Genomic DNA, 52,873 nt, shown 5'->3' on the forward strand with positions numbered 1-52,873 from the left:
CAGGTAGGGGTTTTGTCTTTATAGAGTAGAAGCATCAAGAATTCGCTGGCCCGTCGGCATCGACGCTCCGGCACACAGAATTTCTTGACGACCATAGAGCATTGGAACCACCTGATCCCATCCCGAACTCAGTAGTGAAACGATGCATCGCCGATGGTAGTGTGGGGTTTCCCCATGTGAGAGTAGGTCATCGTCAAGATTCAATTCCAGAACCCCTGTCAGCGTTGCTGACAGGGGTTTTGTCTTTTCAGGGGTAGGGTCGTGTTACCGCACCTTGCGTCGCCCCTTCGCGCTGCGCCGCGCCAGCAACTTGCGCCACCAGATATACACCCCCGTCACCGACAACACCGCCATCACCAACCCCAGCACCGCAATCATCACCTGGCCTGTGGTACCGATGATCCTGCCGCCATGTATGGGTAGCTGCAGCCGGTAGAAGCGTTCCCCCAGCGTGCCCTGCCCGGCGATCTCCTTGCCGAGCAAATGGCCGTCGGTGCCATGGAAGAATATCCATGACTTACCCTGTGCATCCGTATCGTGCTGCCCAAACCCCGCCCCGTAGAAGTTGTATTCGAAGCTGTAGTACAACTCACCGATCGGTGCCGTCAGGCCAAGGCGTTGACCCTCCTGCTGAGCCAGCTGATGCGCCTGGTGCCAGTTCAGCATCGTCTCCCCCAGTTCCTCCCTGGGCAGCCTGCCACGGGCCTCATAGACGCTAGGCTCCACCGTCGAGAACAACGACACGGTCGGCTTGAACACCTGGCTGGGCAGGTTCATCGCCACGCTGCTGATCGCCACCGGCAACAACAGCAGCCATAGCCACAAACCGCCTGCCCTGTGGATATCCATGTTGAGGCGATAGGCATGCCCGCCCTTGATCTTCCAGGCCGTGCTCCACTTGCGCCAGAACGGCCGCCCGCGAGGCAGGGTGAGCCACAGCGCAATGAAGCAGTCCAGCACCCACAGGATCGCCACCACGCCCATCAACAACAGCCCCCAGTTGCCGGGCAAGGTCAGGCTGTAATGCAGTTCGAGCATGAACGGCATGAAGTTCGCTCGCGAAAAGCAGCACTCGCCCCAGTAACGCTGGCCCAGGGTCTGGCCGCTGACCGGGTCGAGGTAGAACACGGTGTTCTTCTCGGCATACGGCTGCCCGGTGGCCGGGTCATTGCGCGGCACCATCGCCAGCAACGCCGAGTGGCCGGGTTCGTCGGGATACTCCATGTACCAGACCTGCAGGCGTGGATGTGCCGCCTGCAGTGTGTCCACCAGGTTGCCGGGATCCTGGCGCGGGCCCTGCGCAGGCGCTTGGTAGAACGACGGGTTCAGCCATTCGTCAATCTCGTGATTGAACGCCAGCACACTGCCTGTCAGCCCTGCCAGGGCGAGAAACAGTGCGGTGGCCAGGCCGATGTAACGGTGCAGCAGTACATACAGGGAGCGCATGGTGGAAGTTCCTGATCAGGTCGCCAGATGCGACAAAGCCAGTGCCTGGGGTCAGGCACTGGCTTCGCGGTTCACGGGGTGCGGTCAGAACTGGTAGCTGACCGTGGCGCTGACATTGCGCTCTTCACCCATGTAGCAGTAGTTGAGGCTCGCGCACGAGGCGACGTAGCGTTCATTGGTGAGGTTGTTGGCGTTGAGCCGCACATCCACGCCCTTGAGCCCTACCTTGCCCAGGTCGTAGCCCACCGACGCATCGAACAGGGTGTACGACGGCACCTTCATGGTGTTCTCCGCGTCTACCCAGCTGTAGCCCACGTAACGCACGCCGCCGCCGACGCGCACGCCATCCAGCACGCCTTGGCGCACGTCATAGTCGGCCCACAGCGAAGCCATCTGCCTGGGCGCCTGGGTCGGCGAGTTGCCTTGATTGTCGAGGGTGCTGCCAGCCAGGGTACTGGGCATCGTCTTGCTGTACTCGATATCGGTGAAGGTATAGCTGCCCAGCACCTTCAGGTTGTCGCTTACCTGCACGTGGGCTTCCAGCTCCAGGCCCTGGGAGCGTACTTGCCCGACCGGGTAGTAGAAGTTGTCCTGCGGCTGCTTGGTGGCCAGGTTCTCCTGCTCGATGCGAAACACCGAGGCGGTGAACAGGTTGTCCGTGCCTGGCGGCTGGTACTTGATCCCGGCTTCCCACTGGGTGCCCTCGGTGGGGGCCAGCGGGTTGCCGGCGGCGTCGGCATAGGAGTTGGGGTTGAACGACTCCGAGTAGCTCAGGTAAGGCGCTATGCCGTTGTCGAAGAGGTACAGCACGCCGGCGCGGCCTGTGAGCTTGGTGCGCTCATCGCTGATCTTGGTGCCCAGCGGGCGGGTAGGCTCGGCGATGCGATTTTCATCCGAGGTTTTCACCCAGTCCTGGCGCAGCCCGAGCGAGAAGCGCCAGTTGTCCAGTTCGATCAGGTCCTGGGCGTAGATGCCCGTCTGCTGCAGGCGACGCGTATAGCTGGTCGGCGCGTAATAGCTGACCTGCGAATTGCCGTACTGCGGGTTGAACGCATCGATCGACGCCACGCCACCACTGGTCCAGTCGACCACGGTCTTGCGCCGCTGGTAGTCCAGGCCCACCAGCGTGGTGTGCTTGGCCGACCCGGTGAAGTACTCGGCCTGCAGCATGTTGTCGATGATGTAGGAATGCAGCGTCTCGTCGGCACCGGTGTAGTAGCGGTTGAGCCTGTTGCTGGTGGGCGACTCGTAGCCCCAGGCATACACCTGGTCCATTTTCACCGTGGAGTCCAGGTAGCGGAAGTTCTGCCGCGCGGTGAACACGTCGTTGAAGCGATGCTCGAACTGGTAACCGAAGGACTGCTGGTTGCGCTCGTAGCTGTCGATGCCCGGTTCGCCCTCGAAGAAGTGCTCCGAAATGCGCTGGCCATTGCGCTTGTGCAGCGCGCCATCGGCAGGCACGCCGGCGTGGTAGCCGCCTTCCGGATCGTTTTGCAGGTAGGCCTGCAATGTCAGCGACGTGTCCTCGGTGAAGTCGATGCTCAGGGTCGGCGCCAGGGCAAAGCGCTTTTCTTCGTTATGGTCGAACTGGGTATCGGACTGATGGGTAAGGCCGGTCAGGCGATAGGCGATGCGCTTGTCGTCGTCCAGCGGGCCGCTGAAGTCGAAGCCCACGCCGCGCTGCCCCTGGTTGCCGACGGTGGCCTGTACCTGGCGAAAGGTCTCGTACAACGGCTTCTTGCTGGTCAGCGCGACCAGGCCGCCCGGCGAGCTGCGGCCATACAGCACCGAGGACGGGCCCTTGAGGATGTCCACGCGCTCGAGAAAATACGGGTCGACCTGCAGGGTACTGAAGGTACCGCTGTCACCCATCGACTTGAGGCCGTCGATGTAGATGTTGTCGACCGAACCGTCGTTGAAGCCGCGCATCGCCACATAGTCATAGCGGTGGGTCGCGCCATACGGGTTGGTCAGCACGCCCGGGGTGTAGCGCATGGTCTGCGAGACCGTCTGCGCGCCCTGGTCATCCATCTGCTGACGCGTGACCACCGACACCGACTGCGAAGTCTCCAGCAGCGCGGTACTGGTCTTGGTCGCGATCTGACTGTGGGTGGCGTTGTAGCCCTCCATGCTGCCCAGTGCATTGCCCAGGGCAAAGCCGCGCACATCAGTGCTGGGCAAGGCGAGAGCGGCGTCCTGCGCCACGGCATGCAGCACATAGCTGCTGCCATCCTGGCTGATGGCTTCCAGGCCCGAACCTTCGAGCAACTGGCGCAGCGCCTGGTCGGTGGCATAGCTGCCGTGCAGGCCCGGTGATCGTGCACCTTGGGTCATCTGCGGGGTGCTCGACAGGGTGATGCCGGCCTGGCGCGCGAACTGGTTCAGCACCTCGTCCAGCGACCCTGCGGGGATGTTGTATTGCTGGCTGACGCTGCTCGCCGGTTGTGCCAGGGCCGCCGCCGGGATGCAGGCCAGGCCCATGGCCGTACCCAACAGCGCAGCGCGCACGGCTTTGCCCAGGCGTGAATCTAAGAAAGGTTGAAACTCATTATTGTCGTGGGGCTGCAACAGGGGCAGTGCATCGCGCATGGGAAGCATCCGTGGAGTCGGTAAGGCAGAAGGGAGTCGCTTACTGTCCTAGCCGGACTTACCGCCAAAACCCGCCAAAAAGTCAGGCCCTCACGTCAGGCGCTCCAGGCGTACCCACCAGCGCGTGCGGTAGTTGACCTTCACTGGCAGCGTCTGTGGTAGCAGTTGCAACAGCTTGTCGGTGTCTTCCAGACGGAACACCCCCGACAGGCGCAGGGTGCTGATGTCCTCGGCGCAACTCAGGTAGCCGTGGCGGTAACGCGCGACCTCGGCCAGAAAATCCCCAAGGCGCATATTGCGCGTAACGATCAGCCCGTCGGCCCAGGCACCGGCATCCATGTCCTGCTGCTCAACGGGTGTCGCACCCTGTGCGTTTACCCGCAGCGCTTCGCCGGCGCGTATCCATTGCAGGCCTGCCGGGCGGTGCAGTGCCACGCGGCCCTGGCTGACGCTCACGCGGGTGCAGTCGCGCTCCTGGCGCACCACGAAACGCCCGTCGAAGCCTTCGAGCAGGGCATCGTCGGTCCGTACCAGCAGCGGGCGTCCAGCGGGGCCTGTGGGGTGTTCGGCACCGCTCAGCATCAGTTCGCCCTGCTTGAGCCTGATCAGGCGTTGGCGATCGTCGAAGGCGAGGTCCGCCGCCGTATGGGTGTTGAGGTTGAGCAGGCTGCCATCCGGCAGACGCACCGCACGCCGCTCACCCGTGGCGGTGGCAAAATCCGACGTCCAGGGGTCGAGCACGCCAAGGTCCTTGCTGATCCACGCCGCCGAGCCAAGCATTGCCAGGCCGCCGAGCAGCTTCAGTGCCTGGCGCCGGTGCAGGCGCTGCTGGCTCGTCTCCAGCGTCTGCAAGGCGACCACGCCTGCACCGGGCACGGCGCGCAGGTTCATCTCCTGCTGCAGGTTGTGCACCCGCTGCCAGGCTAGTTCGTGTTCATGGCTGGCGCTGCGCCATTGCTCGCACTGGGTCAGCAAGCGTGGGCTGTCGCCGCTTTCGCGCAGCCGCAGCATCCAGTGAATGGCCTGTTTGACCACGCGCGGGCTAGGGTTCATAGCGCAACAGGTAGCAGTGATACAGCGCATCGGCCACATGGCGCTCCACCGAACGCAGCGAGATCCCCATCTGCTCGGCGATCTGCCTGTGGCTCAGGCCTTCGCACTGGGCCAGCAGGAACGCGGTGCGTACCTTGGGCTTGAGCCCGTCGAGCAGGCGCGCGATACGCTCCAGCAGCTCAAGCAGCAGTTCACGGGTCTCGGGCGAGGGCACCTGGGCCTCAGGCACATGCGCCAAGGCTTCGAGGTAGGCGCGCTCCAGCTCTTCGCGGCGCCAATGGTCGATCACAAGGCCCTGGGCGATGGTGCGCAGGAACGCCCGGGGCGCACGCAGCTCCGGCTGTTCGTGGCGCTGCAGCAGGCGCACGAAGGTGTCCTGGGCCAGGTCCGCGGCATCGGCGGCATTGCCCAGGCGGCAGCGCAGCCAGGTGTTCAGCCAACTGTGGTGTTGCTGATAAAGCGTGTGCACAGAATCGTGAGGGGGCATGAAGGCGCGCTGCCGGGGTCATAAATGATAATTAGTCTCATTGTTATGGCGCCTCGAACAATTTGCAACCATTGAGCTGCCCAGCGGTGCCGTCAGCGCTGCGGTCGATGCGTCAGGTACTGACGGATGGCCTGCATGCCCTTGTTCAGATGCTGCTCCAGCAACTGCACGGCCTCATCCACGCGCTTGTGCTGCGCCGCGTCCACCAGGGCGATATGGTCATCCTGGGTCAGCTTGCCCAGCCCCATCGACGACAGGTGAAAACGCAGGAAGCGCGCCTCTTCGCACAACTCGCTGTCGATCAGGCGCAACAGCTTCTGGTTCGGTGCCTTGCAGTACAGGGTCATGTGGAACAGCCGGTTGAGCTGGCCCATCTCGGCGTGTCGGGTTTCGTTCTCCAGTTGCTCGATGTAACGGCGGGCCTGTGCGATGTCCTCGGCGCTCAACAACGGCACCGACAGGCGTAGCGCCTCGCTCTCCAGGATGACCCGCAAGCCATAGGAGTCGACGGCATCTTCGCTGATCAGCGGCGCCACCACCGCGCCCTTGTGCGCCACCACCTGCACCAGCGACTGCGCCTCGAGCTGGCGCAAGGCTTCACGCACCGGCATGCGGCTGACGCCAAACAGCGTGGCCAGTTCCTGTTGGCGCAAGGCCATGCCCGGCGCCAGTCGGCCGTCCAGGATGGCGCTGCGCAGGCGCTCTTCAATCACGCTGCGCGCCAGGTGGGCGGGCACCTGTTCGTCGCCCAGGATGCTCAGGAGTTTGATCTTTTCGGCCACGCTGACTGCCCTGCTAGCGATAGGTATTGGGTCCAGGGATGCCTGGTGATGACGTTTCAGCCGGTCAAATCCGGGCTGGTGGCGGCCCGCTGGCATACGTATCAACTATCGTGAATGAACTCGCAGCGCTTGGGAAGCTTGTCGCCGTGCACCATTGTCTTTTACCGGCCCAGCCTGCACCATCGCGATTCCACGTTCTGCATGGACCGCCGGCCTTGGCGATACGTTGGGCTTCCCCGCTGACCCTGCGCCAGGCTGGCCTGGCGCTGTTGCTCGGCTGCGTGTTGCTGGGCAACCTGCGCGCGGAGTGGGACTTCTCCCAGATCAGCCGCAAGGCCCAGGCCCTGTATGGCCCGCTCGGTGCCGGCCAGCAGCGTATCGATGCCTGGCAGCAGCTGCTGGCGAGCAGCAGGCAGCTCAGCGAAACCGAGCGCCTGCAGGTGGTCAACCAGTTCTTCAATGGCCAGTTGCGCTACGTCGAAGACCTCGACCTGTGGCGCGAGGTCGACTACTGGGCCACGCCCATCCAGTCGCTGATCAAAGGCGCCGGCGACTGCGAAGACTACGCCATCGCCAAGTATTTCAGCCTGCGCCGCCTCGGCATCCCCGGCGAAAAATTGCGCATCACCTATGTCAAGGCGTTGCGCCAGAACCGCGCGCACATGGTCCTGACCTACTATTCCACTCCAGAGGCCATGCCGTTGGTGCTCGACAGCCTGATCGACAGCATCGAGCCGGCCAGCCAGCGCACCGACCTGCTGCCGGTGTACGCCTTCAATGCCGAGGGCATGTGGCTGACCGGGGCGGGCGGCAACCGCAAGGTCGGCGACAGCAAGCGCCTGTCGCGCTGGCAGGATCTGTTGAAAAAGATGCAGGCCGAGGGTTTCCCCGCCGAGCCGGTCAAGTGAGGAGTCCAGATGTCACTGTTCAAGCAATTGCTGCTCGCCATCTGCCTGTTTCTGGTGGTTGCCTTCAGCGGCAGCTTCATGGTCAGCCTGGAGAGTTCGCGCAGCCAGTACGTGAACCAGCTGCGCTCGCACGCCCAGGATGGCGCCACTGCGCTGGCCTTGTCGCTCACGCCCAACATCGATGACCCGGCGATGGTCGAGCTGCTGGTCAGCTCGATGTTCGACAGTGGCTATTACGCCAGCATTCGTGTCGTCGACCTGGGTTCCACTGCTCTTCTGGTCGAGCGCCATGCAGAGCCCGACAGCGGCGGGGTGCCGCGCTGGTTCATCCGCCTGATCGGCCTGGAGGCGGCCGGCGGTGATGCCATCGTCAGTCGCGGCTGGCAACAGGCGGCGCGGGTCGAGGTGGTCAGCCACCCGATGTTCGCCCTGGCCAAGCTGTGGCGCAGCGCGCTGGGCAGCCTGGCCTGGTTGCTGCTGTGCGGCGTGCTCAGCGCCTTGCTCGGTGCGTTGCTGCTGCGCCGCCAGCTCAAGCCGCTGGACTACATGGTGGCGCAGTCCCAGGCGATTGCGCGGCGCGAGTTCCTCAGCCTGCCGCAGTTGCCGCGCACGCCCGAACTGCGCCGGGTGGTGCAGGCAATGAACCAGATGGTCGAGAAGCTCAAGGCACTGTTCCACGAGCAGGCCCAGCGCAGCGAGACGCTGCGTGCCGAGGCGTGGCAAGACAGCCTGACCGGGCTGGGCAACCGGCGTTACTTCGAGATGCAGCTGGCGGCACGCCTCAGCCCGCTGGACGAGGCGCGCCCCGGTTACCTGCTGGTGCTGCGTGTGCAGGACCTGGCCGGGCTCAACCAGCGCCTCGGCGGGCAACGCACCGACGCATTGCTGCAGGCGGTCGCGCAGCAGTTGCGACGGGTGTGTGCGCACTACCCCAAGACCCTCAACCTGATCGCGCGCAGCCGCGGGGGTGAATTTGCCGTGCTGGCGCCCGGCCTGGTGCAGGACGAAGCGCTGCACCTGGCCCAGGAGCTGGAGCAGACCCTGCACAGCCTGCACGATACTGGCGCTTCTGACCTCGACCCGGTGGCCTGGATCGGCCTGGCGCCGTACAGCCCCGGCGATGCGTCGGCGGCCCTGCTGGAGCGGGCCGATGAAGCGCTGGTGCAGGCGCAGAGCCAGGGCACGCCGTGCTGGGTGTGCCTGCCAGCGCAGGCTGCGGCGCGGGTGGACCGCCAGGACTGGCAGGCGTTGTTGCAGCAGGCATTTGAGCAGGGCCGCTTCGAGCTGTTCTACCAGCCGGTGGTAGCGGCCGATGACCCTGGCCAGGTACTGCACTACAAGGTGCTCTCGCGGCTGCCCGATGGTCACGGCCAGTTGCTCGCCGCCGGGCGTTTCCTGCCCTGGCTGGAGCGCTTAGGCTGGTCGAGCCGGCATGACCTGCTGATGCTCGAACGGGTGCTGGCACACTTGCCCGGCCACGACCAGGTGCTGGCGCTGAACCTCTCGGGGTCCACCCTGGCCGACCCGCAGGCGCTGCAACAGGTGTATGAGCTGCTGGGGCGTCATCCGGCGCTGGGCCGGCGCCTGGTACTGGAAATCGGCGAAGAGCAGCTGCCTGAACAGGCTGCGCTGGAACAGCTGGCACGGCGCCTGCGCACCCTGGGGTTCAGCCTGAGCCTGCAGCATTTCGGCGGGCGCTTCAGCATGATCGGCAACCTGGCGCACCTGGGGCTGGGGTATTTGAAGATCGACGGCAGTTTTATCCGCGCCATCGATCAGGAGCAGCACAAGCGCCTGTTCATCGAGGCGATACAGCGGGCGGCGCACAGCATCGACCTGCCGCTGATTGCCGAGCGGGTGGAGAGCGAAGGGGAGTTGCGGGTGCTGCGCGAGATGGGGATCGTCGGGGTACAGGGGCAGTTGATCGGTGAGCCGCGCCCCTGGGCCGTGTAGCGTCTGTGACGGCCCTTTCGCTGGCAAGCCAGCTCCCACAGGGTTTTGTGTGCGCCTCCAACCTCGTGAGAACCGGCTTGCCAGCGAAGGGGCCCCAGAACCCTAGATCAGCGGTCGGTCCTCGTTTTCGTCGATCAGCTTGTTCAACCCCCCCATCGTCTGGCGTGCACTGGAACGGCTGAGCAGCTTGGCCTGGGCGCTGGCCGGCAGGTCGGTAATGCTGATCACGCCCTTGCTGGTCAGCACCTCGATCAGGTCCTCCAGCACCCGGATCATGTCCAGGTCGCTCTGCTGCAGCTTCTTGGCAAACCAGGCCTGGGCCTCCGGCGAGTCGTTGGGCAGCGCCTCGTTTTCCTCGGCAAAAGGTGTCGACTCCAGCCGCACCAGCGCGCCCTGGGCATCACGTTGCACATAGAACATGGCGTATCCCTCGTGAAAGTCTGTCCGTAGTGGCCTCAGCAGCATAGGCCACCGGCGCGCAACAACCCTCTCTATACTTATTCCCTAAAGGTATTTAAATTATTTTTCTTATGCATTTATATTCAATTCCACGCGTAGTTACCGATCCAGCGGCGCACGCACAGCGTGGGAGTGAAGAGTTATGTCAGCGGCCTCTGGCGCCTTGTCGCACAACGACAGCGCCCAACCTCAACGTTTTGAAATTCGTCCGTTTGCCGGCGCCGTGGGGGCCGAGATCATCGGCCTGGACCTGACCCGTGCGGTCAACAATGCCGACTTTGCGCGCATCCATCGTGCGCACCTGGACCACCACGTGGTGGTGTTTCGCGACCAGCGCATCACGCCACAACAGCAGATCGACTTCAGCCGCCGTTTCGGCGTGCTGCAGATCCACGTGCTCAAGCAGTTCCTGCTCGCCGGCCACCCGCAAATCCTGATCGTTTCCAACATCGTCGAAAACGGCCAGAACATCGGCCTGGGCGATGCCGGCAAGTTCTGGCACTCGGACCTTTCGTACAAGGAACTGCCGAGCCTGGGCTCGATGCTGCACGCCCAGGAGCTGCCCAGCGAAGGCGGCGACACCTTGTTCGCCGACATGCACAAGGCCTGGGACGATCTGCCCGAGTACCTGCGCAAGGCGGTCGCAGGCCGCAGCGCCGCACACTCGTACACCGCGCGCTACAGCGAAACCAAATTCGAAGGCAACTGGCGCCCGACGCTCACCGCCGAGCAATTGGCCCAGGTGCAGGAAGTCATCCACCCGGTGGTACGCACCCACCCTGAGAATGGTCGCAAGGCGCTGTTCGTCAGCGAAGGTTTCACCACCCGCATCGTCGGCCTGCCCGAGGATGAAAGCCGCCAGCTCCTCACCGAGCTGTACGCCCACAGCGTGCTCGAACACAACATCTACCGTCACCGGTGGCAGCCCCATGACCTGGTGTTCTGGGACAACCGTTCACTGATCCACCTGGCCGCCGGCTGCCCCGCGCACCTGCGCCGCAAGCTGTACCGCACCACCATCCAGGGCGATGCCCCGTTCTGATTCGTCTCGAGGAGTACAGCATGCGCAACTCAATCAGCCGCCTGGCGGCCAGCATCGGCCTGGGCGTCAGCCTGCTTGCCGGCAGCCTCATCGCCCCCGCTGCGGCGCAGGCCGAAGGTGAAATCCGTATCGCCGAGCAGTTCGGCATTGTCTACCTGCTGCTCAACGTGGTGCGCGACCAGAGCCTGATCGAGAAGCACGGCAAGGAGCAGGGCATCGACATCAAGGTCGACTGGACCCAGCTCTCCGGGGGGTCGGCAGTCAACGACGCACTGTTGTCGGGCTCGATCGACATCGCCGGCGCCGGGGTTGGCCCGCTGCTGACCATCTGGGACCGCACCCATGGCCGACAGAACGTCAAGGCGGTCGCCTCGCTGGGCAACTTCCCGTACTACCTGGTCAGCAGCAACCCCAAGGTCAGGAGCATCGCCGACTTCACCGAGAACGACCGTATTGCCCTGCCGGCGGTAGGTGTCTCGGTGCAATCGCGCTTCCTGCAGTACGCCGCCGCCCAGCAGTGGGGCGACAAGGCGTTCGCGCGCCTGGACAAGTACACCCTTGCCGTTCCGCACCCTGACGCCACCGCCGCCTTGCTGGCCGGCGGCACCGAACTCAACGCGCACTTCTCCAACCCGCCGTTCCAGGACCAGGTGCTGGCCAACAAGGAGGTGCACGTGGTGCTCGACACCTACGAGCTGTTGGGCCCCAACTCGCCCACCGTGCTGTTCGCCACCGAGAAATTCCGCAAGGACAACCCCAAGACCTATCAGGCGTTCGTCGACGCCCTGGCCGAGGCGGCGGACTTCGCCCAGCACGACAAGGGCGCGGCGGCCGATACCTACATTCGCGTGACCAAGGCCAAGATCGACCGCGCGGCGCTGCTCAAGATCATCGACAACCCGCAGTACGAGTTCAGCATCACGCCGAAGAACACCTACAAACTGGCTGACTTCATGTACCGGGTCGGTGCGATCAAGAACAAACCCGAATCGTGGAAGGACTACTTCTTCCAGGATCAGAAGCCGCTGCAGGGGAGCTGATGCCATGAATGCCCGCTTGCAAGGCCACACGGCCAGCAACCTGAGCAGCGTTAGCGCGCCGCCTGTGTTGCAGGTGGACAACCTCAGCCTCGAATACCGCACCGCCCAGCGCGTGGTGCGGGCTACCCACCAGGTCAGCTTCGATGTCGACAAGGCGGACCGCTTCGTCCTGCTCGGGCCCTCCGGGTGCGGCAAGTCGACCTTGCTCAAGGCGGTGGCCGGCTTCATCGAACCGCGTGAAGGCGAGATCCGCCTGCAAGGCCAGCCGGTGCGCGGGCCGGGGCCCGACCGCATCGTGGTGTTCCAGGAATTCGACCAGTTGCCGCCGTGGAAAACCGTCAAGCAGAACGTGATGTTCCCGCTGCTGGCATCCGGCACCCTCAAGCGTGCCGAGGCCGAACAGCGCGCCCTGCATTATCTGGACAAGGTCGGCCTGGCGGCCTTCGCCGATGCCTATCCGCATACCCTGTCCGGCGGCATGAAAGCGCGTGTGGCGATCGCCCGGGCGTTGGCCATGCAGCCCAAGATCCTGCTGATGGACGAACCCTTCGCCGCGCTCGACGCCCTGACCCGGCGCAAGATGCAGGAAGAGCTGCTGCTGTTGTGGCAAGAGGTGCGCTTCACCCTGCTGTTCGTCACCCACTCCATCGAAGAGGCGCTGGTGGTGGGCAACCGCATCCTGCTGCTGTCGCCGCACCCGGGGCGTGTGCGCGCCGAGATCCACAGCCACCAGTACGACCTGCACAGCCTGGGCGCCGCCGACTTCCAGGCCAGTGCGCGACGCATCCATCGCCTGCTGTTCGAAGACGGCGCTGCGCCCGAGCAGGACGCCGCGCTCGACTTCACCGACATCCGCATCGCCTACTGACCGGGAGCCTTACCCATGACCCCCTCTGCACCGGCTCCACGCCAGGAGTACGAAGTCGCCCTCGAACCCTTGCTCAGCGTACCGCTGGAGCGCGAGCTGCCATTGGGCCAGCGCCTGTGGCAACACGCCTGGCTGCGCAAGAGCCTGATCCTGGTACTGCTGGCGCTGGCCTGGGAGGCCGTCGCGCGCTATCAGGGCAACGACCTGCTGCTGCCCAGCTTCCTGCAGACCGCCGCCGCGCTGTACGACGGGATGCTCAGCGGCGAGTTGCCGGCCAAGGTCGGCGTGTCGCTGGTGGTGCTGCTCAAGGGCTACCTGCTGGGCATCGTGCTGGCGTTCGGCTTGACCAGCCTTGCGGTGTCGACACAGATCGGCCGCGACCTGCTCAGCAGCCTGACCTCGATGTTCAACCCCTTGCCGGCGATTGCCCTGCTGCCGCTTGCGCTGCTGTGGTTTGGCCTGGGCGACAACAGCCTGATCTTCGTGCTGGTGCATTCGGTGCTGTGGGCGCTGGCGCTGAACACCTATGCCGGTTTCATGGGGGTCTCAGAAACCCTGCGCATGGCCGGGCGCAACTACGGCCTGCGCGGCTTGCGGCTGGTGGTCTACATCCTGATTCCGGCGGCGCTGCCCTCCATCCTGTCGGGCCTGAAGATCGGCTGGGCGTTCGCCTGGCGCACCCTGATCGCCGCCGAGCTGGTGTTTGGCGCCACCAGCGGCAAGGGCGGCCTGGGCTGGTACATCTTCCAGAACCGCAACGAGCTGTACACCGACAAGGTGTTCGCCGGCCTCGCGGTGGTGATCCTGATCGGCCTGCTGGTCGAGAGCCTGGTGTTCAACACCCTCGAGCGGGTCACCGTGCGCCGTTGGGGTATGCAGCGCTGATCAGCCGTCGCTGTACTGCGCCGCCGCCTCGCGCAGGCGCTGGGCGATCTGCCCACGCAGCAGCGGCGGTTGCTCGATGATCAGCGCTTCGCCCTGGCTCAGCAGCCAGCGGCGCAACTGCACACTGTCATTGAGGCTGGCGTGCAGGCGGTGGCCCTGCTCCAGAGCGGTCAGGCGCATATCGGCGCTCAGCGGCGCCTCGCGCACCTGGCGGGCCAGGTCATCACTGACCCATGCCTGCAGCCGGATTCGATCCGGGCTGTCGACTGACGCCACGTCACTGCACAGGTAACCGTGCAAATCGAAGTCCGCCAGGGCGTCACCCCCTGCCTCGCGCAGTTCCAGCTGACGCAGGCGCTGCACGGCCGGCGACCAGTGCCAGCCGAACGGGATGCTCTTGTCGTTGCGTTCCAGCGGGAAGATCAGCGACAGCTCGTTGAGGTCGCGTTCGATGGTGCGCTTGCTGATGCTGAAACCGGCATCGCGCAGGCGCATCGCCAGGGATGCACTGGTAATGCCGGGGGAACGGCTGGGCAGCTGGCGCAACAGCTCCCATTGACGGCTGAGCGTGGCGCGAGTGGTGGCGGAGGGCAAAAGATAACGTCCTTGTCTAGGCTTTGCCTGAATAGCATGGCGCCAGCGGTGCCGTATGGCAATTAGCCAGTGACGCATAACCTCAGGGACGAGCCCGTTGAATTGCCCGAATCGAATCGTGCGCGACAGGTTTTGTCGTGCCGTTGCGCACAATCACGCCTCATCGTCCCCACTCTCTGTACCTTGGGCGGTTCAATGAGGATGACCATGTCTGCTGCCAGCAATATCTACCCACTGCTTGCGCGGCTGTTGCCCGAGCGTGTCGTCCCGGATCCCTGCGGGCAGACCCCGCGCCATTTCGCCGGCGTAGGCATGCCGGTGCAGCGCGCGGCGCTGGGCGACAGCTTCAGCCTGGTCAATCGTCTGGACGAGGCCGTCGACCTGCAATCGGTCTACACCGACCTGCGCCGCCAGGCCCTGGACGGCAGCGTGGCGGCGCTCACCGACCTGGGCTGGATCTGGCTCAACGGCAAGTACTGGCCGGGCGAGCCGTCGCTGGCGGGCCACCTGTTGCGCATGGCCGCGCTGCAGGGCAGTGCGGTGGCCTGGTTCAATCTGGGCCAGCAGCACTACTTCGGCAAGGGCGTGCAGGTGGCCTACGCCAGCGCCGCGCACTGCTACCGGCACGCGTTCGAGCGCGGCCTGGACGAAGCCGCTGCCGCACTGGGCGATCTGTTCGAGGAAGAAATCTGCGATACCCACCTGCAGGCCTGGCAGGTCGACCTGCAACTGGCCTATGACTGGTTCATGCGCGGTGCCCAACGCGGCGATGCGCGCTGCCGCTTCGAGATCGGCTATCGCCTGCTGCATGGCCAGCAGGTGCAGGCCGACGACAAGGCCGCCGTGTACTGGCTGGAACTGGCGGCCGCAGCCGGGGTGATGCCGGCGGCCGAAGAGCTGGCGCTGCATTTCAGCGTGGCCGGCAACCCACTGCGCTACCTGTTCTGGCGTGACCAGGCGATCAGCCTGGGCAGCGCACGGGCACTGAACCTCAAGCGCGAAGACCAGCAGCAGCGCTGAGCGGCTATTGACGCCTCGGGGGCGGATCGAAGAACATTGATAGTTAGCAAACTATGAATTCTGATCCTTGCCCATGAATCTTGACGCACTGCAACTGAACACCAGCAGCGGCATGGTCGCGGCCAGCCGGCATTGGCGCCGCATCTGCCAGGCGACGCTGGCCGGCTATGGTATTTCCGAAGCCTGCGCGGTGCCGTTGCTGATGATCGTGCGCCTGGGCGATGGCGTGCACCAGGTGGCCGTGGCCCAGGCCGCGGGGCTGGAGAGCCCGTCGCTGGTGCGCCTGCTCGACCAGCTGTGCAACGCCGGGTTCGTCTGCCGCAGCGAGGCACCGGGCGACCGGCGTGCCAAGGCGCTGAGCCTGACCCCCAGTGGCCGGCGCCTGGCCGAAGCCATCGAGACCGAACTGGTGCGCCTGCGCCGCGACGTGCTGGCCGACATCCCGCCCGCCGACCTGGAAGCGGCCCTGCGCGTGATACGTGCCTTTGAAGACGCAGCGCAGCGCTCGCCGGGCGGGCCCGCGTGAAAGCCTTCTTCAGCTCCATGCCACCTGCGCGCGACTGGTTCTATGGCGTGCGCACCTTCGCCGCCTCCATGATCGCGCTGTACATCGCCCTGCTCATGCAACTGCCGCGTCCCTACTGGGCGATGGCCACGGTATACATCGTCTCCAGCCCGTTCGTCGGGCCAACCAGTTCCAAGGCCCTGTACCGTGCCCTGGGCACCCTGCTGGGCGCGGCGGGGGCGGTGTTCCTGGTGCCGCTGCTGGTGCAGACACCGGTATTGCTGACCTGCGCCATCGCCTTGTGGACCGGTACCTTGCTGTTCCTCTCGCTGCACCTGCGCACGGCCAACAGCTACGCCCTGATGCTGGCCGGCTACACCCTGCCGATGATCGCCCTGCCGGTGGTGGACAACCCGCTGGCGGTGTTCGACATCGCCTCCTCGCGGGCGCAGGAGATCTGCCTGGGCATCGTCTGCGCGGCGGTGGTCGGGGCGATCTTCTGGCCGCGCCGGTTGACCCCGGTGGTGGTCGGCGCCACCGGCAACTGGTTCGCCGAGGCGATCCGCTACTGCGACACCTTCCTCGCCCGGCACACTGCCCCCGATACCGTCGCCAGCCTGCGCGCCTCGATGGTCACCACGTTCAACTCGCTGGAAATGATGATTGGCCAGTTGTCCCACGAAGGCGCGCGCCCGCAGACGGTCAAGAACGCCCGCGAGTTGCGCGGGCGCATGATCCACCTGTTCCCGGTGATCGATGCGCTGGACGACGCCCTGCTTGCCCTCGAAGGCCGTGCACCGGCTCAGGCAGCGCAGCTCAAGGGCGTGCTGCACGAGGCCCGTGGCTGGTTGCAGGCCAGTGCCGAAGACGCCTCGGTGCAACGCTGGACGGCCCTGCGCGACCAGCTCGAACGCCTGCAGCCGAGCGTGGCCGAGCTCGACGAGCGGCCCGGCCTGCTGTTGTCCAACGCGCTGTACCGGCTGGGCGAATGGATCGACCTGTGGCAGGACTGCTGCAGCCTGCAGCACGCCATCCGCAGCGAAGACCTGTCGCCGTGGCGCGCCGTCTACCGGCACTGGCGTCTGGGCCGGCTGACGCCGTTCTTCGACCGTGGGCTGATGCTCTACTCGGTGTTCTCGACCTTTACCGCGATTCTCGCCGCCACGGCGCTGTGGATCCTGCTCGGCTGGCCCGACGGCGCCAGCGCGGTGATTCTGGCGGCGGTGGCGTGCAGCTTCTTCGCCGCCATGGACGACCCGGCGCCGCAGATCTACCGGTTCTTCTTCTGGACCACGCTGTCGGTGATCTTCGCCAGCCTCTACCTGTTCCTGGTGCTGCCCAACCTGCACGACTTCCCGATGCTGGTGCTGGCCTTCGCGCTGCCGTTCATCTGCGTCGGCACGCTCACGGTGCAGCCGCGCTTCTACCTGGGCACCTTGCTCACCATCGTCAACACCGCCTCGTTCATCAGCATCCAGGGCGCCTACGACGCGGACTTCCTGGCCTTTGCCAACGCCAACCTGGCCGGTCCCGTGGGCCTGCTGTTCGCGTTCATCTGGACCCTGGTGGTGCGCCCGTTCGGCGTGGAGCTGGCGGCCAAGCGCCTGACCCGCTTCAGCTGGCACGACATCGTCGGCATGACCCGCCCGGCGACGCTGGCCGAACACCGGCGCCTGGGCGTGCAGATGCTCGACCGCCTGATGCAGCACCTGCCGCGCCTGACCCAGACCGGCCAGGATACCGGCAGTGCGCTGCGTGACCTGCGCGTGGGGCTGAACCTGCTCGACCTGCTGGCCTACATGCCGCGTGCCACCGCGCCGGCGCGCGCGGCGCTGGAGCAGGTGACCGGCGAGGTCGGCGCGCACTTCCAGGCGTGCCTGCGCGCCCGCCAGCGCCTGCATGCACCGCCCGCACTGCTGAACGACATGGACCGTGCCCGCCGCGCCCTGAACCTGCAGGCCATGGCCGACTGCGGCGAAACCCGCCTGCACCTGCTGCACGCTTTGAGCGGCCTGCGCCTGGCGCTGCTGCCGGGGGTCGAAGTGGTGCTGGAGCCGTCCGATGATCAACCGCAACTGCCCTACGGCATCGATGGAGCCCCCCTGTGATCGGTGAAGTGGATATCAGCGGGGTGTTCCTGCCCACGCTGCTGGTGATGATGGTGTTCACCTACCTGCTGTTCCTGGGCGTGCACGCGCTGCTCACGCGGGTGCATTTCTATCGCCTGGTCTGGCACCGGGCGCTGTTCAACGTTGCGCTCTACGCCGTGCTGCTGGGCACGCTCGACCACTTTTGCCGAAGCCTGATGCTGCCATGAAAAAACCCTTGCTGACCCTGGGCCGCGTGGTCCTGACCCTGCTGGTCGTCACCCTGGCCACCGTGCTGGTGTGGCAGATGGTGCTGTACTACATGTTCGCCCCCTGGACCCGCGACGGGCACATCCGTGCCGATGTGATCCAGATCGCGCCCGACGTTTCCGGGCTGATCCAGCAGGTGGCGGTGCGCGACAACCAGGTGGTCAAGCGTGGCGATGTGCTGTTCAGCATCGACCAGGACCGCTTCCGTCTCGCCCTGCGCCAGGCCCAGGCAACCCTGGCCGAGCGCAGCGAAACCCTGGCCCAGGCCCAGCGCGAGGCGCGGCGCAACCGTGGCCTGGGCAACCTGGTGGCGCAGGAGCAGCTTGAGGAAAGCCAGTCGCGCCAGGCCCGTGCGCAGTCCGCGCTGGCCGAGGCGCAGGTGGCGGTGGATGCGGCACAGCTCAACCTGGACCGCTCGGTGGTGCGCAGCCCGGTCGACGGCTATCTCAACGACCGCGCCCCGCGTGCCCATGAGTTCGTCACTGCCGGGCGCCCGGTGCTGTCGGTGGTCGACAGCGACGCGTACCACGTCGATGGCTATTTCGAAGAGACCAAGCTGGCCGGCATCCACATCGGCCAGGCCGTGGACATCCGCGTGATGGGTGACAACACCCGCCTGCGTGGCCGGGTGCAGAGCATCGCGGCCGGCATCGAAGACCGTGACCGCAGCAGTGGCGCCAACCTGCTGCCCAACGTCAACCCGGCATTCAGCTGGGTGCGCCTGGCGCAGCGGATTCCGGTGCGCATTGCCTTCGACGAAGTGCCGGCCGACTTTCGCATGATCGCCGGGCGTACCGCCACGGTGTCGATCATCGAGGGTACGGCGCCATGAAACGCCTGGCGCTGGTAGGCGCGGGGTTGCTGCTGTCGGCGTGCCAGATGGTCGGGCCGGACTACAGCGTGCCCAAGGGTGCGGCAGTGAACCGCACCGACCTGCAGGGTGCACTGCGCAGCGACGCCGACAGCGTGGTCTCGGCGCCGGTGCCCGCCGACTGGTGGCACCTGTACCAGGATCCGCGGCTTGATGCGCTGGTGGCCCAGGCGCTGGCAGCCAATACCGAACTGCGCGTAGCGGCGGCGAACATTGCGCGGGCGCGGGCCCAGGTCGAGGAAGCCGAGGCCCAGGGGGGGTTCAATGGCGGGGTCAAGCTTGGCGCGCAGCGCTTGCAGGAGTCGGGCGAAGCCTTCCTGCAGCCGGACAAGGTGCCGGTGGCGAACATTGGCGAAGCGATTCTCAGCGCCTCGTACCAGTTCGACCTGTGGGGCACGCTCAAGCGTGGCGTCGAGGCCGCACAAGCGCATGCCGACGCCACCCAGGCCGCGGCGGACACTGCGCGCATCACCCTGGTGGCGGATGTGGTGCGAGCCTACACCCAGGTGTGCGCGGCCAACGAGGAATACCACATTGCGCGACAGTCGCTGGACCTGCAGGAGCAGAGCGTGACCCTCACCCAGCGCCTGCGCGATGCCGGGCGTGGCGATGAAACCCAGGTCACGCGCACGCAGACCCAGTTCAAATCGTTGCGCGCCGAGCTGCCGCGTTACCAGGCCATGCGCGAGGCGGGGTTGTACACCTTGTCGATGCTGTTGGCCAAGCCGCTCGAGCAGCTACCGGCGGGCACTGCGCAGTGCGCCGAGCTGCCGCACCTGGCGCAGTTGCTGCCGGTGGGTGATGGCGCGGCGCTGCTCAAGCGCCGGCCCGACATTCGCCAGGCCGAGCGCAGCCTGGCGGCGGCCACCGCGGGTATCGGCGTGGCCACGGGCCAGTTGTACCCGGACATCAGCATTGGCGCGCAGGTGGGCACCATTGGCATCCTGGAGAACCTTGGCAAGCCGGCGACCAATCGGTGGGGCTTTGGCCCGTTGCTGACCTGGACCGTGCCGACCAATGGTTCGCGCGCGCGCATTCGCGAGGCTGAGGCGTCGACCCAGGCGGCGCTGGCGCAGTTTGATGGTGTGGTGCTCAATGCCATCCGTGAAACCCAGACCAGCCTGGCGCAGTACAGTGCGTTGCTGGACCGGCGCGATGCGTTGGCCGAGGCTGAACGTTCGGCGCAGTTGGCGGCCGACCAGACGCATCGGTTCTTCAAGGCTGGGCGTGAATCGTTTCTGGCGGACCTGCAGGCCACGCGCACCTACACCGACATGAGGGCGCAGTTGGCGGCGGCCAACACCCAGGTGGCGGTGGGTCAGATCGGGTTGTTCCTGGCGTTGGGTGGGGGTTGGTAGAGTGCAGGGTGGGGTGCATCCTGCCCCACTGAGGTCTGCGGCCAGCCCAGGTGGCTCGGCGTCAGGCCCGCATGAAGTTTAGTCCGGCGCACACCCGCGCCACTGCCTAAACTTTAATCACCCGGACAACCACGCCGGGGAGGAGGCGCATCATGCGTATGGCAATCACCGTGCAGCGGCACCTGGACAAGGCCCACTGCGATTACGACATCGTTCCCCACCCGCATTCCCACACCAGCCTGGAGTCGGCCCGCTCGGCCGGCGTACCCGCCGAACGGGTGGCCAAGTCCGTGCTGCTCGACGACCGGCATGGCAACTACCTGATGGCAGTCTTGCCAGCCAACCGCCACCTGGACATGAGCAAGCTGCAGGCGACCGGGTTCTGGCAACTGACCCGCGAAAGCGGCTTGCCGCACCTGTTCGAGGACTGCGAGCGCGGGGCAATACCGGCAATGGGCGAAGCCTACAAAATAAAAATGCTGATCGATCCGACCTTGACCCGCCAGGACGATGTCTATGTGGAGGCAGGTAACCATGACTACCTGATCCACATGAGCATGGAGCACTACCTGAAACTGGTGCCTCACGCCGAAGTGCGCGAGGTCAGCTGACGATCATCAACCCGGCGTCCGGCCGGCATCGTGGATGCCCGGTCTGGCGCGAAGGAGCGACCCATGGAAGCAACCACCCACACATTTGCCGATCTGTTCAAGCAGCTTGGCCTGCCGGACGACGCCGTGAGCATCGACCAGTTCATTACCAGCCACTCGCCGCTCCAGGGCGATGTAAAGCTGGTGGATGCGCTGTTCTGGACAGATGCGCAGCGCCAGTTCCTGAAAGAGTCGATCCTGGAAGACGCCGACTGGGCAGTGCAGTTCGACCAACTCAACGAAGCCCTGAGAAGACCCCGCAAATAAACGCCGAGCGGCACCTGTACCGGCGGTTGGCGTTGCTATGCTCAGAAAAACAAGAAGGGGATGGCGCCAATGAAAGATCCCTATGCACCTGGCTTCTGGGCGGCCGTGACCGCACTGGGGCTGCTGACCGCCGGTTATTTCTATGGTGTGCGCCAGCTGTACCAGCTGGTGGAGGCCATGCATTTCATGTACGCGGCCGCCGCCGTGATCGGCGCGCTGGCCTTGACTGCGCTGGCCTGGAGCAGCTGGCAGCAGCTCAAGGTGCGCAAGCGCCAGCTCGAACAGGGCCGCACGCTGGTGGCGATCTGGAACGCCAAGGTCGCGCTGCGCCGCGTCGAAACCGTGTTCGACCGCTATTTCTGGGGCAGCTACTGGCAGCCAGGGCGTACCTTTCAGGAAGTCATGGGGGAACTCGAAGGCACACCGCTGGAGCAAAGCCTGGAGGCGCTCAAGCGCCAGTGCCAGCAGCTCGACCAGCAAACCCGTGGCCGCCACCGCTACTGGCTGAACAACGCCCGCGAGCTGTCCAGCGTGGCGACCGCCATGGCCCGCGAACGCTACCAGCTCGACCTGTGCGACTCGCAGCAGAGCGCCGGGCGCGGCAGCGCAGTGCTCAACCGCGACCTGGAGGTGCTGGTGTACACCTGGTCGGCGCGCCTGCGCAGCTTCGACCACCAGCTCGACGAGCTGGAGGGCGAATACCGCTGAAGGTCACTCCCCGCGAATGTATTGTTCCAGTTGCAGGATCAGGTTGGCCTGTTCGGCAATCGAGGCCTTGACCAGGTCACCGATCGACAGCAACCCGAGCAACTGGCCATTCTCTACCACCGGCAGGTGACGCAGGTGGCTGTTGGTCATCAGGTTCATGCACACCTCCACGCTCTGGTGCGGGTCCACCGTCACCACCGGTGCGCTCATGATGTCGCTGACCGGCGTGCCCACCGACGAGCGGCCCTTGAGCACCATCTTGCGTGCATAGTCACGCTCGCTGATGATCCCGACCACCTTGCCGTCATCGACCACCGGCAGCGCGCCGACATTCTTCTCGCCCATCACCATCAGCGCTTCGAGCACGGTCTGGTGCGACTTGATGGTGTGCACCTGGTGGTGTTTCTCGTCTTTGGAGCTCAGCAGTTCTTTCACGGTTTTCATGTGAAGCCTCGGCGGTGGATAAGCGGCGACGACAGATAGCTTAAGAATCGTGCACGCAGGCCCACTCGGCAAGGTTGAAAACGCCATCGGTCCGATTGAAAAACGTCATGTACCGTCAAAGCCGCGCAGCAGCATCAGCGCCACCCCCACCAGCAGCACGGCCGTGGCGCGTTGCAGCAGGCGCCGGCGCGCCGGCTGCTGCAGCACATGGCGAATACGCTGGCCGAAGTAGCAGTACAGGCAGCCGCTGGCGAACTGCAGCAGCAGGAAGGTCAGGCCGAGCACGGCGATGTCCGTCGTCTGGCTGGCGAACTGCGGGAACACCGCGCTGAACATCAGGATGCTCTTGGGGTTGGACAGGCCGGTCAGCAGGCCCTTGGCGAACAGTGCGCGAAAGCCCTCCAGCGCCGCCCCTGCGCCTTCATCCAGCGCCAGCCCCGTGCTGTTCCATTGCCGCCACGCCAGGTACAGCACATACGCCACCCCCAGCGCCTGGATCAACTGGCGCACCAGCGGGTAACCCTGGATCAGCGCCGAAAAGCCCAGTGCAAAAATCAGGATCGACAGCAGGTAGGCAACGCTTGCGCCCAGCTGCGCGGGCAGCGACTGGCGCAGCCCGGCCTTGAGCCCGAGGCTGAGCAACAGCAGCGTCATCGGCCCGGGGCTGAAGGTCATGCTGGCGCAAAACACCAGAAAGTAGCTGAAGGAGGAGGGTGTCAGGCCGATGCTCATGGCGGTGCTCACAGTTCAAAGGCCGCAGTCTAGGGGGCACACGTCAGTGCTGGCAGGCCAACCCGCGGCCAACTGGCCCACACTTTACTGGTAGGATTACCGGTAAACCTGTGGAGGTGTACATGCCGTTGCCCGCGATCGAATTTCGCCCTGGAACGCCCAAGGTCCAGCAGATCGCCGAGGCCTGGGCGCGTGCCATCGAGGCCGGCGACCTGCCAGCCGGCAGCCGCCTGCCGCCGGTGCGCGAACTGACGGTGCAACTGGGCGTGAGCAAGTTCACCGTGATCGAGGCGCTGGACCGCCTGCGGGCGCGCAACCTGATCACCTCCAGCCAGGGCCGCGGGCATTTCGTCGCCAACCGGCACGCACCCCGGCTGCCGGGCGCCGAGACCGATTGGCTGCCGCAAGACCTGGCCAGCGTACTGCGCCGCTCCTTGCTGGCCGACAGCAGCAGCCTGCGCCCGGGCAGCGGGCACCTGCCGCCAGACTGGCTGGACGACGCCAGCCTGCGCCAGGCGCTGCGCACGGTGGCACGCGCCACGCGCCTGCGCATCGCCGGCTACGGCGCGCCGGCCGGATACCTGCCGCTGCGCCAGACCCTGCAGGCGCGCTTGCACAGCCAGGGCATCGCCGCACCCCTGGAACAGATCGTCACCACCAGCAACACCGTGCAGGCGCTGGACATGCTGCTGCGCCTGCTGCTGCGCCCGGGTGATTGCGTGCTGCTCGACAGCCCGTGCTACTTCAACTTCCACGCCAACCTCGCGCTGCATGGGGCGCGCATCGTGACCCTGGAGCGCGGCGCCGAGGGCCTGGACCTGGCGCACCTGGAACAGTTAATGGTGCAACACCGGCCCAGGCTCTACCTGACCACCAGCGTGCTGCACAACCCGACCGGGCATTCGTTCAGCCCCGGCCAGGCGTTCTCGCTGTTGCAGCTGGCGCGCCAGCACGACTGCCACATCATCGAAGACGACCTGTATGCCGACCTGCACCCGCAGCCCCCGGCACGCCTGGCGGCGCTGGCGGGCCTGGAGCAGGTGACCTACGTGTCGGGTTTCTCCAAGACCTTCAGCGCCAATGCGCGGGCCAGCTTCGTGGTCGCTGCGCCGCAACTGGCCGCCGGCCTCACCCACATGAAGTTGATGAGCGGGGGCATCACCAGCGAGCTGCTCGAACAGGTGGTCGGCCAACTGCTTGCCGACGGCAGCTACGACAAGCACCGCAAGCGCCTGCAGTTGCGCTTGCAGGAGGCGGCCGGGCGCGTCGAACAGCGTTTGCGCGCGTTGGGCTGCGAGCCGCTGCAGGCGTATGCCGGCGGCCTGTTCATCTGGGTGCGGCTACCCGCCGGTTGCGACAGCGAAGCCCTGGCCCGTGCCGGTCTGGCGCGTGACATGCTGCTCAGCCCCGGCAGCCTGTTCGGCCCTGCCCCGGCGCTGCTGGGGTGTATGCGCTTCAACGTCGCCTACAGCGATGACCCGCAGGTGTGGTCGGTGCTGGCGGTACTTTTGGACAGTACTGCTACCCGGGCATCTGCGTTATAACGTCCCCTCACACGCGTTGGCGCCGGTGTGCAGCACCCGCGCCCTCTCTACAAGGATTCCCCATGTTGTCACGGCGGCCCTCCGTCCTCACCCTCCTGTTGCTCGGCTGCGGTTATGCGAGTGCTGACAGTGTCGACCTGGCACCGCTGGAAGTGACCTCCACGCGGGTCACCTCCGAATGGCTGCAGACCCCGGCCGCGGTCAGCTCGGTGAGTGTCGCCGACAAGCCCGGCGAGCAGATGCTGACCCTCGACAGCCTGCTCACGGCGGTGCCCGGCACCGTGGCGCAGAGCCGCTACAACATGGCCCAGGGCATGCGCCTGTCGATCCGCGGCTTTGGCGCGCGCTCCAGTTTCGGCATGCGCGGCATTCGCGTGCTGGTGGATGGTGTACCCCTGACCATGCCCGACGGCCAGACCGAAATGGACGGCGTCGACCTGGGCCTGGTGGAGAACATCGAAGTGATCCGCGGCTCGGCGTCGACCCTGTACGGCAACGGTGCGGGCGGTGTGCTGGCGATCAAGACCCGCGAGCCGTCGCTTGAACCGCGTTCGAGCGTGGACATCAGTGGCGGCGCCGACGGCTATCGCCGCGTGCGCGCCGAAACCAGCGGCACCTCGGGCAACCTGGGCGGCCTGCTGGCGCTGAACGTGACCAACCTGGACGGCTACCGCGAACACGCGGCCTCCGAGGCGCGCAACCTCACCGGCAAGCTGCGCTGGCAGGCTGACGCGGGCGAATTGGGGGTCACTTTCCAGGCCCTCGACAACCGTTCCGAAGACCCCGGCGCGCTGACCCTCGCCCAGGTGCGTGACCAGCGCAGCCAGGCGCGCCCGCAAAGCCTGCTGTTCAACGCCGATGAACAGATGAATCAGCAGCGCCTGGCCGTCAACTGGACCAGCGAACTGAGCGAAACCGACAGCTACCAGTTGCGCACGTGGGTGGGCCGTCGTGACTTCGGCAACCGCCTGCCGCTGCGTGCGGGTGGGCAGACCACCTACGAACGGCTGTTTGCCGGTGTGGGCGGGCAGTACACACACCGGGCCAACTGGTTCGGCCTGGGCCACCAGCTCACCACCGGCATCGACATCGAGCAGCAGCGTGACGACCGCGAGCGGCACAACAACGAAGTGGGCGGGCACACGGGCGACCTGACCTTGCGCCAGCGCGAAAAGGCCGGTGGCTACGGGCTGTACGTGCAAGACAGCATCGACCTCACCGAGCGCCTGCAACTGACCCTGGGCGGTCGCTATGACGCCACGCGCCAGTCGGTCGACGACCGCTTCTCCAGTGATGGCGATGCCTCCGACGCCCAGCGTTTCGAAGACTTCAACTACAGTGCCGGCCTGAGCTATCGCCTGACCGAGCACACCCAGGCGTATGCGCGCCTGGCCACCTCGTTCGAGACCCCGACGCTCAACGAGCTGAGCAACCCGACGGCGGGCGGTTTCAACACCGGCCTGCAACCGGCGCGCGCGCTGACCCGCGAGCTGGGGGTCAAAGGCGAGTGGGACGACCTGCGCCTGGAGGCGGTGGTGTACAGCATCCTGCTCAAGGACGAACTGGTGGCGCAGAGCAGCGACCGTGGCAACACCTACAGCAACGCCGGCAAATCCCGGCGTGACGGTTTCGAGCTGAGCGGCGAATACCGGCCTGTGGATAACTGGCGCCTGTCGATGGCCTACAGCTACAACGACTACCACTACACCCGCTTTGAAGGCCATGACGACAACCGCCTGCCGGGTATTCCCCGGCAGACCCTGTTCACCGAAGTGGGCTACGAGTCGGCTGCGTTCTATGCGCGGGTCAACATGAACGCCTATGGCCCGCAGTATGCGGACAACGCCAATGAGGCGCGGGTGGCCGGCAACGCCTTGTTCAACCTGCGGCTGGGCAAGGTGCTCACGTTGCAGGGGCAGGCGCTGGAACCCTATCTGGGCGTGGATAACCTCACCGATCGTCGTTACTACGACAACGTGCGTATCAACGATACAGGGGCGCGTTACTACGAGCCGGGTCCGGGTCGCACCTTGTACGCCGGCATACGCGCCAGTTTCTGAGGCCGCCACCCAAGCACCGGCTGGTGCCGGGTGGCCTGCCGGCGCTCTGCGATCAGCCAAGGCCCTTCTCATTCCGCCAAACCTTGAACCCCATCACGTTTCAACCGATTGGCACGCAACTTTATTCCGAAACCACCATCAGAGGGTTTCGGTAGGGGTTGTAGGACAATTCGTTGCTCGCTCCTTCGCGTTTACACGCCGTCGCTTGGCGACCCCTAGTCCGCATTTCTGAATTCTGGCCCCACAAGGATGTGCCATGCTGCCGATCGCCCGTTGCCGGGCGTTGATGATGAGTGTCGCCCACTGTTTCGTCAGCGCTTCGCGCCCCACCCCTGTTGCCGCTCTACTGCTGGCCATGTTTGCCAGTGCTGCAAGCGTGGGCAGTGTCGCGCAGGCAGCAGGCCCCGATGCCGAACTGCTGCGTCAGCGTGAGCGTGAACGGGTGCAGCGCGAGCAGCTCGAAGCCCGCCCCGACGTGCGCCTCGAAGCGCCCCTGGCCGACGAAGGCGATGGCCGCCTGCCCCTGCGTGAAACCCCCTGCTTCCCGATCCGCCAGGTACGTCTGGTGGGCGATGCCGCCGAGCGTTTCCAGTGGGCCCTGCGCGCCGCAAACCCCAAGGATGACCCGGCCGCCGGACGCTGCCTGGGCGCCGCCGGTATCAACCTGACGATGAAACGCATCCAGAACGCGATCATCGAAAAAGGCTACGTCACCACCCGCGTACTGGCCGAGGCCCAGGACCTCACCGGCGGTGAGCTGACCCTGACCCTGATACCCGGGCGCATCCGCGACATTCGCTTTGACGCTGGCACCAGCACCCGCGCCAATGCCTGGAACGCCCTGCCGGCGCATTCGGGTGACCTGCTCAACCTGCGCGACATCGAGCAGGCCCTGGAAAACTTCAAGCGTGTGCCCACCGCCGAAGCCGATATCCAGATCGCCCCGGCCCAGGCCAGCGACGCCGCCCCTGGCGAAAGCGACATCGTGATCGCCTGGCGGCAGGCCTTCCCGGCACGGCTCAGCCTGTCTGTGGATAACTCCGGCAGCAAGGAGACCGGCAAGTACCAGGGCAACCTGGCGCTGTCGCTGGACAACCCGCTCTCGCTCAACGACCTGTTCTACGTCAGTGCCACCCACGACCTGGGCGGCGGCGAGTCGGGCAATCGCGGCTCCAAAGGCAACACCCTGCACTACTCGGTGCCCTTCGGTTACTGGCTGCTGGGCTTTACCAGCAGCGAGTACGACTACCACCAGAGCGTGGCCGGCGAAAACGAGACCTACCAATACCGTGGCGAAACCCGCAACAACGAACTGCGCCTGTCGCGCCTGCTGTACCGCGATGCCGTGCGCAAGACCACCGCCTGGGGCAGCCTGTGGACCCGTACGTCGGAAAACTTCATCGACGACACCGAAATCGAATTGCAGCGTCGGCGCATGGCCGGGTGGGAAGCCGGCCTCAGCCACCGCGAATTCATCGGTGCCTCGACCCTCGACCTGAGCGCCGGCTACCGTCGTGGCACCGGTGCACATCGTGCGTTGCAGGCCCCGGAAGAGCTGACCGGCGAAGGCACCTCGCGCTCCAGGATCATCAGTGCCGATGCCCAGTTGCAGGTGCCTTTCGTCGCCTACAACCAGCGCCTGCGCTACATCGGTGGCTGGCGCGCGCAGTGGAACCGCTCGGCGCTGGTGCCGCAGGACCGCTTCTCCATCGGCGGGCGCTACACCGTGCGCGGCTTCGACGGCGAAAACATTCTTTCGGCCGAACGCGGCTGGACCCTGCGCAATGAAATCGGCCTGGCCCTGGGCGATACCGGCCAGGAGCTGTACACCGGCGTCGACTACGGCGAAGTCAGCGGCCACTCCAGCGACTACCTGGCGGGCAAGCGCCTGGCCGGTGCGGTGGTCGGTCTGCGCGGTGGCTACAAGGCACTGTCGTACGACTGGTCATGGGGCACGCCGCTGAAGAAACCCGACGGTTTCGAAACGGCCAACATCACCAGCGCCTTCACTGTTTCCCTGTCGTTCTGAGGCCCCGCCATGCGTTTTGATCGCTTCGACATCGTCGCCCCCGGGCTGTTTGACGAACCCTGGAACGAGGCCACCGTGCTGGGCTCGGCAACATGGCTGTGGATGCATTCCAGCGCGCACCGCGAGGCGCCCTTGCACAGCCTGGCAACCCTGTTGCTGCCGGCCCTCAAGCATCGCCAGTTCGTGCTGGGCAGCGAGGCCGGCAAGCCGGTGTTCTACCTGTCCTGGCTCAACCTCAGTGCCGCCGCCGAACAGCGTTACATCACGCAATCGCCGCTTGAGCTGGCCGATGCCGACTGGAACAGCGGCGAGCGCCTGTGGTTCAACGACTTCATCAGCCCGTTCGGCCACACCACCGACCTGGCGCGCCTGCTACAGCGCCAGCTGTTTCCCAACCGTTGCATGCGTTCGCTCGACCACCACGGTGAAGAACGCGGGCTGCGGGTCAAGACGCACATGGGGATCGGTGTGATCCCCGAGCAGGCCAACGCCTGGTTTGCCGCCCACCCGCTGGAACTCACAGCGTAATCCGACTGCCGGCGGTCTGGCACCGCAAATGGAATTGCAATGAACAAGCACCTCTACCGTATCGTTTTCAACAAGGCTCGCGGGCTGCTGATGGTGGTCGCCGAGAACGTCGCCAGCCAGGGCAAGGCACCGGGCGTGACCAGCGGCCCGGTGGCCGGGCCCACGGGCACCTCGGCCGAGCTGGGGCGCCTGCGCTTCGCGCTGATGCTCGCCCTCGGCCTGGTGACCCTGGACGTCGCACCGGCCTGGGCCGCCGGGGTCGTTGCCGATGGCCGTGCCCCCGCCGGGCAGCGCCCCAACGTGGGGCAGAGCGCCAACGGCACGCCGCAGGTGAACATCCGCGCGCCCAGCGCCGCCGGGGTGTCGCGCAATACCTACAGCCAGTTCGACGTCGACAAGCGCGGGGTCATCCTCAACAACGCGGCCAAGGCCAGCCAGACCCAGCTAGGCGGCTGGATCCAGGGCAACGGCAACCTGAGCAAGGGCAGCGCACGGGTAATCCTCAACGAGGTCAACGCGAGCAACCCCAGCCAGTTGCGTGGCTATGTCGAAGTCGCCGGGCAACGCGCCCAGGTGGTGATCGCCAACCCGGCCGGCGTCACCTGCAACGGTTGCGGGTTCATCAACGCCAACCGCGCCACGCTCACCACGGGCCAGGCGCAGCTGGAAAACGGCCGCATCACCGGCTATCAGGTCAAGGGCGGCACCCTGCGCATCGAAGGCAAAGGCCTGGACAGCGCCGATGCCGACTACACCGACCTGATCGCGCAGAGCGTGCAGGTCAACGCCGGCATCTGGGCCAAGGATCTCAAGGTCACGGCCGGGCGCAACCAGGTCAATGCCGACAACACGCGTGCGAGCAAGCTGGCGGGCAGTGACGAGGAGGCGCCCGCGATTGCCATCGACGTGGCCAAGCTTGGCGGCATGTATGCCGGCAAGATCATGCTGGTGGGCACCGAGGGCGGTGTGGGCGTACGCAACGCCGGCAAGATCGGCGCCGGGGCCGGCGAGGTGGTGATCAGCGCCGATGGCCAGTTGCTCAACAGCGGCAGCATCAGCAGTGCCGGGGCCACCCGTGTCACCGCCACCGGCGGGGTCGACAACAGTGGCACCGTCTATGCCAAGGGCGACCTGCGCCTGAGTAGCGCCGGCAACCTGCACAACAGCGGCACCCTGGCCAGCCAGGCCAATGTCCACCTCAAGGCCACTGGTGCCAAGGCAAGCATTACCAGCAGCCAGGGTTCGGCGCTGGCAGCCGGGCTGGACGACAAAGGCAAGCTTGGCAACACCGGCAACCTGACCCTCAGTGCAGCGAACGTGCAGGCCAGCGGCGAACACCTGGCCGGCGGCACCCTGCACGTCAGCGCCGGCCAGGTGGACCTGAGCGGCAGCCGCAACGTGGCCGGCAACATCACCCTCACCGGCAGCGACATCAACCTCGGCAACGCCAGCGTCGATGCCAGCCAGACGCTCACCGCCACCGCCCGGCAGGTACTGCGCAGCGACGCGGCCAAGGTGGTGGCCGGCAACCTGCAACTGCGCGCCGGCGAGCTGTCGAACGTCGGCGGCGCGTTGACCCAGAGCGGCCAGGGCACCACCTCGATCAAGGTCGACGGCACACTCGACAACCGCGGCGGCCGCATCGCCAGCAACGCAACCCATGCCGGCATCAGCGCCGCCACGCTGGTCAACGCCGACGGCCGCATCGAGCACGCGGGCCAGGGCACCCTGGACCTTGCCGCGGGCACGCTCGATGGCACACAGGGCATCCTGGTCAGCACCGCCACCTTGCAGGTAAAAGCCGGCCAGGTGCTGCTCGACGACAGCGTTGCCCAGGGCAAGCACGTGGTCATCGAGGCCGACACGCTGTCCAACCATGGCGGCAAGGTATTGGCCACCGAGGCGGGCGACCTCACCGTCACCACCCAGGGCCTGCTCGACAACACGGGGGGCACGCTCGCGGCCAGCGGCAACGGCGTGCTCCGCGCGGGCACCCTGGACAACCGCGGCGGCACCGTCAGCGCCGGCGGTACGCTGTATGCCGGCGCCGACGCATTGCTGAACACCGCGGGTACCTTCGCTGCGATCCGGCAGATGACACTCAATGCCGCCCACCTGGACAACAGCGGCGGTACGGTCGGTTCGGTGCAGGGCGGGCTGCTGCTGAGCGCCCGCGACAGCGTGTTGAACAACCAGGGCGGGCGCCTGGAAGCGGCCGGTGACATCGTCGTCACCGGGCAAGGCATCGACAACAGTGGCGGCGTCATCAGCGGCCTGGCACTGAGCCTGAACAGCAACGGCCAGCTGCTGCAGAACGCCCAGGGCACCCTGGATGCACGCACCACCCTGGACCTGCGCAGCGGGCGGCTGGAAAACGTGGGCGGGCTGATCCAGTCACAGGGCAAGCTCACCCTCCATACCGGCGACCAGGCGCTGGTCAATCTCGACGATGGCAGTGGCAGGGGCATCATCAGCCAGGGCGCACTGGAGATTCACAGCGCGTCGCTGAACAACGCCGGCGGCTTCATCTCGGCCAAGGGCGCCCTGCAACTGCTGGCGCCCGAAGTGGCCAATACCGGTGGGCGCATCGTCGGTTCCAGCAGCGTGCTGGTGCAGGGCAACCACCTGAACAACCAGGCAGGTCAGCTCCAGTCGCTGGGCACCATCGATGTGGTGTCGGCCGAGCGGCTGGACAACCAGGGCGGCCTGATACGCTCGGCCGGGCTGCTGCACGTCGAGGCCGGTACGCTCGACAACAGCGCCACCCAAGGTGACAACCAGGGCCTGCAAGGCCACGCGCTGCGGCTCAATGCCGACGTACTGGGCAACCAGGCCGGTGCCATTCGCGCCGACACCACGCTGCACATCGGCGTCAGCCAGGTGCTGGACAACACCGGCGGGCTGATCAGTTCCAGCCAGCACCTGAGCATCGCCGACCGTGACCCGAATGCGCGCCGCCAGAGCATCAGCAACCTCGACGGGCGCCTGCTGGCCGGCCAGTCGCTGAGCATGAACGCCGCCTATTACAACGGCAACGGCCAGGCCGTGAGCCTGGGCGACCTGACCCTGCGCCTGCTCGCCGGCCTCGAACTGAACGGCCTGCTGCAGGCCAACGGCACCCTCGACGTGCAGACCGATGGCGCCCTGAACAACAACGGCAAGCTGCTGGCCGGCACGTCGATGCTGCTCGACGCCAACACCGTGGACAACCGCGCCGACGGTGAAATCAGTGCCGACCAGGTGCGCATCAACGCCCATGAAAGCCTGACCAACCGCGGCCTGATCGACGGCCAGAAGGTGCGCCTGCAAGCCGGCACCCTGTACAACCTGGGCAGTGGGCGCATCTACGGCGACCAACTGGGCATTGCGGCCGGCACCCTGGTCAACGCCAACGAGGGTGACCGGTCCGGTGTCATCGCCGCCCGGGGTCGCCTGGACATCGGCGCCACGCAGATCGACAACCGCGAAGCGGCCCTGATCTTCAGTGCCGGCGACATGGCCATCGGCGGTGCACTGGATGGCGCCGATCACGCCAGCGGTCGCGCCACCCTGCTGACCAACGCCAGCGCCACCATCGAGTCGTTGGGCCACATGACGCTGGACGTGCAGACCCTGCACAACCTCAACAACCACTTCAGCACCCGCGAAGTGGAAATCAGCCGCCAGAGCTTCCAGGAATTTCAGCTCGCCGGCTCGCCCAATCGCTACCAGGCCAACCAGGTCGGGTTCCGCCACAACGAAGTGCAATACCTGATCACCCCCGAAGGCCAGCGGGACAACTGGAACCGCTACGACGTGACCCGCGTGGTGCGTGAAACCCAGATCGCCACCTCGGCGCCGGGGCAGATCCTGGCCGGCGGCAACCTCGTCATCAACGCCGACGAGGTGCTCAACGACAACAGCCATGTCATCGCCGGCGGCCTGTTGCAGGGGGCCATCGGCAAACTGGTCAACACCGAGTTCAAGGGCCAGCAGGTCACCGCCGACAGTGGTACGGTGACCAACTTCTACCGTATCCAGCGCAAGGGCCGTGACAGCCAGGGCGCCCGCGTGGCGAGGTATGTGCCGGCACCGTTGGTGCAGGAAATCACCCTGTACCCGACCGTCTGGCAGGAACTGGCCGCGATCACCGGCAGCGGCACCCAGGTCGATGGCCATGCCAGCCAGGTGAGTGACCAGCAGGCACTCGGCGCGGGCGCGGTGGATGCCGCGGCCGGCAACGCCTACCAGGTGGCCCCGATCATCGAGGTGGCGGCGCAGACCACCCTCAACACCCAGGGGGTCAGCGAACAGATTCGCAGCGGCGGCCCGGCACTCACGCTGCCGAGCAACAGCCTGTTCAACACCAACCCGCTGGCCATTCGCAACTACCTGGTCGAGACCGACCCGCGCTTTGCCGGCTATCGCAACTGGCTGTCGTCGGACTACATGCTGCAACAGTTGCACCTGGACCCGGGGCAGACCCTGCAGCGCCTGGGCGATGGCTTCTACGAACAGAAGCTGATCCGCGAACAGATCGCCCAACTGACCGGGCGTCGCTTCATCGACGGCTATGCCAGCGACGAAGAACAATACCGTGCGCTGCTCGACAATGCGGTGACCGTGGCCAGCACCTGGCAACTGGTGCCGGGCGTGGCGCTGACGGCCGGGCAGATGGCCCAGCTGACCAGCGACATCGTATGGCTGGTGGAAAAGCAGGTGACCCTGGCAGGCGGCGAAACCCGCAAGGTGCTGGTGCCGCAGGTGTACGTGCGGGTGCAGCAGGGTGACCTCAATGGCGCCGGTGCGCTGATGGCCGGGCAGCAGCTCAAGCTCGACGTGGCCAACAACCTGACCAACAGCGGTAGCCTCGGCGGGGGCAGCATACTGGCCCTGACCGCGCAGAACGTGGACAACCTCGGCGGGCGTATCCAGGCCGACAAGGTCTCGGTGCAGGCGCGGGACAACCTCGACAACCTCGGCGGCCTGATCGGCGCCGTGGACAGCCTGGCCGTGACGGCAGGCAACAACCTCAACGTCATCTCCAGCACGCATGACAGCAGCAGCGAGCAAGGCACGCGTACCAACCTGTCGCGCATGGCCGGGCTGTTCGTCAGCGGGGCTGGCGGCACGCTCAGCGCCTCGGCCGGCAACGACATCAACCTGGCCGGTGCGCAGGTGGTCAACGCCGGCGTCGGCGGCAGCACCCAGCTGGTGGCCGGCAACAACCTGAACATGACCACCGTGACCGAATCGCACCAGCAGTCGATCACCTGGGACAGCAGCAACTGGCGCAAGGATGCCAGCCGTACCGAGGTCGGCAGCAACGTGCAAGCGACCGGCGACGTCAGCTTCAAGGCCGGCCAGGACATCAACCTGCGCGCCGCCACGGTGTCCAGTACCCAGGGCGCGGTGCTGCTCGAGGCGCGGCGCGACATCAACCTGACCGCCGGGCAGGACGAGCGCTTCGCCGACGAAGCGCACAAGTCCAAGGGTGGCAACGGGATGTTCTCCAGCAAGACCACCACCACCCGTGACACGCTCAGCGAAACCCTCGCCCAGGGCTCCACGGTCAGCGCGGAACAAGCCTATCTGCAGGCCGGTCGCGACGTGACGCTGCGCGCCAGCAACGTGGTGTCGACCGACAGGACCGTCGTGCTGGCCGACAACGACATCAACATCGAAGCCGCCACCGATACCCAGCGCGAGCGCCACGACAAGTCGGTCAAGAAGAGCGGCCTGTTCAGCGGTGGCGGCATCGCCGTGACCCTCGGTACCCAGCAGCAGAGCGTCGAGGACCTCACCACCAGCACCACCGCAGTGGCCAGCACCGTCGGCTCCACCCAGGGCGATGTGCTGATCGCCGCCGGCAAGGACTACCGCCAGGTGGGCAGCCATGTGATGGCGCCCAAGGGGGATGTGGATATCTCGGCCGAGCGCATCGACATTCTGGAGGCGCGCAACCTGGTGCAGCGCCAGCACGAGACGCTGTTCAAGCAGACCGGGCTGTCGATCACCATCACCAACCCGGTGCTCACTGCCATCCAAACCGCGCAGCAGATGAAATCCGCCTCGGACAAGACCGAGGACGGGCGCATGAAGGTGCTGGCGGGTGCCACCACTGCCCTGGCCGCCAACAACGCGGCCACCGCCGTGGCGCAAAGCCCGGGTGCGATGGGCGGGGTCAACATCAGCCTGTCGATCGGTGCGCAGAAGAGCCAGAGCGAGTCCAGGCAGAGCGCCGATACCTCGGCCAGCTCCACCGTGGCCGCCGGCGGCAATGTCAGCCTGGTGGCCAGCGGCGCCGGTGCCGACAGCGACATCACCGTGCGCGGCAGCCAGATCAAGGCCGGCAACAATGCTCTGCTCGATGCCGAAGGCGATATCCACCTGCTGGCCGCGACCAACAAGGCCACCCAGCAGAGCGACAGCCGTGGCAGCAGTGCCAGCGTGGGCATCGGCTTTGCGTTTGGCGGCACACAGAACGGCTTCACCCTGAACCTGGGGGTGGCGGGCAACCGCGGCGAAGCAGACGGTGAGGACATCACCCACACCAACACCCGTGTCGACGCCGGCAACCTGCTGCTGGTGCGCTCCGGTGGCGACACCACGCTCAAGGGCGCCGTGGCCAGCGGCAAGCAGGTGGTGGCCGATATCGGCGGTGACCTGAACATCGAGAGCCTGCAGGACACCAGCACCTACACCGTCGACGAGAAAAGCATGAGTGCCGGCCTGAGCCTGTGCATCCCGCCGTTCTGCTGGGGCGTCAGCACGGCGGGCGGCAGCCTGGGGGCCGGCGCCACCGACATCGACTCCACGTACGCCAGCGTCACCGAACAGTCGGGCATCAAGGCCGGCGACGGTGGTTTTGACATCCGCGTTGGCGGCAACACCGACCTGGTCGGCGCGGTCATCACCAGCAGCGACAAGGCCGTGCAGGAAGGGCGCAACCAGCTGGTGACCGCCACCCTGACCACCCGCGACATCAAGAACGAAGCCGAGTACGACGCCAGCAGCGTAAGCCTGGGCGGCGGTTATGGCAGTGCCGTGGGCAAGGATCCTAACGGCACCGTGCAGGCCGGCCCGACCCAGACACCGGGCAGCACCTTGCCCAATGAAGGCGGTTTCAGCGCCACCCTGCCGGTGGCCCTGGGGGCCCGCGACAGTGCCAGCAGCGTCACCCGCAGCGGTATCAGTGGCGGGCTCATTCGCGTGACCGATGACGCCGGCCAGCAGGCCCTCACCGGCAACACCGCCGACATGACGGTGGCCAGCCTCAACCGTGACGTGTCCAGTGATCGCGACAGCAGCAACGCCCTCAAGCCGATCTTCGACGAGCAGCAGCTGCGTGCAGGTTTCGAGATTGCCGGGGCGTTCACCCGCGAAGTCGGCACCTACCTGGACAACAAGGCCAAGGAGTCCACCAGTGCCAAGCGCCTGCTCGACGAAGAGCGGCAGAAGCCGGCCGACCAGCAGGACCCGGCCCGCATGGCGGCGTTGGCGCAGACCCTCAAGGACAACCAGACCTGGGAATTCGGCGGTACCAGCCGCGCGGTGCTGATGGCCTTGACCGCCGCGGCCGGTGGCAATATTTCCGGCAGCGGCGCGAGCATGCTGCAGGCCACGGCGGTGAACTACATGCAGGGCCTGGCGGCCCAGGAAATCAAGCTGATTGCCGACAAGCTCGATTCGGATGTCGCGCGTACCGCCCTGCATACCCTGGCCGGTTGTGCCGGGGCTGCTGCGCAGAACGCCAGCTGTGGCAGTGGTGCACTGGGCGCGGCATCGAGCGTGGTGATCAACAACCTGGTCGAGCAGATTTCCGGTCAGGAAGGCGCCTCGCTCACGCCCGAGGAAAAAGAGGCTCGCAAGAACCTGGTGAGCTCGCTGATCACCGGCATCACCGTCGCCGCCGGCGGCGACGCTGCGATTGCCAACACGGCGGCGCAGATCGAGGCCGAGAACAATGCCTTCTGGATCCCGGTGATCATGGGCGGTGCCTGGCTGATCGACAAAGGCATGACCGCCTATGAAGCCTGGCAGGACATCAAGGCGCTGGAAGCCGGCACCACCACCCTCGAAGAGCTGGCGATCGCCAAGGGCGAGGACTACATCATGCAAGTGGTTGCCGGCAACATGGGCAAGTACGGCATGAAGGCGGTGAAGAAGGCGGGCGGCTGGGTGGCGGAAAAAGTCGGCCATCACAGTGACGATGTGGTCATCACCGCGCCGTCGCCGCTGGACCCCGGCAAGCTGACCACCCGCGCCGACGGCCTGCCGGTGGAGCGTGTGCAGGCCGGCAGCAAAGGCAACTGGGACAAGACCGTCAACGGCGACCTCAAGCCCAGGACCGCGTATGAACTCAACAACGGGCATACCTACGTCACCGATGCGTCGGGGCGGGTCAATTCGGTCGAGGGCCAACTGAGCCTGACGACCATGGATCGCAACCCCTATCAGCAATGCAAGGTTGGCCATTGCGGCAATGCAGGCGATGATGGCGGGCACCTGATCGCCTCGAGCCTGGGGGGCGCGGGTGACAAGATCAACATGGTGCCGCAGGCCGCCAAACTGAACCGTGGTGACTGGAAGCGCATGGAAAACGAAATGCGCAGCGCGCTGCAGGCCGGCCAGACGGTCAGTGTGAAGATTGATATCGGCTATCCGCCAACGGGCGGTGTGCGGCCGAACGAATTCACGGTGCTGGCGACCATCGACGGCAGGGTGGTGCCCTACCGGTTTACGCAATGACAAGGGGTTGGAATGAAGACTGTTGAAGAGGCTTACCAGAATCTTGGCCAGTACGTGCTGGCCTTCATCGGCAACCGCCCCTGGGATGCGGCGGGCTGCCGCATGAGCGTGTACGGCAAGATGGCGTCCGGTTACCAGTGGTTGAGCTGGCAGGGCCAGAAGGACGACAAGGGTGGCTTTGAAGGCAATACCGCCAGCATCTGGAAGGGGCTGGAGGCGGCGACATTCCTGCGTGACGACCTACTGCGCAACCAGGGGCAGCGGATCTGGGCGCTGGAGTTTCGCCTGGCGCCGGATGGCACGTTCAAGATCGAGTACGACTACAACAAACCGGACGATTACGAAGAAACCGACGAACTGGTCGGCGATGACGACAGCCTGCCGGGTAACCCCTAGCGCGGGCTGCTGACCCGGGTGCTGGGAAAGCGAAGGGCTGCATCAGCAGCCCTTGCGTTGGATCAGTTGATGCCTTTGGGGTTTGGACCGAAACGGTTGGTGCCCGGGTGGCTGTCCAGCAGCATGAAGATGAAGCCGACGATCGGCACGATCTGCCACCAGCCGCTGCGGTCGGTATCGTGCATGCGACGTGCGCCTACCGCGATGCTCGGGATCAGGATCGCCAGGTTGAACAGCAGCGAGAAGAAGCCCGGAATACCCACCAGGCCTTCGATGAAGCCGATGACCGCGCCGATCAGCACGTTGAACAGCAGGAACATCCAGAATTCCTTGCGGCTCGCGCGACCGGTGAAGGTGGCGTATTTCTTGAGTACGTCAACGTACCCAGTGCCAGGTGCCGCACCTTCCGAAGCCGCATAGGCCGGGGTGCTGGCCTGCGGGGCGCCGCAGCCTGGGCAAGCCAGGGCCGTGCTGTGGATTTCCTTGGCGCAGCCACGGCAAAAAACCATACTCATTTGTTTTCCCTCACGTTAATTAACTGATAGACCGATAAACACGAGCAGCGAAACGCTCGACAGCACAACACCGGCGATCGCCATGTTGTTGCCCGGTTTTTTCTGCACGATGCTGATGATTCCGAAGATGAGCCCCATCACCGCGAAGATCGACAGGCCCAGCAGGGTTTCGCTGTCCCATTCGCTGTCGTCGAACAGCGTCAAGCCGCACAGGATGCCGAGAATCAACGAGACGATGCCCATCCACGGCGAGGCCTGGGCGGCCTGCTGAGCGTGTGATGGCAGGTGTTGTACAGCGCCGCATTGCGGGCAGGAGGGCGCCGTTTCATGAATTTCCTTGGCGCAACCACGACAAAAAACCATTGCCATCACACATCCTTTTGTAAACGGTTGACCTACCCGGATTTACTATCGGGCCTGTCGCGCAGAACTTGACGCTCGCGGACAAATAATCACGCCACTGCACGCCTTCAGGGCGCAGTTTATGAGTGGCAGAATTGGGTAGGCGGCAGAGTTTACCAATTATTTCAGAGATGGTGGCATTTAGGACCGCTTGTCCGTGATATCTGCGAAACCGCCGGGAGGCCAAGGCTGCACCTCGCCTCTCGGCGCGTGTGCTCAGAACGAGGTGTTCAACGTGACTGACAGGTTGCGCGGGTCGCCGTAGATGGCGCCGGCGTAGAACCCGTAGCGGGTGTAGTAGTGCTTGTCGAACAGGTTGTTGGCATTGAGGCTGACACTGGTGTGCTCGTCGATGTCGTACCTGGCCATGGCATTCCAGATGGCATAACCGGACCAGTTGACGTCAGTCGCGCTGCGGCTGACACCGTTGGTGGGCACGCCGGCCGGGGTCGACGTGGCACGGATGTTGGTCTGTGCCGTCACCCCGGTGCCCAGCGTCAGGCGTTCCAGCGCACCGGGCAGCCGGTAGGTGGTCGAGGCCTTGAACAGGTGCGACGGGTCGCTGCGACCATCACTGTCCAGGCGTCGAAAGTGCAGGTAGGTGTAGCCGCCGTAGATGTTCCAGTTCGGTGTCAGCGCACCGGCAACCTCCAGGTCGATACCGTCGCTGTCCTGGCCGGTACCGGCGGTGTAGGCCTGGTCACCGGTGGGGGTCAGCGCGTCGCCATCGGTCACCGCCTTGTTCTCCTGGCGGGTACGGAAGTAGGCGGCCTGTGCGTTCAGCCGGCCGTCGAACCATTCGCCCTTGATACCGGTTTCATGGCTTTGCCCGCGAATCGGCTCGACCTTGCCGCCACGCCGGGTGGTTTCCGATTGCGGCGAGAAGATATCGGTGTAGCTGGCGTACAGCGAGTAGGTGTCATTGAGGTCATACACCGCGCCCAGGTAAGGGGTGACGATGCCGTTCTCTTCCTGGCGGGTGCGCCCGCCCGCGTTGCTGCGGCTGATGCTGGCGTAGTCGCTGACGCGCGCGCCGAGAATGACCGAAAACGGCTCGGTGATGCTCAGGCGCGTGGCGCCATACAGGCCCTGCAGGCGCGTGGTGGTCTTGCTGTGCAGGCCGGTCCTGGACGCGACCATGTTGAAGTCGTCATCCACCCCGTTGTGCCAGTTGCCCAGCTCGAAGCCGTTGCTGACGCGGAACTGGCAGCCCAGCGCGCTGGCGCTGGTGCGGTCGGCGCTGGTCATGCGGCAGCGGTATTGCGGCGACCAGGCCACGGTGCGGCTGTCGCTGTAACCGAACATCGCCTGGTGGGTGCGACCGAACAGCTGGAACGGGCCACTGAGGTCGAACTGCGCCGATTGCTGGGTGGTGTCGGTGGCGCTGTGCAGGCCGTTGAGCACCGCGCCGCTGCCGTCCTGGTCCCAGTAGCCACCGAAGTTGCCGCCACCGGCGGAGTTGACCTTGGCCAGGCCACGGTGGTTAAGCACCTCGGTGACGCTCTGGGCGGCCTTGACGTTCAGGCGCCAGTCATTCTCGAAGCGGTGCTCCAGCGAGGCGAAGCCGGTGCGCGTGGTGTACTCGCCAAAGCTCCAGCTGGGGGCCACGTTGGTGCTGCGCGGCAGGTCGGTCTTGCTGCCATCGGCGTACCAGATCGGGATGTTGGCACCCCAGCCGCCGCCGACCACCTTGTAATACTCGTACTGGTAACCGGCGCCCAGCGTGGTGGCATCGCTCAGGTCGAACTCGAAGTTGGCCAGCGCGGCGCGCGAGCGCTCCGATTGCTCGTCGCGGAACGAGTTGGCGTCCTGCTGCGTCATCACCAGGCGCGAGCGCAGGCGGCCGTCTTCGAACAGCGGCAGGTTGAGGTCGGCGCCCAGACGGCGCTTGTCCCAACTGCCGTACGTGGCGTAGGCGCTGCCACCGAATGCCTTGCCGGGGCGCTTGCGTATCAGGTTGATGGTGGCCGAAGGGTCGCCCGTGCCGCCCAGCAGGCCATTGGCACCGCGCACGATGTCGATGCGCTCGTACAGGTCCATGTTCAGTGCGCTGCCACCGCCACTGAAGCCCGAGTCACCCTGAAACTGCAGCCCGTCGACCTTCCAGTTGCTGATCGAATAGCCGCGCGCGCGATAGTCGGTACGCCCGCCCACCTCGGACTTGCTCATGCTCACGCCCGGCGTGGTTTCCAGCGCTTGCTCGAGGGTGGCGATCTGCCGGTCACTCATCTGCTCGCGGGTGATGGTGCTGACCGATTGCGGGGTCTGGCGCGGGGTTAGGCGCATGCCGGTCGAGCTGGTGGTGCTGGTGACGGTGTAGCCCAACTGCTCGGCCGCGTCGGGATCTGGCGCGTTGTCCTGCACGCTGGTGGCGCCCAGTTCGATGACCTGCTCGTTGGCCATGGCCAGCCCGCTGGCGCCGGCGGCAAGCATGCCGTTGAGGCTCATCGCGATGAGCCAGGTGGCACGCTTGAAGGGGAAAGGGGGTGTCAGAGAGAGGGGTTGATGGTTGCTCATGATGCCCTGCGTTATGATTGGTATTGCTTCGTATTTGCAGATGATTTTCGCTGCGATTTTAGTCATCCCGCCGCGGTGCGGTGTCGTGGGTTGTAGTGGGTACGTAATGGAATGTAATGAGCGCAAAGACGCCGGCGATCCAGGGGCGCTGACCAACGCCGGGACCTTGCTGGTGGTGGATGACGACGATGAGATTCGCGAACTGCTCTGCGACTACCTGAGCGAGGCGGGCTATCGCGTGCTGGCGGCCGCTGACGGGCCGCAGATGTGGGCCCTGTTACGCCAGCACAGCGTGCAACTGGTGGTACTCGACCTGATGCTGCCCGGTGAGGACGGCCTCAGCCTGTGCCGTCAACTGCAGGCGCAGGTCGGCCTGGCGGTGATCATGCTGTCGGCCAAGGGCTCGGCGTTCGATCGGATCATCGGCCTGGAGGTGGGGGCTGACGATTACCTGGCCAAGCCATTCGAACCGCGTGAACTGATTGCCCGCATCAAGGCGGTAATGCGCCGGCCCAGCCGCCTGCAGGTGCTGCCCGAGAAGCGTGCGCCGGTGATACAGGCCTTCGTCGGTTATCGCCTTGATCCGGTCAAGCGCTTGCTGACGCCGCCCGGTGGTACGCCGCTGAACCTGCCGCGCTCCGATTACCGGGTGCTGCGCGACCTGCTTGCCGCGCCCGACCAGGTGCTGTCCCGCGACCAGCTCACGCGCAGCGCGTTCGGGCGCGACTACCTGCCGGACGACCGCTCGGTGGACATGTGCATCAGCCGGCTTCGCCAGCATCTCAAGGCGCCGCTGGGCGGCACGCTGCACATCCTCACGATTCGCAACGAGGGCTACCTGCTGAGCATCACCGTCCTCGACGCAGAGGCCTGAAATGCGTGCACTTCTTGCCTGGAAAGGCTGGCGGCGGGTGTGGCCCAGGACCCTGTTTGGCCAACTGCTGCTGATCATGCTCAGTGGCACCCTGGCGATCCAGTTGCTGTCGAGCAGCATCTGGTTCGATGTGCGCTTTGCGCAGGTGCTCGAAGCGCCGATCCGGCTGGTGGCCAGCCGTACGGGCGAGTTGATCCGCACGACCTCCTGCGAGGTGCCGGGGCCGGTGCAGGCGCCGGCCCGTTATCAGGTGCGCTGCGTGGATGTCGCTCCCCGGGTGGATGAGCCTGAGGTCCGAGGGCTGCGGCGCAGCCAGTTGCTGCTGCAACAGGCGCTGGCCTATGAGCTGGGGCATGAGCAGCCCGTGAGGCTGCTCAAGGTTGGCCTGCGTGATCCGGATGGCCAGCCGCTGGTCTGGCGCAGCCTGTTTGGCTTGCAGGTCGCCCAGGCCCAGGTGCGTTTTGCCGTGGCGCGGGCAAACGGACGCTGGCTGGAAATCGAAGGGCAGGAGCTGCAGGGCTGGAGCGGCGAGTCGGCCGGGGTGCTGATTGCCGACTACCTGTTGCGGGTCTACGCGCTGCGCCTGCTGGCAGTGCTGGTGGTCTGCTGGCTGGCGGTGCGCCTGTGCCTGCGCCCGCTGCGCCGGCTTGGCGATGCGGCACGCGGCCTGGGTGACAACCTGGAGCAGCCGCCGCTGGTGGTGGAGGGCCCGGTCGAGGTGCGCGAGGCGGCGCAGGCGTTCAATGCCATGCAGGAGCGCCTGATTGCGATGGTCAACGACCAGTCGTACTTTCTCGCCGCGGTGTCCCATGACCTGCGCACGCCGTTGACCCGCATGCGCCTGCGCATCGAGCGCCTCGCCGACCTCCAGCAGCGCGAGCGCCTGCGCCAGAACATCGCGCAGATGGACGGCATGATCGGCCAGGTGCTCGACTACCTGCAGAGTGCCGAACACCATGACCTGCTGGCGGTGGATATCGACCCGTTGCTGGCGCAGGTCTGTGCCGAGCTTGCCACCGCGCAGGAGCCCCTGCCGATACAGGGCACGGCGGGCGTGGTGCGGGTCAATGCCGTGCTGTTGCAACGGTGTCTGCAGAACCTGTTGGTCAATGCCCTGCGCTACGCCTGCGACATCAGGGTGCAGGTACAGTCGCGTCCGGAGGGCGTTAGCATTCTGGTCGAGGACCGTGGCCCGGGCATTGCCGCGCCGTTGCTGGGTTCGATCACCGAGCCCTTCGTACGTGGCGAGGCGTCACGCAACCTGCGTTCGGGTGGCTACGGATTGGGGCTGAGCATCGCCCGGCGCATTGCCTTGAGCCATGAGGGCCACCTGAGCCTGGTCAATCGCGAGGGCGGCGGGCTACGGGTGACGGTGTGGTTGCCGCGCACCTGAGCGGCGCGCATGAAAAAGGGCCCTGGTTTTCACCAGGGCCCTTTTTCTGTGTATGGCGCACTCGGCGGGATTCGAACCCACGACCCCTGCCTTCGGAGGGCAGTACTCTATCCAGCTGAGCTACGAGTGCAACGCGGGCGCCATGATACCCATCTGCACCCGCCCCGTCCATCGCCCTGAAATGCTGTAGCCGATTCCGAACACTCCCCCGCACAAAAGTGACGTTGATCTGAAATTTCAGGGTCTGCTACGCTTTTTGTTCTTTTTTTCGAACACCCTATTGTCCTTTTTTCCGGTTGATCCTAGGATTCGTTTGAGATTTCAAACGCTCTCCTTTTTCTACAAATCAATAATTCGCTCCGTGCCCGCACGGTGCAGTTAAGGAAGCCCGACATGCAGCTCAAAGACGCCCAGTTGTTCCGCCAGCAAGCCTTCGTCAACGGAGAGTGGCTGGACGCGGACAACGGTCAGACGATCCAGGTGACCAACCCGGCCACCGGCGAAGTGCTCGGCACCGTGCCTAAAATGGGCGCCGCCGAAACCCGCCGTGCTATCGAAGCCGCCGACAAGGCCCTGCCGGCCTGGCGTGCACTGACCGCCAAGGAGCGTGCTGGCAAGCTGCGCCGCTGGTTCGAGCTGATGATCGAGCACCAGGACGACCTGGCCCGCCTGATGACCTGCGAGCAAGGCAAGCCACTGGCCGAGGCCAAGGGCGAGATCGCCTATGCCGCCTCGTTCATCGAGTGGTTTGCCGAGGAAGCCAAGCGCGTCTACGGCGACACCATCCCGGGCCACCAGCCCGACAAGCGCCTGATCGTGATCAAGCAGCCGATCGGTGTTACCGCGGCCATCACCCCGTGGAATTTCCCGGCCGCGATGATCACCCGCAAGGCCGGCCCGGCCCTGGCCGCTGGCTGCACCATGGTGCTCAAGCCCGCTTCGCAAACCCCGTACTCGGCCCTGGCCCTGGTTGAGCTGGCCACCCGCGCCGGTATCCCGGCTGGCGTGCTGAGCGTGGTCACCGGCAGCGCCGGCGACATTGGCAGCGAACTGACCGGCAACCCGATCGTGCGCAAGCTGTCGTTCACCGGCTCGACCGAAATCGGTCGCCAACTGATGGCCGAATGCGCCAAGGACATCAAGAAGGTTTCCCTGGAACTGGGCGGCAACGCGCCCTTCATCGTGTTCGACGACGCCGACCTGGACAAGGCCGTCGAAGGCGCGATCATCTCCAAGTACCGCAACAACGGCCAGACCTGCGTGTGCGCCAACCGCATCTATGTGCAGGACGGCGTCTACGACGCGTTCGCCGAGAAGCTCAAGGCCGCAGTCGCCAAGCTCAAGATCGGCAACGGCCTGGAAGACGGCACCACCACCGGCCCGCTGATCGACGCCAAGGCCGTGGCCAAGGTGCAGGAGCACATCGCTGACGCGGTGAGCAAAGGCGCCAAGGTACTGAGCGGTGGCAAGCTGATCGACGGCAACTTCTTCGAGCCGACCATCCTGGTCGACGTGCCGAAGACTGCCGCCGTGGCCAAGGAAGAAACCTTCGGCCCGCTGGCGCCGCTGTTCCGCTTCAAGGACGAGGCCGAAGTCATCGCCCTGTCCAACGACACCGAGTTCGGCCTGGCCTCGTACTTCTATGCCCGTGACATGAGCCGTGTGTTCCGTGTCGCCGAAGCGCTGGAATATGGCATGGTCGGCATCAACACCGGCCTGATCTCCAACGAGGTCGCGCCGTTCGGTGGCATCAAGGCCTCGGGCCTGGGCCGCGAAGGCTCCAAGTACGGCATCGAGGACTACCTGGAAATCAAATACCTGTGCATCAGCGTCTGATCGCAGCGTAAGGCTTTACCTCTGCCAGCGGGGCGCGAGAGCGCCGTCCCGCTGGCCTTTTTTACACCGTGACATCCGGCCGCCTGGGCCCCTGCAGCAGTCGATCAACGCATGCTGCTGCAGTCGAATACCGGCCGCCCCGATCGAATCGCGCCACCTGTGCGTGGCGAATTGAGGACACTATGAGCAAGACCAACGAATCTTTGATGCAACGTCGTGTAGCCGCCGTTCCACGCGGTGTCGGCCAGATCCACCCGATCTTCGCCGAGTCGGCGAAGAACGCCACCGTGACTGACGTTGAAGGCCGCGAGTTCATCGACTTCGCCGGCGGTATCGCGGTACTCAACACCGGTCACGTGCACCCGAAAATCATTGCTGCCGTTGAAGCCCAACTGCACAAGCTGACCCACACCTGCTTCCAGGTACTGGCCTATGAGCCGTACGTTGAAGTGTGCGAAAAGATCAACGCGCTGATCCCGGGTGATTTCGCCAAGAAAACCCTGCTGGTCACCACCGGTTCCGAAGCCGTTGAAAACGCCATCAAGATCGCCCGTGCCGCCACTGGCCGTGCCGGCGTGATCGCCTTCACCGGCGCCTACCACGGTCGCACCATGATGACCCTGGGCCTGACCGGCAAGGTCGTGCCGTACTCGGCCGGCATGGGCCTGATGCCAGGCGGCATCTTCCGCGCCATCTACCCGAACGAACTGCACGGCGTGAGCATCGACGATTCGATCGCGTCCATCGAGCGCATCTTCAAGAACGACGCCGAAGCCAAGGATATCGCTGCGATCATCCTGGAGCCGGTGCAGGGTGAAGGCGGTTTCTACGTCGCGCCTAAGGAATTCATGAAGCGCCTGCGTGCCCTGTGCGACCAGCACGGCATCCTGCTGATCGCCGACGAAGTGCAGACCGGCGCTGGCCGTACCGGCACCTTCTTCGCCATGGAACAGATGGGCGTTGCGCCTGACCTGACCACCTTCGCCAAATCCATCGCTGGCGGCTTCCCGCTGGCCGGTGTGTGCGGCAAGGCCGAGTACATGGACGCCATCGCGCCAGGCGGCCTGGGCGGCACCTATGCCGGTAGCCCGATCGCCTGCGCTGCGGCCCTGGCCGTGATGGAAGTGTTCGAGGAAGAAAAACTGCTGGACCGCAGCAAGGCCGTTGGCGAGCACCTGGTTGCCGGCCTGCGCAAGATCCAGGACAAGCACCCGATCATCGGTGACGTGCGTGCCCTGGGTTCGATGATTGCGGTCGAAGTGTTCGACAAGGCCGGTTCCCTCACCCCTAACCCGACGGCCGTTGCCGCGGTCGTGGCCAAGGCGCGTGACAAGGGCCTGATCCTGCTGTCGTGCGGCACTTACGGCAACGTGCTGCGCATCCTGGTGCCGCTGACCGCGCCTGACGCGCAGTTGGACCAGGGCCTGGCGATCATCGAAGCGTGCTTCGCCGAACTGGCGTAAGTGTGACGCGATAGAAAAAAACCCGCTTCGGCGGGTTTTTTTTCGCCCAAAGGCAGGCCGGGGCCGCTAAGGTTTGCACAGGCGCTACCTTGGAAGAAGCACTGGATGGCGTGCCTTGGATGCCAGGAGAAGCCCCATGACCGTTTCAGACCTACCCGCCGCACCGTGCGTACTGATCGCCGAGGGCGACCCGTGGGTGCGTGACATGCTTAAAGACATGCTGCTCAGCGTGCGCTGTGACGCACGCCTGCAGGTGTGTGCCGATGGCCACGAAGCCTTGGCGGCACTGGCCAGCCAACCCGACCTGATCATTGCCGCGCGCGAGTTGCCCGGTGTCGATGGCCTCGACCTGTTGCGCAACGTGCGCGCCAAGCGCCGCGCGCCGGCGTTGCCGTTCATCCTGATCAGCAGCCGCAGCGACGTGGCCAGCGTGCGCGAGGCCTTGCCGCTGGCGCCCACCGCGTACCTGAGCAAGCCGCTCAATGCCGACCTGCTGCGCCAGCGCCTCGAAGAACAGTTGCTGGGCGCAGGCGAGGCGGTGGCCTGCCCGGTGCCGGCGTTGCGCCCGGGGATCACCCTGTCGCGCTTTCTGGAAGACCACCGCGCCACGGCCGATGGCGGGCCGTTGCTGGCGGATGTGAAGCAGGCGATCAAGCGTGCGCTCAACCCTGAAGGCCTGAACCTGAAGGTGCTGGAAGAAGAGATCCGCAGCGACCCGCAGATCACCGCGGTGCTGATCGCCGCGGCCAACAGCGCGGCGCTGCACCGTGACGGCGCGGTGCAGACGCTGCTGCAGGCGCTGAACAAGCTGGGTACCACCCAGAGCATGAACCTGATCATGGGGCTGGCGCTCAAGCGCAGTGCCAAGCTCAGCGACCCGTTGCTGTCGCGCCATGCCGAGTACTTCTGGAACCTGTCGGTGCACACCGCCGAGTATGCCGCCCACCTGGCGCGCGGCATGGAGCTGGACCAGGAGCGCTGCTACTGTGCCGGCTTGCTGCACTGCCTGGGCGACCTGGCGTTGCTGCGTTGCCTGCAGGAGTGGAGCCTGGCCGGGGGCGAGCTGGACGAGGATGCGGTGCAGTTGTCGCTGAACGAGTTTGGCGCGGCGTATGGTTCGGCGTTGCGTACACGCTGGCGCTTGCCGCTGGAGCTGCGCGAACTGATCGCGGCGGTGTATCAGCTGGGGGGCGGGGTGTATTCGCGTGAAGACCTGGTGCTCAACCTGGCCGGGCAACTGGCGCGCCTGCCTGCCGAGCAGGGGCTTGAGCCGTTGGCCGAGGGCAAGACGGCACGGTTGCTCAAGGTGGGGCTGGCGCAGCTGGAGCGGTTGCGCAAGGCTTGAGACAGGTGCTGATCCCTTCGCTGGCAAGCCAGCTCCCACAGGTACAGCGCAGATCATGAGATCGCTGATTACCCTGTGGGAGCTGGCTTGCCAGCGAAGGGGCCTTGTCAGGCGCGGAAAATCTCAGCCGCTGACAATCTGGTTCTTGCCCTGGCGCTTGGCCTGGTACATCGCGGCATCCGCGCGCGCAAACAGGCTGTCGAGCAGCACATCGTCATCAAGGATCCCGGTCAGCCCCTGGCTCACCGTTACCCCGAACACCTCCTCGTCATGGCTGAAACTCAAGCGCTGTATCTCTCGCTGCAAGCGCTCTGCCACCTGCATTGCCATCTGCGGTGCACAGCCCGGAAACACCGCGGCAAACTCCTCGCCGCCAATACGCCCGAACAGGTCGCCGCGGCGTAGCACCGCCTTGCCCGCATCGGCAATGCGCTGCAGCACCAGGTCACCTTCCTGGTGCCCATAGGTGTCATTGATCTGCTTGAAGTCATCGATATCCAGCAACAGGAACGCCATCGGCGTCTGGTCCTGGCGCGCCTTCTCGAACGCGCGGTGCGCGCACTCGAAGAAGTGCCGACGGTTGCTGCTCTGGGTCAGCACGTCGGTGGTCGCCAGGCGCTGCAACTCGCCTTCGAGCTGCTTCTTCTCGGTGATGTCCTCGGCCATGCCGACCACGATCACCCGCTGCCCGCTGTCGGCCTGCTGGTTGATGAAGCACTTGTCGCTGAGCCAGCGTACCTGCCCGTCGGCGGCGATGATGCGGTACTCGCGGTCTTCCACCGCACCTTTGACCAGCACGTCGGCCAGGCTGCGCTCGGCGTACTCCAGGTCATCGGGGTAGATGCTGTCGCGCCATTCGTTGTAGTCGGCCAGCAACAGGCTGGCCGAGCGCCCGAAGATACGCTCGTAGGCGGGGCTTACATACAGCACCCGGCGGGTTTCCCAGTCGAAGGCCCAGAGCACCGCATTCACGCTGTCCAGCAGCGAACTGAAGAGCTGCTCGCGTTCACTCAGGCGCGCCACTTCGCCCTGGGCATGCATCAATGCCAGCAGGGTCTGTGTGGCGTGCGGGGGTGGGTTGAACGACTGGGGCGGCGGGTTCTTGTTGACCATGTGCACGAAGCATCTCGAAAAGCGGAATCGAAAGGCGAAGGCGTGCGGCCATGACCCGGCCCGCCACGCGGGCGATATGCCAGTCAGAGTGAGAAAAAGGCGGGAAAGTTCCGGTGGGCGCGCCCCGTAACGGGGCACGCCGATCAACGGTGTCAGGCCAGTGCAGGGCGCAGCGAGTAGGTCTTGAGTTGCGCGGCGAAGTCACGCAACGACTGGATGCCGCTGGCCTCGGCCTCGTGCACCCAGTCTTTGATGGCGGCCAGCATGTCGTGGCCGTTGGCGCTGGTACGGGCCCAGATCTGCTGCAGGGCCAGGCGTTTCTCGTAGATGGTCTTGAGGGCCTGGCTGTGCTCGAGCATCGACTGGATGCGCTGGTGATGGCGCTCGTCGAGCAGGCTGGTTTCGCGCGACAGCAGGCGCTTGGCGCGGTGGAACTGGTGGCGTACCGAGTCGTCGACACGCATCAGCTCCTGCTTGACCAGCGGCGCGATCACCAGCTTGCGGTACTGCGCCATGATCTGGAAGCGGTTGTTGAGGATCGCCATGGCGGTGTCCATGTCCAGCTGGCCCTTGCCTTCGACGCGGTGCGCAATCGGCGCCACGCGCTGCACCTTGGCCAGGCGCAGCCAGGTGAACAGCTTGATCCAGGCCCAGCCCATGTCGAACTCCCAGCGCTTGACCGAGAGCTTGGCCGAGTTGGGGTAGGTGTGGTGATTGTTGTGCAGCTCTTCGCCGCCGATGATGATGCCCCAGGGCATCAGGTTGGTGGCGGCGTCACGGCATTCGAAGTTGCGGTAGCCCACCGCGTGGCCCAGGCCGTTGACCACGCCGGCCGCCCAGAAGGGGATCCACATCATCTGCACGGCCCAGATGGTGATGCCGAGGGTGCCGAACAGCAGCACGTCGATCAGCGCCATCAGCGCGATGCCGCCCAGCTTGTAGCGCGAGTAGAGGTTGCGCTCGATCCAGTCTTCGGGGCAGTTCTTGCCGTAGATGCGCAGGGTCTCGGGGTTCTGCGCCTCTTCGCGGTACAGCTCGGCGCCCTTGCGCAGCACCGTGGACAAGCCCTTGATCACCGGGCTGTGGGGGTCGTCGGCGGTTTCGCACTTGGCGTGGTGCTTGCGGTGGATGGCCGTCCACTCGCGGGTGTTCTGCGCCGTGGTCAGCCACAGCCAGAAGCGAAAGAAGTGCTTGAGCCCGGCGTTCAGCTCCAGCGAGCGGTGCGCCGAATAGCGGTGCAGATAGACTGTGACCGCGACGATGGTCACGTGGGTCATCAGCAGGGTGACGGCCAGCAGTTGCCAGACTGACAGGTCGAGAAAACCGTTGTACCACATAGGCGGGTGGGCCCTCGTAGAGCGAATGAAACAGCAGCAGGTATTATCCCGACCCTACTGAATAAAACCAGCCGGCCTTTTAGATAGGAGGTCACGGAATGTTTCTGGCCGTATAATGGCCATCATTTTGCTGTGGACTTCAGCGACCCTATGTCTGCTTCCGTTCGAGATGCCCTGCGCATGGCCGCGCTGTATCTGCTGCTGTCGGTCCTGTGGCTGGTGTTGTCTGGTCAAATACTGAGCAATCTTTTCGATGATCCTGCCCAGCTGGCGCGCTGGGAGTTGATCAACGCCTACGCGTGGATGGGCTGCAGCGCGCTGCTGATCTTCGTCTCGCGCTGGCGGCTGCTCAGTTTCATCGGTGTCGGCGCGCGCCTGCGCCGCGAAGACCGTGAGCGCCTGCGCATGGCCGCGGCGGTGTTCGACAGCACCCTTGAAGGGGTGCTGGTGAGCGATCGCGACGGCGTGATCGTGCACGTCAACCGGGCGTTCATGCAGATCACCGGCTACCAGCAGGACGAAGTGCTCGGCCAGCGCCCTAACAAGTTCAAGTCCGGGCGCCACGACACCGCGTTCTACCGGCAGATGTTCGCCACCCTGGCCGAGAAGGGCGAGTGGAGCGGTGAAATCTGGAACCGGCGCAAGAACGGCGAGGTGTACCCGCAATGGCAGACCCTGCGCGCGATCCGTGATGACCACGGCCAGCTGACCCATTACGTGGCGGTGTTCAGCGACATCAGCGCGATCAAGCATACCGAGCGCGAGCTGGCCCACCTGGTGCACCACGACCCGCTCACCGACCTGCCCAACCGCCTGCTGTTCAATGACCGCGTCAAGCAGACCCTGGCCGCCGCGCAAGCCAACAAGCGAGGCTGCGCCCTGTTGCTGCTGGACCTGGACCACTTCCAGAGCATCAACGACAGCCTTGGCCACACCACGGGCGACCAGTTGCTCAAGGCCGTGGGCGAGCGCCTTGGCGCGCAGCTGGGCAGCGGCGTGACCCTGGCGCGCCTGGGCGGCGACGAATTTGCCGTGCTGTGCGAACACTGTACTCAGGTCGGGGAGGCCGCGGCGCTGGCGCAAAGCATCATCGATGGCCTCAAGGAACCGTTCGAGCTCGACCATCATCGCCTGTTCACCAGCGTCAGCATCGGCATCAGCCTGTTCCCCAGCGATGCCCTGAGCGCCGAGCAACTGCTGCGCAATGCCGACTCGGCGTTGTTCAAGGCCAAGAGCAACGGGCGTGCAGGCTATGCGCTGTACACCGAAGAATTGACCGCGCACGCCCAGCAGCGGGTGGAGACGGCCAGCGAGCTGCGCCGTGCGCTGGAGCAGCAAGAGCTGCGCGTGTACTACCAGCCGGTGCACGACCTGTTCAGCGGTGCGATGATCGGCGTCGAGGCACTGGTGCGCTGGCAGCACCCGGAGCGCGGGCTGGTGCCGCCGGGCGAGTTCATCCCGATTGCCGAGCGTACCGGGCTGATTGCCGACATCGACACCTGGGTGATGCGCCAGGCCTGCCGGCAGATGGTGCAATGGCAGGCCGAGGGCAAGGCGCTGGCGTTTGTCGCGGTCAACGTGTCGAGCCGCCTGTTCGCCCATCGCAACCTGTACCAGATGGTGGCCCAGGTGCTGCACGAGACCGGGCTGGACCCGGCGCGGCTGGAGGTCGAGGTGACCGAGAGCGCGGTGATGGACGACCCCGAGGTGGCGCTGGAGCAACTGCACCGGTTGCGCGAGCTGGGCTTGCAGCTGGCGATCGACGACTTCGGC

General features: G+C 65.5%; 41 protein-coding genes, 1 tRNA gene and 1 rRNA gene. 28 read left to right on the forward strand and 15 right to left on the reverse strand.

The genetic code is table 11. The annotated features are described in order from the left end of the window. Window positions 1-83: 83 nt before the first annotated feature. Window positions 84-199: ribosomal RNA gene (gene rrf / locus KUO17_RS06520) — 5S ribosomal RNA — on the forward strand. Window positions 200-264: 65 nt separating this feature from the next. On the opposite strand, the gene KUO17_RS06525 is transcribed toward rrf, so the two are convergent. The 5 genes from KUO17_RS06525 to KUO17_RS06545 all read right to left on the reverse strand — a co-directional run bounded on the left by KUO17_RS06525 (window position 265) and on the right by KUO17_RS06545 (window position 6,357). Continuing rightward, window positions 265-1,446, reverse strand: a complete 1,182-nt coding sequence (locus tag KUO17_RS06525; RefSeq protein WP_217974400.1) for a PepSY-associated TM helix domain-containing protein — start codon at window positions 1,444-1,446, stop codon at window positions 265-267. Window positions 1,447-1,530: 84 nt separating this feature from the next. Beyond that, window positions 1,531-4,035, reverse strand: coding sequence for a TonB-dependent siderophore receptor (locus KUO17_RS06530; RefSeq protein ID WP_217974401.1), 2,505 nt, complete (start codon window positions 4,033-4,035; stop codon window positions 1,531-1,533). A gap of 90 nt (window positions 4,036-4,125) precedes the next feature. Continuing rightward, a complete protein-coding gene (locus tag KUO17_RS06535; RefSeq protein ID WP_217974403.1) occupies window positions 4,126-5,088 on the reverse strand; it encodes a FecR domain-containing protein in 963 nt (320 codons plus the stop codon). Continuing rightward, a complete protein-coding gene (locus tag KUO17_RS06540; RefSeq protein WP_217974405.1) occupies window positions 5,078-5,575 on the reverse strand; it encodes a sigma-70 family RNA polymerase sigma factor in 498 nt (165 codons plus the stop codon). Before KUO17_RS06540 ends, KUO17_RS06535 begins: the two co-directional genes overlap by 11 nt. Before the next feature lie 92 nt (window positions 5,576-5,667). Beyond that, window positions 5,668-6,357, reverse strand: coding sequence for a GntR family transcriptional regulator (locus KUO17_RS06545; RefSeq protein WP_217974407.1), 690 nt, complete (start codon window positions 6,355-6,357; stop codon window positions 5,668-5,670). Between the two features lie 197 nt (window positions 6,358-6,554). Between KUO17_RS06545 and lapG the strand changes: the two genes are divergently transcribed. Beyond that, a complete protein-coding gene (gene lapG, locus KUO17_RS06550) occupies window positions 6,555-7,265 on the forward strand; it encodes a cysteine protease LapG (RefSeq protein WP_425274833.1) in 711 nt (236 codons plus the stop codon). A gap of 9 nt (window positions 7,266-7,274) precedes the next feature. Continuing rightward, window positions 7,275-9,218, forward strand: a complete 1,944-nt coding sequence (lapD, locus tag KUO17_RS06555; RefSeq protein WP_217974411.1) for a cyclic di-GMP receptor LapD — start codon at window positions 7,275-7,277, stop codon at window positions 9,216-9,218. A 102-nt stretch (window positions 9,219-9,320) separates the two neighbouring features. On the opposite strand, the gene KUO17_RS06560 is transcribed toward lapD, so the two are convergent. After that, window positions 9,321-9,638, reverse strand: coding sequence for a tryptophan synthase subunit beta (locus KUO17_RS06560; RefSeq protein WP_217974413.1), 318 nt, complete (start codon window positions 9,636-9,638; stop codon window positions 9,321-9,323). A 181-nt stretch (window positions 9,639-9,819) separates the two neighbouring features. On the opposite strand from KUO17_RS06560, the gene KUO17_RS06565 reads away from it, so the two are divergent. The 4 genes from KUO17_RS06565 to KUO17_RS06580 are packed head-to-tail and all read left to right on the forward strand — an operon-like array spanning window position 9,820 to window position 13,512. Continuing rightward, a complete protein-coding gene (locus KUO17_RS06565; RefSeq protein ID WP_217974415.1) occupies window positions 9,820-10,719 on the forward strand; it encodes a TauD/TfdA dioxygenase family protein in 900 nt (299 codons plus the stop codon). Between the two features lie 20 nt (window positions 10,720-10,739). Continuing rightward, entirely contained in the window at window positions 10,740-11,759 is a 1,020-nt protein-coding gene (locus tag KUO17_RS06570; RefSeq protein ID WP_217974417.1) for an ABC transporter substrate-binding protein, read from the forward strand. A gap of 4 nt (window positions 11,760-11,763) precedes the next feature. Next, a complete protein-coding gene (locus KUO17_RS06575) occupies window positions 11,764-12,627 on the forward strand; it encodes an ABC transporter ATP-binding protein (RefSeq protein WP_217974419.1) in 864 nt (287 codons plus the stop codon). A gap of 15 nt (window positions 12,628-12,642) precedes the next feature. After that, window positions 12,643-13,512, forward strand: coding sequence for an ABC transporter permease (locus KUO17_RS06580; protein ID WP_217974421.1), 870 nt, complete (start codon window positions 12,643-12,645; stop codon window positions 13,510-13,512). On the opposite strand, the gene KUO17_RS06585 is transcribed toward KUO17_RS06580, so the two are convergent. After that, window positions 13,513-14,106, reverse strand: coding sequence for a WYL domain-containing protein (locus KUO17_RS06585; RefSeq protein WP_217974423.1), 594 nt, complete (start codon window positions 14,104-14,106; stop codon window positions 13,513-13,515). Between the two features lie 207 nt (window positions 14,107-14,313). On the opposite strand from KUO17_RS06585, the gene KUO17_RS06590 reads away from it, so the two are divergent. The 9 genes from KUO17_RS06590 (at window position 14,314) to KUO17_RS06630 (ending at window position 21,842) form a co-directional block, all read left to right on the forward strand. Then, window positions 14,314-15,126, forward strand: coding sequence for a tetratricopeptide repeat protein (locus KUO17_RS06590; RefSeq protein ID WP_217974425.1), 813 nt, complete (start codon window positions 14,314-14,316; stop codon window positions 15,124-15,126). 73 nt (window positions 15,127-15,199) lie between these two features. Beyond that, a complete protein-coding gene (locus tag KUO17_RS06595) occupies window positions 15,200-15,652 on the forward strand; it encodes a MarR family winged helix-turn-helix transcriptional regulator (protein ID WP_217974427.1) in 453 nt (150 codons plus the stop codon). Continuing rightward, on the forward strand, window positions 15,649-17,739 hold the full coding sequence (locus KUO17_RS06600; protein WP_217974429.1) for an FUSC family protein: 2,091 nt from the start codon (window positions 15,649-15,651) through the stop codon (window positions 17,737-17,739). Before KUO17_RS06595 ends, KUO17_RS06600 begins: the two co-directional genes overlap by 4 nt. Further along, window positions 17,736-17,948 carry a DUF1656 domain-containing protein gene (locus KUO17_RS06605; protein ID WP_163951244.1) on the forward strand — a complete coding sequence of 71 codons (213 nt, stop codon included), beginning with the start codon at window positions 17,736-17,738 and terminating at the stop codon, window positions 17,946-17,948. Before KUO17_RS06600 ends, KUO17_RS06605 begins: the two co-directional genes overlap by 4 nt. Beyond that, on the forward strand, window positions 17,945-18,820 hold the full coding sequence (locus KUO17_RS06610) for an efflux RND transporter periplasmic adaptor subunit (protein ID WP_217974431.1): 876 nt from the start codon (window positions 17,945-17,947) through the stop codon (window positions 18,818-18,820). The genes KUO17_RS06605 and KUO17_RS06610 overlap by 4 nt, the downstream gene beginning before the upstream one ends. After that, on the forward strand, window positions 18,817-20,217 hold the full coding sequence (locus KUO17_RS06615; protein ID WP_217974433.1) for an efflux transporter outer membrane subunit: 1,401 nt from the start codon (window positions 18,817-18,819) through the stop codon (window positions 20,215-20,217). The genes KUO17_RS06610 and KUO17_RS06615 overlap by 4 nt, the downstream gene beginning before the upstream one ends. Before the next feature lie 152 nt (window positions 20,218-20,369). Next, window positions 20,370-20,828 carry an aminoacyl-tRNA deacylase gene (locus tag KUO17_RS06620; RefSeq protein WP_217974434.1) on the forward strand — a complete coding sequence of 153 codons (459 nt, stop codon included), beginning with the start codon at window positions 20,370-20,372 and terminating at the stop codon, window positions 20,826-20,828. Between the two features lie 63 nt (window positions 20,829-20,891). Further along, complete coding sequence (locus KUO17_RS06625) at window positions 20,892-21,134, forward strand: DUF2789 domain-containing protein (RefSeq protein WP_217974435.1); 243 nt, start codon at window positions 20,892-20,894, stop codon at window positions 21,132-21,134. Window positions 21,135-21,203: 69 nt separating this feature from the next. Continuing rightward, complete coding sequence (locus KUO17_RS06630) at window positions 21,204-21,842, forward strand: NADH:ubiquinone oxidoreductase subunit N (protein ID WP_217974436.1); 639 nt, start codon at window positions 21,204-21,206, stop codon at window positions 21,840-21,842. 3 nt (window positions 21,843-21,845) lie between these two features. Here KUO17_RS06630 and KUO17_RS06635 read toward each other — a convergent pair whose 3' ends face one another. Continuing rightward, window positions 21,846-22,286: a CBS domain-containing protein gene (locus tag KUO17_RS06635; protein WP_217974437.1), complete on the reverse strand. Its 441-nt coding sequence runs from the start codon at window positions 22,284-22,286 to the stop codon at window positions 21,846-21,848. 105 nt (window positions 22,287-22,391) lie between these two features. Then, entirely contained in the window at window positions 22,392-23,018 is a 627-nt protein-coding gene (locus tag KUO17_RS06640) for a LysE family translocator (RefSeq protein WP_217974438.1), read from the reverse strand. Between the two features lie 122 nt (window positions 23,019-23,140). Here KUO17_RS06640 and KUO17_RS06645 point away from each other — a divergent pair, with 122 nt between their 5' ends. The 6 genes from KUO17_RS06645 to KUO17_RS06670 all read left to right on the forward strand — a co-directional run bounded on the left by KUO17_RS06645 (window position 23,141) and on the right by KUO17_RS06670 (window position 38,305). Continuing rightward, complete coding sequence (locus KUO17_RS06645) at window positions 23,141-24,562, forward strand: aminotransferase-like domain-containing protein (protein ID WP_217974439.1); 1,422 nt, start codon at window positions 23,141-23,143, stop codon at window positions 24,560-24,562. 62 nt (window positions 24,563-24,624) lie between these two features. After that, window positions 24,625-26,622, forward strand: coding sequence for a TonB-dependent receptor family protein (locus KUO17_RS06650; protein ID WP_217974441.1), 1,998 nt, complete (start codon window positions 24,625-24,627; stop codon window positions 26,620-26,622). Between the two features lie 256 nt (window positions 26,623-26,878). Then, window positions 26,879-28,651, forward strand: a complete 1,773-nt coding sequence (locus tag KUO17_RS06655) for a ShlB/FhaC/HecB family hemolysin secretion/activation protein (RefSeq protein ID WP_255263447.1) — start codon at window positions 26,879-26,881, stop codon at window positions 28,649-28,651. A 9-nt stretch (window positions 28,652-28,660) separates the two neighbouring features. Beyond that, window positions 28,661-29,179, forward strand: coding sequence for a toxin-activating lysine-acyltransferase (locus KUO17_RS06660; protein ID WP_217974443.1), 519 nt, complete (start codon window positions 28,661-28,663; stop codon window positions 29,177-29,179). Window positions 29,180-29,218: 39 nt separating this feature from the next. Further along, window positions 29,219-37,909 (forward strand): hemagglutinin repeat-containing protein, encoded by an 8,691-nt coding sequence (locus tag KUO17_RS06665; protein ID WP_217974445.1) that lies wholly within the window; start codon window positions 29,219-29,221, stop codon window positions 37,907-37,909. 12 nt (window positions 37,910-37,921) lie between these two features. After that, the gene (locus tag KUO17_RS06670; RefSeq protein WP_217974447.1) at window positions 37,922-38,305 is read left to right on the forward strand and encodes a hypothetical protein; all 384 of its coding nucleotides are present in this window, start codon (window positions 37,922-37,924) and stop codon (window positions 38,303-38,305) included. Window positions 38,306-38,367: 62 nt separating this feature from the next. Here the strand turns inward: KUO17_RS06670 and KUO17_RS06675 are convergent, their stop codons facing one another. The 3 genes from KUO17_RS06675 to KUO17_RS06685 form a co-directional block, all read right to left on the reverse strand. Further along, window positions 38,368-38,820, reverse strand: coding sequence for a DUF805 domain-containing protein (locus KUO17_RS06675; protein ID WP_255263448.1), 453 nt, complete (start codon window positions 38,818-38,820; stop codon window positions 38,368-38,370). Between the two features lie 15 nt (window positions 38,821-38,835). Beyond that, a complete protein-coding gene (locus KUO17_RS06680) occupies window positions 38,836-39,189 on the reverse strand; it encodes a DUF4190 domain-containing protein (RefSeq protein WP_217974449.1) in 354 nt (117 codons plus the stop codon). A 249-nt stretch (window positions 39,190-39,438) separates the two neighbouring features. Next, window positions 39,439-41,655: a TonB-dependent siderophore receptor gene (locus tag KUO17_RS06685; protein WP_425274834.1), complete on the reverse strand. Its 2,217-nt coding sequence runs from the start codon at window positions 41,653-41,655 to the stop codon at window positions 39,439-39,441. Window positions 41,656-41,845: 190 nt separating this feature from the next. On the opposite strand from KUO17_RS06685, the gene KUO17_RS06690 reads away from it, so the two are divergent. Together KUO17_RS06690 and KUO17_RS06695 are read left to right on the forward strand one after the other, a co-directional pair. Next, the gene (locus tag KUO17_RS06690) at window positions 41,846-42,613 is read left to right on the forward strand and encodes a response regulator (protein ID WP_217974453.1); all 768 of its coding nucleotides are present in this window, start codon (window positions 41,846-41,848) and stop codon (window positions 42,611-42,613) included. 1 nt (window position 42,614) lies between these two features. After that, on the forward strand, window positions 42,615-44,006 hold the full coding sequence (locus KUO17_RS06695; protein WP_217974454.1) for an ATP-binding protein: 1,392 nt from the start codon (window positions 42,615-42,617) through the stop codon (window positions 44,004-44,006). A 53-nt stretch (window positions 44,007-44,059) separates the two neighbouring features. Here the strand turns inward: KUO17_RS06695 and KUO17_RS06700 are convergent. Continuing rightward, window positions 44,060-44,136 (reverse strand) — tRNA-Arg (locus KUO17_RS06700). A gap of 263 nt (window positions 44,137-44,399) precedes the next feature. On the opposite strand from KUO17_RS06700, the gene gabD reads away from it, so the two are divergent. The 3 genes from gabD to KUO17_RS06715 all read left to right on the forward strand — a co-directional run bounded on the left by gabD (window position 44,400) and on the right by KUO17_RS06715 (window position 48,650). Continuing rightward, the gene (gene gabD / locus KUO17_RS06705; RefSeq protein WP_217974456.1) at window positions 44,400-45,842 is read left to right on the forward strand and encodes an NADP-dependent succinate-semialdehyde dehydrogenase; all 1,443 of its coding nucleotides are present in this window, start codon (window positions 44,400-44,402) and stop codon (window positions 45,840-45,842) included. A gap of 182 nt (window positions 45,843-46,024) precedes the next feature. After that, entirely contained in the window at window positions 46,025-47,305 is a 1,281-nt protein-coding gene (gabT, locus tag KUO17_RS06710; protein WP_217974458.1) for a 4-aminobutyrate--2-oxoglutarate transaminase, read from the forward strand. A gap of 136 nt (window positions 47,306-47,441) precedes the next feature. After that, entirely contained in the window at window positions 47,442-48,650 is a 1,209-nt protein-coding gene (locus tag KUO17_RS06715) for a response regulator (protein ID WP_217974460.1), read from the forward strand. A 123-nt stretch (window positions 48,651-48,773) separates the two neighbouring features. On the opposite strand, the gene KUO17_RS06720 is transcribed toward KUO17_RS06715, so the two are convergent. Together KUO17_RS06720 and desA are read right to left on the reverse strand one after the other, a co-directional pair. Beyond that, window positions 48,774-49,763 carry a GGDEF domain-containing protein gene (locus KUO17_RS06720; RefSeq protein ID WP_217974467.1) on the reverse strand — a complete coding sequence of 330 codons (990 nt, stop codon included), beginning with the start codon at window positions 49,761-49,763 and terminating at the stop codon, window positions 48,774-48,776. Window positions 49,764-49,915: 152 nt separating this feature from the next. After that, the gene (gene desA, locus KUO17_RS06725; protein WP_217974462.1) at window positions 49,916-51,100 is read right to left on the reverse strand and encodes a delta-9 fatty acid desaturase DesA; all 1,185 of its coding nucleotides are present in this window, start codon (window positions 51,098-51,100) and stop codon (window positions 49,916-49,918) included. Window positions 51,101-51,250: 150 nt separating this feature from the next. On the opposite strand from desA, the gene KUO17_RS06730 reads away from it, so the two are divergent. After that, a partial coding sequence (locus KUO17_RS06730) for a putative bifunctional diguanylate cyclase/phosphodiesterase (protein WP_217974464.1) occupies window positions 51,251-52,873 on the forward strand: 1,623 nt, incomplete at its 3' end.

This window comes from Pseudomonas aegrilactucae (assembly GCF_019168305.1).
Lineage (GTDB): Bacteria > Pseudomonadota > Gammaproteobacteria > Pseudomonadales > Pseudomonadaceae > Aquipseudomonas > Aquipseudomonas aegrilactucae.

Excerpts from the sequence above, each read along its gene's own strand:
- KUO17_RS06530 (WP_217974401.1), bottom strand. The coding sequence starts at position 4,035 with ATGCGCGATGCACTGCCCCTGTTGCAGCCCCACGACAATAATGAGTTT.
- KUO17_RS06535 (WP_217974403.1), bottom strand. The coding sequence starts at position 5,088 with ATGAACCCTAGCCCGCGCGTGGTCAAACAGGCCATTCACTGGATGCTG.
- KUO17_RS06610 (WP_217974431.1), top strand. The coding sequence starts at position 17,945 with ATGAAAAAACCCTTGCTGACCCTGGGCCGCGTGGTCCTGACCCTGCTG.
- KUO17_RS06615 (WP_217974433.1), top strand. The coding sequence starts at position 18,817 with ATGAAACGCCTGGCGCTGGTAGGCGCGGGGTTGCTGCTGTCGGCGTGC.
- KUO17_RS06590 (WP_217974425.1), top strand. The coding sequence starts at position 14,314 with ATGTCTGCTGCCAGCAATATCTACCCACTGCTTGCGCGGCTGTTGCCC.
- KUO17_RS06630 (WP_217974436.1), top strand. The coding sequence starts at position 21,204 with ATGAAAGATCCCTATGCACCTGGCTTCTGGGCGGCCGTGACCGCACTG.
- KUO17_RS06525 (WP_217974400.1), bottom strand. The coding sequence starts at position 1,446 with ATGCGCTCCCTGTATGTACTGCTGCACCGTTACATCGGCCTGGCCACC.
- KUO17_RS06650 (WP_217974441.1), top strand. The coding sequence starts at position 24,625 with ATGTTGTCACGGCGGCCCTCCGTCCTCACCCTCCTGTTGCTCGGCTGC.
- KUO17_RS06560 (WP_217974413.1), bottom strand. The coding sequence starts at position 9,638 with ATGTTCTATGTGCAACGTGATGCCCAGGGCGCGCTGGTGCGGCTGGAG.
- KUO17_RS06660 (WP_217974443.1), top strand. The coding sequence starts at position 28,661 with ATGCGTTTTGATCGCTTCGACATCGTCGCCCCCGGGCTGTTTGACGAA.
- KUO17_RS06715 (WP_217974460.1), top strand. The coding sequence starts at position 47,442 with ATGACCGTTTCAGACCTACCCGCCGCACCGTGCGTACTGATCGCCGAG.
- KUO17_RS06640 (WP_217974438.1), bottom strand. The coding sequence starts at position 23,018 with ATGAGCATCGGCCTGACACCCTCCTCCTTCAGCTACTTTCTGGTGTTT.
- KUO17_RS06670 (WP_217974447.1), top strand. The coding sequence starts at position 37,922 with ATGAAGACTGTTGAAGAGGCTTACCAGAATCTTGGCCAGTACGTGCTG.
- KUO17_RS06690 (WP_217974453.1), top strand. The coding sequence starts at position 41,846 with ATGGAATGTAATGAGCGCAAAGACGCCGGCGATCCAGGGGCGCTGACC.
- KUO17_RS06680 (WP_217974449.1), bottom strand. The coding sequence starts at position 39,189 with ATGGCAATGGTTTTTTGTCGTGGTTGCGCCAAGGAAATTCATGAAACG.
- KUO17_RS06645 (WP_217974439.1), top strand. The coding sequence starts at position 23,141 with ATGCCGTTGCCCGCGATCGAATTTCGCCCTGGAACGCCCAAGGTCCAG.
- KUO17_RS06635 (WP_217974437.1), bottom strand. The coding sequence starts at position 22,286 with ATGAAAACCGTGAAAGAACTGCTGAGCTCCAAAGACGAGAAACACCAC.
- gabD (WP_217974456.1), top strand. The coding sequence starts at position 44,400 with ATGCAGCTCAAAGACGCCCAGTTGTTCCGCCAGCAAGCCTTCGTCAAC.
- KUO17_RS06685 (WP_425274834.1), bottom strand. The coding sequence starts at position 41,655 with ATGCTTGCCGCCGGCGCCAGCGGGCTGGCCATGGCCAACGAGCAGGTC.
- KUO17_RS06565 (WP_217974415.1), top strand. The coding sequence starts at position 9,820 with ATGTCAGCGGCCTCTGGCGCCTTGTCGCACAACGACAGCGCCCAACCT.
- desA (WP_217974462.1), bottom strand. The coding sequence starts at position 51,100 with ATGTGGTACAACGGTTTTCTCGACCTGTCAGTCTGGCAACTGCTGGCC.
- KUO17_RS06695 (WP_217974454.1), top strand. The coding sequence starts at position 42,615 with ATGCGTGCACTTCTTGCCTGGAAAGGCTGGCGGCGGGTGTGGCCCAGG.
- KUO17_RS06580 (WP_217974421.1), top strand. The coding sequence starts at position 12,643 with ATGACCCCCTCTGCACCGGCTCCACGCCAGGAGTACGAAGTCGCCCTC.
- KUO17_RS06655 (WP_255263447.1), top strand. The coding sequence starts at position 26,879 with ATGCTGCCGATCGCCCGTTGCCGGGCGTTGATGATGAGTGTCGCCCAC.
- lapD (WP_217974411.1), top strand. The coding sequence starts at position 7,275 with ATGTCACTGTTCAAGCAATTGCTGCTCGCCATCTGCCTGTTTCTGGTG.
- KUO17_RS06675 (WP_255263448.1), bottom strand. The coding sequence starts at position 38,820 with ATGAGTATGGTTTTTTGCCGTGGCTGCGCCAAGGAAATCCACAGCACG.
- gabT (WP_217974458.1), top strand. The coding sequence starts at position 46,025 with ATGAGCAAGACCAACGAATCTTTGATGCAACGTCGTGTAGCCGCCGTT.
- KUO17_RS06575 (WP_217974419.1), top strand. The coding sequence starts at position 11,764 with ATGAATGCCCGCTTGCAAGGCCACACGGCCAGCAACCTGAGCAGCGTT.
- KUO17_RS06595 (WP_217974427.1), top strand. The coding sequence starts at position 15,200 with ATGAATCTTGACGCACTGCAACTGAACACCAGCAGCGGCATGGTCGCG.
- KUO17_RS06620 (WP_217974434.1), top strand. The coding sequence starts at position 20,370 with ATGCGTATGGCAATCACCGTGCAGCGGCACCTGGACAAGGCCCACTGC.
- KUO17_RS06540 (WP_217974405.1), bottom strand. The coding sequence starts at position 5,575 with ATGCCCCCTCACGATTCTGTGCACACGCTTTATCAGCAACACCACAGT.
- KUO17_RS06625 (WP_217974435.1), top strand. The coding sequence starts at position 20,892 with ATGGAAGCAACCACCCACACATTTGCCGATCTGTTCAAGCAGCTTGGC.
- KUO17_RS06665 (WP_217974445.1), top strand. The coding sequence starts at position 29,219 with ATGAACAAGCACCTCTACCGTATCGTTTTCAACAAGGCTCGCGGGCTG.
- KUO17_RS06720 (WP_217974467.1), bottom strand. The coding sequence starts at position 49,763 with ATGGTCAACAAGAACCCGCCGCCCCAGTCGTTCAACCCACCCCCGCAC.
- KUO17_RS06570 (WP_217974417.1), top strand. The coding sequence starts at position 10,740 with ATGCGCAACTCAATCAGCCGCCTGGCGGCCAGCATCGGCCTGGGCGTC.